A 57,303-nucleotide genomic window follows, 5' to 3' on the forward strand; every position below is an offset into this window, starting at 1 on the left:
AAAAGGGATCCTGAGGTCAGGAAGATCATGCGGGAGCCGGAAAAAAGGGCCTGGCGGAAAGAGTTGGCCCCCTCCCTCTCCTCCTTGGGCAGGACCCGGAGGGAGATGGGGATGAAGAGGGCCGACTCATATTGTCCGGCCAGGTCAGAGACCAGGTTGATGGCCGAAACCGCCATAGCCACCCAAAAAGCCACAGGGAAGGACATCAGGTGGAAGACCCCCAGATAGAGGACCGCCCGCAATAATTGGGTGACCAGGATGGCTCCGAGCTTATTTTCGGTTTGGTCGGCCCGATCCCCGCTGACCATATTGGTGATCATAGGGACCATCTCCGTCAAGGTGATGACGGACATGGCCAGGGTCGTCTGGGGAATATCCAACACATACCTCATCATGACCAAATAGAAAAGCGAATCGCCGAAATTGGAGATGAGGTCCGACAGGGTCAGGGCCATAAATAACTTATTCGAGAATAATTGTCTCATAGTAAGTCTCCTTGCTTCATTGATATGCAAGAAGTATAGCATGGAAAAAAAACCGCCCATAGGGTCTGGTGGTTGTAGGCGGAAGAAATGTGGTTGAGTAAATCAACTGCAGGTTGTAGAGTTTGGCAACTTTAGGTGTGGCTGGTCAAGCAGTTTTAGACACTGCTTTCACTTTTTAGTGATATTGTCGCCACCCTTGACGGCGGTGGCTCCAGCCTCGGGCTCTGAACTCAACGCCTTGTCTCCTCCTTTTCCCTTGATTCAGCCAATTGAGGGGGCTAACGGAAGCCCCCCTCTTCCCCGATTCCGCCAATTGAGGAGGCTAACGATGGCCCCCTTGTCCTCTAATTCTGCCAAATGAGGGGGCTAATGGAAGCCCCCCTGTCCCTTGATCCCGCCAATTGAGGGGGCTAATGACAGTCCCCCCTGTCCCCCGATTCCGACAATTGAGGGGGCTAATGGAAGCCCTCCTGTTCCCCGATTCCGCCAATTAAGGGGGCTAATGATGGCCCCCCTGTTCCCCGATTCCAACAATTAAGGAGGCTCCGCTTGGCCGCCCTATCCCCGGATTCCGACAATTAAGGGGGCTCCACATGGCCGCACTGCGCCCGCAGCCCCCCTCCACGCCGCCCCTTCTCCCCCACATGGCAAATAAAAAGGCACCCCCGCCCAAGCGCATACAAATTCCGGAGGAATTTGTCTAAGCGCGGGCGGGGAGTGCTTTTTAAAAGACGGTTGATTCGCCTTTATAGACGATCCCTGTGGCGGCATCCACGGTGACGGTTTCGCCTTCTTGGATGGACCGGGTGGCATTGTGGGCCCCGATGATAGTGGGCTTGCCATAGTGGAGGCCGACGATGGCGGCGTGGGAGGTGAGGCCCCCTTCTTCCACGATGACGGCGGAAGCTTGGTTAATGTAGGGGATGAGGTCGGCGCCGGTGAAGCGGGCGACCAGGATGTCCCCTTCCTGGAAGCGTCCTTCCAGGTCCTTGGCGGTCGAGCCGAGGACGGCCTTGCCGATGACGGATTTCTTTCCGATCCCCTGGCCCATGACCAGGATGTTGCCAATGGTGTGGACCTTGATCATGTTGGTTTCGGACCCATAGCCGGAGGGGATGCCGGCGGTTAGGATGATTTGGTCGCCTTCCTTGACCAGCTGGGTCTTGAGGGCGGCATAGATGGACTGGTCGACCAGCTCATCCGTTGCCGGAGAATTGGGGGCCATCATGGGGGTGACGCCCCAGACCAGGGAGAGTTGGTGGTAGGTTTGGATATCCGGAGTGGCCGCAATAATGGGGATGATGGGCCGGTATTTGGAGATTTGCCGGGCGGTGAAGCCGGATGAGGTGGCGGCGACAATGGCCTGGCAGACGATCTGCTGGGCAATCATGACGGTGGACCGGGCGATGGCCGATGAGGTGTTAGGCGAGACCCATGAGGATCGGTCGGAGATGGAGTTGAGGAAGTCCGGGGACTTCTCCACCGTCTCGGCGATCTGCCTCATCTGGCGAACGGATTCCACCGGGTACTTGCCGGCGGCCGTTTCGCCCGACAGCATGATGGCATCGGACCCGTCCAGGATGGCATTGGCCACGTCGTTGACCTCAGCCCTGGTGGGTCGGGGGTTCCGGGACATGGAGTCCAGCATCTGGGTGGCGGTGATGACGGGCTTGCCGGCCGTGTTGGCCATCCGGATGATCTTCTTTTGGACGATGGGGACGTCCTGGGTGGGGATTTCCACGCCCAGGTCGCCTCGGGCTACCATGATTCCGTCACAGGAATGGAGGATCTCCTCCAGGTTTTCCACCCCCTGGGCGCTTTCGATTTTGGCCAGGATCTGGATGCCCGACCCGCCGTTGTCTTCCAGGACTCGGCGGATTTCAATGACGTCATCCGCCGAACGGATGAAGGAGGCGAAGATCATGTCCACGCCGGCCTCGATGCCGAAGAGGATATCCGCCTTATCCTGTTCCGTCATGGCCGGGAGCTTGACGTTGGTGCCGGGGACGTTGACTCCCTTATGGTCGGAGATTTCTCCGTAGTTTTGAGCCACACAGTGGATCTCGGTCCCCCCTTCCAGGGACTGGACCTGGAGTTCCACCAGGCCGTCGTCGACCAGGATCCGGGACCCCGGCTTGACGTCTTTAGGCAGGCCCTCATAAGTAATGGAGATGATGTCCTTGCTTCCTTCCACCTTCCGGGTCGTCAGAGTGATCTTGTCCCCCCGCTCCAGGTCGACAGCCTTGTGGTCTTTGAAGGTGCCCAGGCGGATCTCCGGGCCCTTGGTATCCAGGGCGATGGCCACTGGGACCTTCATCTCCTGGCGAAGTGTTTTAATGGTTTCGATTTTTTTTTGGTGCTCCTCATGGCTCCCGTGAGAAAAGTTCAGGCGGGCGACATTCATCCCCTCATTGATGAGGGAGCGGAGGATGTCAGGAGACTCCGAGGCGGGGCCTATGGTACATACCACTTTGGTGTTTTTCATAGGAACTCCTTTCTAGCTACTCACTCTCGTTGATGAAAAATTGGGACCATCCGGCATTAGCTGGACAGCATGCCGGTCAGTTCATAGATGGACTCATTGAAGACGTGGGGAACCCGGACTGCCTCCGAAATAGGCATGCGGAAAACCTCCTTGCCGTGGGACCCGATGGCCACTGCGGTCTCTCCGTCCAAGAGGGCCTGGACCGCCTCGCTTCCCATGACACAGGCCAATTTGGCGTCAGTGAAGGAGGGGGACCCGCCCCGCTGGACATGGCCCAGGATGGTGATTCGGGTGTCCACCCCGGTGGTTTCCCGGATGGTCTTCCCCATCTCATAGGGTTCCCCGACCCCCTCGGCCAGGACGATGATGTGGTGGCGCTTGCCCCGGAGCTTGCCCCGGAGGATCCGATCGGTGATCATCTGGATGTCGAAGTCATGTTCCGGGACGATGACGGACTCGGCCCCGCCGCCCAAACCGGCGTAAAGGGCGATGTCCCCGCAGTGGCGGCCCATGACCTGGACGATGACGGCCCGGGCGTGGGAAGCGGAGGTGTCGCGGAGCTTGCCGATGGATTCGATGACGGTCTCGACGGCCGTATGGAAACCGATGGTGAAGTCGGTGTAGCCCAGGTCATTGTCGATGGTGCAGGGAACCGCTGCCGTCATAATGCCCAGCTTGGACAGGGCTTCCGCCCCCTTCATAGACCCGTCTCCCCCCATGACGACCAAGCCGTCAATGCCGAAGCTCTTGAGGATGTTCCGGGCCTTTTCCTGGCCCTCCGGCTTGGTGAATTCTTCAGACCGGGCGGAACCCAGGATGGTCCCTCCCTTTTGGATAATATCCGCTACCGAGGAGACATTCATCTCATAGATATCTCCCCGCATGAGGCCCTCATAGCCAAAGCGGATCCCCTTGACCCGGACCCCCTTGCTGAGGGCCGTTCGGGCGATGGACCGGATGCAGGCATTCATTCCTGGAGCGTCTCCTCCAGAGGTGAGCATGGCAATGGTGCGCATTTGTCCTCCTTGATTTCCTTCTCTCTTCATCTCATCATTCCTCTTCTATTGTCCCTTATTTTTTGGAGAGTTCCCCTCCCCTACTGAACCACCACTCCGTCAGGGCCCAGGACCTCCCGGAGGGCCCGGACTAGGCCATCGGTCCCGTCCACAGAAAACCTGGGGTCCATGGCCACAGCCTGGTCCAGGTCGGAAAAGTAGATCATGACCGGGAGGTGACCGGGATGGGCTAGCAGGACCTCCTTGATCTTTCGGTAGCCGGTCTTGTCCCGGGAATCCATCTTGAGAAAGACCCGACTCTTGGTCATCGCTTCAGGTGGGTAGGCGTCATCCACAATAAGCTGGATCTTGTCATTTTGGTACTGGAGACGGCCCACAAAGAGGAGGGGGGCATCCGTCACCAGCAAGCCTTGGGTCTTCCGGTAAATCCGGGGGAAGACCACCCCTTCCATGACCCCGAAGAAGTCTTCAAACTGGACGAAGCACATCTTCTCCCCCTTCTTGGTCACCAGGTCCCGCCGGCCCCGAAGGATGCCGGCCATCTTGACAAAGCGGCCGTCCAAACTCTGGACCCGGTCCTCCTGGAGGACCTCCTCCATAGAAAAGGTCACATGGGGGGCAAAGATATCTTTATAGGGAGAAAGGGGATGGTCAGTTAAGTAAATGCCCAATACTTCTTTTTCATACCCCAAAAGCTGGTCTTTCGCATATTCCTTAATTTGTTCTTCCTCGGCCAGTGCCAGGTCCATCTCCTCAAAGAGAGAAACCTGACCAGCCAGGTTCCGCCGGCGGGAACCGACAACCGCATCCAGGGTCGTCTCCAGGTCCACCATGAGCTGGGACCGGTGACGGCCGAAGTCGTCCATGGCCCCGGCCTTGATCAGGCCCTCGACAGCCTTCCGGTTCATGGCATTTTTGTCCACAGCCAGGACCCGCCGGAGGTAGTCGTCCAGGTCGGTATAAGTCCTGCCGTCCCGGATCCTTCCCTCCACTGTGGCATCCACCAGGGCCTTGCCCACCCCCTTGATGGCCAGGAGGCCGAAGCGGATCTTCCCTTCTTCAGCGGTAAAGGGACCCATGGAATAGTTGACGTTGGGACCCAGGATCCCGATCCCCATCCGCTGGCTTTCCCGGAGGTAGAGGGCCATTTTATCATAATCCCCCATGACGGAGGTTAAAAGAGCCACCATATATTCCGTAGGATGGTAGTACTTGAGGTGGGCGGTCTGCATGGCCACATAGGCATAGGCCACGGAGTGGGATTTGTTGAAAGCGTATTTGGCGAACTCAATCATCTGGTCGTAGATTTGGTTAGCGATGTCGGCCGGGATCCCCTGGCGGACGCAGCCGGGGACAGGATCCCCCTCCGCCAGGCTCGCCCCCTCCCCATCCAGGTTTCCATAGATGAAGGTCTTCCGGTTCTCCTCCATGACGGCCATCTTCTTCTTGGACATGGCCCGGCGGAGGTTATCGGCCCCGCCCAGGGAGTAGCCGGCCAGCTGCTGGACCACCTGCATGACCTGTTCCTGGTAGACGATGACCCCATAGGTCGACTTAAGGATGGGCTCCAGCTTGGGGTGGAGGTAGTGGACCTTGGCGGGGTCATGACGGGCAGCCACATACTGGGGGATGTTGTCCATGGGCCCCGGACGGAAGAGGGCGTTGGCTGCCACCAGGTCCTCGAAGCGGTCGGGTCGAAGTTCCCGGAGGAAGTTCCGCATCCCTGTGGATTCAAACTGGAAGATCCCAATGGTTTGGGCCCGGGCGAAGTCCTTGAGGACAGCGGGGTCCTGGAGCTCGATGGCATCGATGTCGATAACCTCACCGGTCCCGGCCTCCACCATCTCCAGGGTATCCCGGATGACGGTCAGGTTCCGGAGGCCCAGGAAGTCCATCTTCAGAAGGCCCAGCTTCTCCAGCTCGGTCATGTTGTACTGGGTGGTCACCTGGTCCTTGGACCGGGAGAGGGGGACGAAGTGGTCGACCGCCTCCCCGGCGATGAGGACGCCGGCCGCATGGGTGGAGGTGTGGCGGGGGGTTCCCTCCAATTCCCGGGCCAGGTCGATGAGCCGGTGGCTTTCGGGGTCCTCCTGGTAGATTTTCTTGAAATCGGGGTCCTCTTGGATAGCCTCGTTGAGAGTAATCTTCAGGGTGTCGGGGACGGCCTTGGCTACCCGGTCCACCCGGGACAGGGGGATATCCATGACCCGGCCCACGTCTCGGATAGCGTTCTTGGCCGCCATGGTCCCAAAGGTAACGATCTGGGCGACGTGGTCTTCCCCATATTTTTCTTTGACATAGTCGATCACCTCATCCCGGCGGACGTAGTCGAAGTCAATGTCGATATCCGGCATGGAGACCCGGTCGGGGTTGAGGAAGCGTTCAAAAAGGAGGTCATACTTCAGGGGATCGATGTTGGTGATGGTGAGGGCGTAGGAGACGATGGAGCCCGCCGCCGACCCCCGGCCCGGCCCCACGGGGATCCCCCGGGACTTGGCATGGGCCACAAAGTCCCGGACGATGAGGAAGTAGTCCACATAGCCCATGGATTCGATGACATCCATCTCATGGCGGGCCCGGGCCTTGGCCTCTTCGTAGCGGGCTTTCCGCTCCGCCGGCCCCCGCCCATACCGGTCCTCAATTCCTTCCGTAACCAAGCGCTCAAAGTGGGCGATATTGGTCTCCCCGGTAGGGATATCGAAGTGGGGGAGGTGGAGCTGGTGGAAGATGATCTCCACCTGACAGCGGTCAGCAATCTTTTGGGTGTTTTCCAGGGCCCCTTCGTAGTCGCCGAAGAGGTCCTCCATTTCCTCATAGGACTTGACGTAAAAGTCATCCGAGGGGAACTTCATCCGGTCAGTCTGGGACAGGGTCTTCCCCGTCTGGATGCAGAGGAGGGCATCATGGGCTCGGGCATCCTCCCGCCGGAGGTAGTGGCAATCGTTGGTGGCCACCAGGGGAATCCCCGTTTCCCGGGAGATCTTGGCAAAGGTCCGGGCGATGAGGGCCTCCTCCCGGATCCCGTGGTCCTGGATCTCCAGGAAGAAATTTTCCTTGCCAAAAAGATCACGATAGTCCAAGGCCGTCTCCACCGCCTTTTCATAGGGAGAATCCAGGGCTCTCTGAGCGCACTCCCCCTGGATGCAAGCCGAGAGGGCGATCAGACCCTGGGCGTGGGCCCGGAGGACGGCTTTGTCCACATGGGGCCGACCATGGTGGTAGCCATGGATATAGCCTGAGGAGACGATTTTGATGAGGTTATGGTAGCCCTCATTGTTTTCCGCAAGGAGGACCAGGTGGTAGCGGTCCCGGCTGGAGAAGTCCGTTTGGTCTTCCGCCATATAGATCTCGCAGCCGATGATGGGTTTGATCCCCTTTTTTTGCGCCGCCTCGTAGAACTGGATAGCCCCGAACATATTGCCGTGGTCGGTGATGGCGACGGAATCCATGCCCTGGTCCAGGCAGAGGTCCATGAGGTCATCAATCTTGCAGAAGCCGTCCAGCAAGGAATAGGGGGTGTGCAGGTGTAGGTGGACAAACTTTCCCATTCCTTCCTCCTCTCAAAAAGGGGCCTTCATGGGCCCCCGTTCACTCTCTCTTCTTGGTCAGGTTCTTTTTTCCATTTCATGCTTGCAGTGGGGGCAGCGAACCTTGACCTTCCCCTTCCCCTTGGGCACGCGGAGCTCCTTGCCGCAAGAAGGGCAGGCAAAATAGCGGTAGCCCCCATCGCCGAAAAGCCGGCGCCGGTAGCGGGTCACCCCCTTGCGGAAGCCCATGGTTTTCCGGAGAAAGGCGGCATTTTCCCACGAACGCTTGTCAATATCCCGGGAAAGGGACCGGTAAAAGGCATAGATGGCCAGGGCCAGAGACAGGCCCGACAGGGCCCGGGACTTGAACAAAATGATATTCAAGAGGATGAGGATGATGGCAAAGCGGGTGATGAACTGGTTAAGGGGGTCACCGATATAGCGACCCGCCATCCATTGGCGGAATTTTTCCTTCAAAGTGATTCCTTCTCTCTAGGTCTTTTTCAAGTAGGGCTAGTCGGCCAGGGCAGGCAGGATTTCGGAGATGTCCCCATGGAGGACATAGTCGGCCCGGCTGTCAGCCGGAGTGGCTTCCCGGTTGATGAGGATCATCCGGTCTCCTCGATAATAATTCAATAGACCTGCTGCCGGGTAGACCACCAGGGAAGTGCCTCCAACGATAAAGGTGTCGCAGGAAGCGATAGCCTCAATGGCCTGGCTGAAGGCGACTTGGGGGAGGGCCTCCCCATAAAGGGTGACGGCTGCCCGGACGTCATGACCACAGCGTGGGCAGGGATAGCGTCCCTTGCCGGCCATGAAGTCCTCGGTAGGAACTTGGTAGCCACAATGGGGGCAGTAGATGTCGTGCATATTTCCATGGACCTCATAGAACTTCCGGGAACCGGCCCGCTGGTGGAGGCCATCGATGTTCTGGGTGATGACGGCGGAGAGCTTGCCCTCCTTCTCCCACTTGGCCAGCTGGAGGTGGGCTCCCGAAGGGGGAACCTGGTAGGATTGGTAGCATTCCCGGGTGAAGTCGGCGAAACCGTCCGGGTCATCCATGCAGAACTCATGGGAGAAATAGTATTCCGGCGGATAGGGCCGGTTGGTCTTTTGGTGGTAGAGGCCATTGGGGGAACGGAAGTCCGGGATTCCGGAGGCCGTGGAGACCCCGGCCCCGCCAAAGAAGACCATGTTTTGCGACTCTTTAATGATGGCCTTGACTTCTTCAAGTGTGGATTCTTTTCCCTTCATCAGCAATCCTCCTTTGTCACGATGGCGATGCCGGCGGAAGCCCCGATCCGGTCCGCCCCGGCCTCAATCATAGCCAGGGCCTCTTCCCGGGTATGGATGCCCCCGGAGGCCTTGACCTTGGCCTGGTCGCCCACCGTCTCTTTCATCAGGCGGACATCTTCCGTCCGGGCTCCGCCGGTGGAAAATCCGGTCGAGGTCTTGACGAAGTCCGCCCCGGCCCGGAGGGCCGCCCGACAGACTTCCACCTTTTCAGGATCGGTCAGGAGACAGGTCTCGATGATGACCTTGAGGGCCTTATCCCCGCATGCCTCCTTCAGAGCTCGGATTTCCTCCTCTACATAGGCCCACTCTCCCGACTTGACCTTGCCGATGTTGATGACCATGTCGATTTCATCCGCCCCGTCTTGGAGGGCCTGGCGGGTCTCAAAGACCTTGGCCGGGGTGGACATAGCCCCCAGGGGAAAGCCCACCACGGAGCAGGTCAGGACGTCCGACCCCTGAAGTCGGTCATGGACCCGGGCGACGTTGGCGGAGTTGACGCAGCAGGACCGGAAGCCGTATTCCACGGCCTCCCGGCAGAGGCGGTCAATGGCCTCATCATCGGCATCGGGCTTGAGAAGGGTATGGTCGATATATTTAGCGAGGTCCGGCTTGGACACCTTAGTTTTCATAGCCGGGCTTTCCCAGGAGTTTGAACATGTTGGCCTTGTAGAATTCCACGCCGGGCTGGTTGAAGGGGTTGACCCCCAGCATATAGCCGGAAACCCCGACCGCCACCTCAAAGAAGTAGATGAGCTGGCCCATGACTTCCGGCGTCCACTCCTCCAGCTCCAAGTAGATATTGGGCACCTGGCCATCCACATGGGCCTGGAGGGTACCCAGCATGGCATTGCGGTTGATCTCATGGAGGTCGCGACCGGCCAGGTAGTTGAGCATATCGTCATTATCAGCATCGGAAGGAATGAGTACTTCCTTCCCCGCCTTTTTAATCCAGAGGACGGTTTCAAAATGGATCCGTGGCCCCTCCTGGATCCATTGGCCCAGGGAGTGGAGGTCGGTGGTATTCATGACAGAAGCCGGGAAGAGGCCCTTGCTCTCCTTGCCTTCAGATTCTCCGTAAAGCTGCTTCCACCATTCCTGGAAATACTTGAGGAAGGGCTCATAGGCCACCAGGATTTCCATGAACTTGCCCTGGTCGACCATGACATTTCGCATGGCAGCGTACTGAAGGGCGGGGTTCTTGTCGAAGTCTTCGTTCAGGTAAAGGTCCATCCCTTTTTGGGCTCCGGCCATGAGGGCATCGATGTCAATCCCGGCGACGGCGATGGGAAGGAGGCCAACGGCAGTAAGAACGGTGAAGCGGCCACCCACATCATCCGGAACGACAAATTCTTCATAGCCACTCTGGTCGGCCAGGTTTTTCAGGGCTCCCTTGGCCCGGTCGGTGGTGACAAAGATTCGGTCCTTCAAGCCTTCCTTCCCCACCTTTTCTTCCAGGAGGTCCCGGAAGAGGCGGAAGGCCAAACCGGGTTCAGTCGTGGTCCCGGACTTGGAAATGACATTGATGGAGAAGTCCTTGTCTTTCAAATAGTCCAAAAGCTGGGCGGTGACTTCCGTCGACATGTGGTTACCGGCGTAGACCACCTGGACCTTGCCGGTCTCATAGATGGGCGAAAAGGCCTCCACGACGGCCCGGGCGCCCAGGTAGGACCCTCCGATGCCGATGACGACCAGAACCTGGGAGTGGCCCTGGATCTTCTTGGCGGCTTCCTTGATCCGCCGGTATTCCTCTTTATCGTACTCCCGGGGGAGCTTAATCCATCCGGTGAAGTCGGACCCTTCCCCTTCTCCCTTCACCAGGGTCCGGAGTGCCTCCTGGGCTAGGGTCTTTTTTTCTTGAAATTCCCGGTCAAATCCTGCATTTGAAAAATCAATCTTCATGGGTCCTCCTTGGTTTTTTCAGTCGGGACGCTAGCCTGCCCCCCGGCCTCTTCATGGAAAAAAATTCAATCCCTCAGTCCAGGCAGTCCACCTGGAGGAGGGCAATATCATCCTTTTGGCTTCCTGACCGGAAGTCATCAATGGTTTGAGCAATGGTATCCAACATGGAAAGTCCGGACTTACGGACCAGGTCCATGAGTCGGTCTGCCCCAAAGGCCTGACCCTCATCGTTCATGGTTTCCGTTGCTCCGTCAGTATAAAAGAGGAAGCGATCATTGGTCTGGTAAACCAGCCTGTGCTGTTGGTAGCGGTGTTGGTCGAATAGGGGGGAGATGAACATACCCCGGGCCTGAATTTCCTCCACCCGGTCTCCCCTCTTGAGTAGAGGGAAGGCGTTGTGGCCGGCATTGGCATAGGTCATGGTGTGGTTCTGGGTGTCGAATAAGGCATAAAAAATGGTGAAATACTGGTCATCGGAGATGGAGATCTCGGTAAAGCGACTTTTGAGCGAGTCCAAGACTTTGCCGGGTTGGCGAATTTTTTCTTCTTTTAGAATGGACCGCATGGCCTGGCGAACGAACATGGTTAGGATGGAGGCCGAGATCCCGTGGCCCACCACATCGGAAATATAAAGGGCGATCTTGCCCTGGCCCAAGGGGACCAGGTCGAAGAAGTCGCCGGAAAGCTCATTGTTGGGATAGTAGCGGTAGTTGAAGCGGAGGGGGCCATAGGCGGTCAAAGAAGGCAGCATATCCTCCTGGAGAGACCGGGCAAAGTTCATCTCCCGGGAGATCCGGAGCTGGTCCCCGTAAAGCTGGCTGGTGAATTGGGACTGGCTGGTGATGTCCCGAAAGACCTGGACCACCTGGACCACCTCTTCCCCGTCCATCACGGGCGAGCAAGTCAAGGAATAGACAGTCGGCCCGATGCAGAGCTCAGTCCGGTAAGCATGGCCATCCCGGAAGACCCGCTCGGCATTAACCAGGGGGAAAGATTTGACCAGCATGGGATCTTGGGCTAACTCAAGGACCATGGCCCGGTTTTCATAGACCACATCAAGGTCCCGGTTTACTACTCGGATGGCATCTTCCATGGCATCCAACCATTGAAAGGCGGAAGTGTCCCTTGTCTTTGTCCATTGAACCTGGTTTCTCCCTTGATTTTTCCCCATGGAGGCCCTCCTCCCTGTCAAAATTTTCCTTGGCACGATCCTTATTATTTTACCATAGATTGAATAGCGAATTGTAGGCCCTATTCCTAGCGGAAGAGACCGGGGTCAGGACCATGAAACTGGTAATAGGTGGTTTCCAGACCCCCGTTAAAGAGCTTCCGCCGCCTATCGGCCTCCCTCCCCATCCATTCTTCCAGGTCTTTGGAGGGGGTGATGATGAAGTGGGACCAGGTCCGGAGCCGGCCATGGATCTGGGCATAGGTCCGGAGGAGGGCTTCCGCCTCCCGGTCCTCCTCCAGCCGCTTTCCATAGGGTGGGTTGGAGATAACAATGCCGAAATTTTCCCGGAGATTGGCCTCCTCCATTTTTTTGGGGACGAAGGTGATGTCTTCCTTGACCCCGGCCAGGTCGGCATTCTTGACGGCCTTGAGGATGACGCTTTCGTCAATATCAAAGCCCATGAGGTCCAGTTTTTGGTCCAGGTCGATCCGAGCCATCCGGTCCCGGCGGATTTCCTTGAAGACATCAGGCCCCACCCAGGGCCAGGCCATGGCGAGGAAGTCCCGGTCCAGGCCGGGGTCAATCCTCCGGGCCATCCGAGCTGCCTCAATCAGGATGGTTCCGGACCCACAGAAGGGGTCAAAGAGGGGGCGGTCCGGGGTCCAGTAGGAGAGCTTGACCAGACCGGCCGCCAGGGTTTCTTTCAGAGGGGCCGGCCCCTTTTCCTTCCGGTAACCCCGCTTGAAAAGTCCCTCTCCGGTTGTATCCAGGAGAACCTGGCAGAGGTCTTTTCGGATACGAACCTCCACCGGGAATAGGGTCCCTTCTTCGGAAAAAACGTCCCGGTAGTAGGTCTCCTTGAGCTTTTCCACAATCGCCTTCTTGGCGATGGACTGGATGTCAGAAGGAGAGGCCAGTTTGGATTTCACGGTATGGGCCGTGACCGGAAAGCGAGCATCTTCCGGGAGGATCTCTCCCCAGGGAATCCAGTAAATCCGGTCAAAGAGGCTGTCGAAGTCCCGGCTGGAGAAGCGGACCACTTCCACCTCCACCCGGTCTGCTACGGTCAAGGCAATATTGGCCAGGGCAATCTCCCGGGCCCCTCCCTCGAAGAGAACATGGCCCTCCTCCACCCGGACTCCTTCAAAGCCCAAGTCTTCGCATTCCTTCTTCACCACGGCCTCCAGGCCGAATGCTGCCGTGGCGTGGATGGTCCACCGGTCTTTCATCCCCCCTCCTCTCTTTCCATCTCTCCTAGTTCTTCGTCAATTCTTCTTCCCATTTTACCACAGGAAAAGAAGACCCCGGCAGGCATCCGCCTACCGGGGTCTCGGGGATTATTCAGTAAATTTCCATCTTTCGATGGGGAATAACAATGTCTCTCTCGTTCAATAAACTATTTGTTGGCTTCGGCCTTGGCTTGGAGATGGGGCTTGTGGCCGGTGATGGAGTCGACCAGGATGGCGATAGCGCCGTCGCCGGTAACGTTGCAGGCTGTCCCGAAGGAGTCCTGAGCAATGTACAGGGCAATCATCAGAGTCAGCATGTTTTCGTTAAATCCAAGCATGGACTGGAGAACGCCGAGAGCAGCCATAACCGCACCACCGGGAACACCAGGAGCAGCAACCATGGTAACACCGAGCATGAGGATGAAGGGGAACATATGACCGAAGGTCACGTCCCAACCGTTCAGCATCATAACGGCCATGGCGCAGGAAGTCAGGGTGATGGTGGATCCGGCCAGGTGGATGGTGGCGCAAAGAGGAATGACGAAGTCGGCAATTTGCGGAGTAACGTCATTGTTCTTTGTACACTGGAGAGTAACAGGGATAGTGGCCGCAGAGGACTGGGTCCCGATAGCGGTCATATAGGCCGGGATCATGTTTTTCAGAGCGGAGATCGGATTGATTTTTGCGGAAGATCCGGCGATGGAGTACTGGATAAGGAGCATGATCCAGTGCATAATGATGATGATCAGGAATACAACCGCGAAAACCTTCATGATCTGAGCAACCGTTCCTGCATAAGCCATGTTGGCAAAAATACCAAAGATATGGAAGGGCAGGAGGGGGATGATGATGGCAGAGATGAGACGGCTGACGATGTCAGCAAAGCCGTCAAAGATGGACTTGAGACCTTCATGACGGATAACGGCAATGCCGAGACCCATAATGAAAGCGAAAATCAGGGCAGTCATTACGCCCATGAGCGGAGGCATTTCAACAGTGAAATAGCCGGACAGCATGGTTTCTTCTGCATTTTGTGCATTGTCCATGATGATGGATCCCTTTTCCAGGAAATTGGGGAAAAGCAGGGAGTCAACACCATAAGCGAAGGAACCGGCAATGATGGTGGACGCATAAGCAATCCCGGCGGTGATGGCCAGGGATTTACCGGCACCCGCTCCAAGGTCAGCAATACCGGGAACGATAAAGCCGACGATGATCAGAGGGATGACGAAGTTCAGGAAGTTTCCGAAGATGGAGTTGAACGTTGCAGCAATCCGGACGGGAACTTCAAAGTTCATGGATTTGGTGATCAGACCGATAGCGATACCTGCTGCAATAGCAATGATCAGCTTTGGCAGAAGACCCCAGGATCTTTTGTGTTCATGTTTGTTGGTTTCTTGATTAGCCATAAGTAGTTACGTTCCGAGGAACGCCCTCCCTTGCTAGGTTAAGAATAAATAGGAATAATGGACTATTTAATTTTTACTGAATATCCCGCAGCATCTAAAGCATCGAGCAGCTTGTGGGCATGCTCGCCATCGATCGTTTCCAGGCTGAAGGTGACCATGGCCGTCTGGACTTCCGTTTCCGTGGTTCCTCTGTGATGTTCAATATCCAGGATGTTGACCTTGTTATCGGCCATGATCTGGAGAACCTTGAGGAGGTTGCCGGAGGCGTCGGGCAGCTTGATGGAGATAATGAGCTGGCGACCAACGTAGTGGAGTCCGCGGTTGATGGTCCGCTGAAGCTGGTTGATGTCGACATTTCCGCCGGAAACCACACATACGGTGTTCAAGGAGGTGTCGATCTTTTTAAACAAATAGGCAGCAACGGTGGTTGCACCGGCTCCCTCTGCAACGGTTTTCTGGTCTTCCATCAGTCTGACAATGGCAGCAGCGATTTCATCTTCGTTGACGGTCACCATCTCATCCACATTCTTCTGGATGCACTTAAAGGTTTCCTGACCCGGTGTCAGAACATGAATGCCGTCAGCAATGGTTCCTTTGTTGGGGCTGGTTACCCGGCTCCCCTTCTTAAAGGATTCCACCATAGCGGGGACGTTCTCGGATTGAACGCCGATGACCTTGACGGAAGGTTTCAGGGACTTAATGGCTGTTGCGACCCCGGAGATGAGTCCACCACCGCCGACGGGGACGACGACTTGTTCGACTTCATCCAACTGGTCCAGGATCTCCAGGCCGATGGTCCCTTGACCGGCCATGACATAGGGATCTTCAAAAGGATGGGCGAATGTATATCCCTTTTCCTTGGATAATCTCTCGGCTTCGGCCTGGGCATCGTCATAAACACCGGGCACCAAAACCACTTCGGCTCCGTAATTTTTGGTCGCTTGGACCTTCATCAGGGGGGCATCGGCCGGCATGCAGATGACCGACTTGATCCCCTGCTGAGTGGCCGAGTAGGCAATGCCTTGGGCATGGTTTCCGGCGGAGCAGGCGATGACGCCATGTGCCGCTTCTTCCTTGGTCAGGTGGGCAATTTTGTTAAAGGCTCCACGAATTTTAAAAGCACCGGTCAATTGGAGGTTTTCGGCTTTAATCCAAATGTGGTCTCCAATGGTCGGGGCCTTTTCCAGTGGGGTCTTGCGGGCTACGCCCTCTAACAGCTTTTGGGCTTCTTGAATCATTTCCAGATTGATCATTCTTGATCCTCTCTAGATCCGCAAAACTTGGATCATAATATCCAATTCCTAGTAATAAAGTAAGTATAAGGTTTTCATGAAAAAATAGCAAATCAAGATTTTTCCTGAAGACCCGGGCAGGGGACGATCGTCCCCTGCCCCATCTTTCAGGGACTCAAGCCTCCTGGTCAGGAGGCTTGAGCTTTATTTATAGGAACCTTTACGCTTCGGAAGCGGTTTCCGCCCCTTGGTTGATCTTATCCAGGTAAGCGGCATAGCGTTCCTTGGCCGCCTTCTCCGCTGCAGCATAGAGTTCATCAGCGAATTCAGGGAACTCTCTCTTCAGAGAGGCATAGCGGACCTCACCCTGGAGGAATTCCTGGAAGTCCCCGGTGGGTTCCTTGGAATCCATGACGAAGGGGTTCTTTCCTTCTTCAGCCAGTTCGGGGTTGAATCTCCACATATGCCAGTAGCCTGCTTCAACAGCCAGCTTCTCGCGCTCTTGGGTCTTACCCATGCCGCACTTGAGGCCGTGGTTGATGCACGGTGCATAACCGATAATCAGGGAAGGTCCATTGTAAGCTTCCGCTTCACGGATGGCCTTCAGGGTCTGCATATTGTTGGCACCCATGGCCACCTGGGCAACGTAGACATAGCCGTAGGAGGTCATCATGAGGCCCAGGTCCTTCTTCCGAACCTTTTTACCGGAGGCAGCAAACTTGGCCACGGCAGCAAGCGGGGTTGCCTTGGAGGACTGACCACCGGTGTTGGAGTAAACTTCGGTATCGAAGACCATGACGTTGATGTCTTCGCCGGAGGCCAGGACGTGGTCCAAACCGCCGAATCCGATATCGTAGGACCAACCGTCACCACCATAGATCCATACGGACTTCTGGGCCAGGTAGTCTTTCAGGGACAGGATCCGGTCGAGGAGGTCTTGTCCTTCCTTATTGTCAACGCCCTTTCCGGCTTCTTCAATAATCTTGTCAGCGACTTCTCTGGACTTGTCATAGTCCTTGCCCAGGTCGAGCCATTCCTTGAAGAGGTCATTGAGCGGAGAGTAGATGTCGAGTTCAATGAACTTGTTCATGTACTTGGTCAGGAGGCTATGGTTGGACTTCTGAGCCAGGGCCATTCCGTATCCGTATTCAGCGGCATCCTCAAAGAGGGAGTTGGCCCAAGCGGGACCGCGTCCTTCAGGATCCTTGCAGTAAGGCATGGAAGGTACGGAAGATCCCCAGATGGAGGAGCAGCCGGTGGCATTGGCGATGATCATGTGGTCACCATAGAGCTGGGTGATGAGCTTGGCATAGGGTGATTCGCCACAGCCGGCGCAGGCGCCGTTGAATTCCAGGTAGGGTTGACGGAACTGGGAGTTCTTGGGATTGTTGGGCTCAGCCAGGTTCCCCTTGTAGCCAACCACTTCATCCGCATAGGTCCAGTTTTCTTTCTGGGCCTCTCTCTGTGGACCGGCATCTTCCATGGTCAGGGCCTTTTCCTTGGCCGGGCAGATATCGGCGCAGTTTCCGCAGCCTAGGCAATCATAAGTGGCCACCTGGATCCGGTATTCATAGCCCTTGAAGTTCTTGCCATTGGCAGGGATGGTCTCGAAGCCCTCAGGCGCATTGGCCTTTTCTTCTTCGGTAAGGAGGAAGGGCCGGATGGTGCCGTGGGGGCAGACGTAAGAACAGGAGTTGCACTGGATGCAGTTCTCCGGGTGCCACTCAGGAACGTGGAGGGAGATGCCCCGCTTTTCAAAGCGAGAGGTCCCGGACATATAGGTTCCGTCATCATAGGGCAGGTAGGTGGAAACAGGCAGGTCGTCCTCTTTCAAGTTGATGATGGGACGAACCATCTTGGTGATGAATTCAGGCTCTTCGCCGTAGTCTTTCACAGTATCCTCAGCATCCTTCCAGGCTTCCGGAACTTCCACTTTGTGGAGTTCTTCCAGGGCCTTATCGACTGCCTTGTAGTTCATGTTGACGATATCTTCACCCTTGTGGCCATAGGAGTCAACGATGGACTTCTTCAGGTATTTGATGGAGTCGTCAATGGGAAGAACCTTGGAGAGGGCAAAGAAGGCGGTCTGGATGACCATGTTCACTCTCTGGCCTAATCCCACTTCTTCCGCAACCTTGGAAGCGTTGATGGTATAGAACTTGATGTTCTTCTTGGCGATGTCTCTCTTGAGCTGGCCGGGAAGTTTTTCTTCCAACTCTTCATCGGACCAAATGGTGTTCAAAAGGAAGGTCCCGCCATCTTTCAACTGCTTGACCAGGTCATAGGTTTCGACATAGGCCTGGGGTGAGCAGGAGATGAAGTCCGCTTCATCCAGGAGGTAAGCGGAATGGATGGGGTTGTCCGAGAAACGGAGGTGGGATTCGGTAAGACCATTGGACTTCTTGGCATCGTAGTCGAAGTAGCCCTGGACATACTTGTCGGTGTTATCGCCGATGATCTTAATGGCGGACTTGTTGGCACCAACGGTACCATCGCCGCCGACACCCCAGAACTTGCACCGCATGGTGGATTCGTCGCGGGCCACGAAGGAGGGATCCCACTCCAGTGAAGTGTGGGTCACATCGTCATGGATACCGACGGTGAAGTGGTTCTTGGGTTCTGCTTTTTCTGCATTGTCATAGACACCCTTGAACATGGCAGGGGTCGTATCTTTCTGACCCAAGCCGTAGCGTCCGCCGATGACCTTGATATCGAGTCCGGCTTCGGCAACCACCTGTTGGACATCCAGGTAGATGGGCTCTGCTACGGATCCTCTTTCCTTGGTCCGGTCCAGGGCCACGATGGTCTTGACCGTCTTGGGGAGCTTGGAGAGGAAGTGCTTGGCAGAGAAGGGACGGTAGAGATGGATCTTAATGACGCCGTACTTCTTGCCGGTTTTGTTGAGGACGCGGACGGTTTCTTCCATGGTGTCCGTACCGGATCCCATGAGGACGGTCACGATTTCCGCTTCGGGATCACCATAGTAGGTGAAAGGTGCATAGTCCGTGCCGATCTTTTCGTTGACCATGTTCATGTATTTTTCAACAATCTCAGGGAGCTTGTCGTAAGCGATGTTCTGGGCTTCCTGTCTCTGGAAGTAGCCGGATTTTTCGAAGACACCGCGTTCCACAGGACGCTCCGGGTTCAGGGACCGGTTCTTGAAGTCATCAACGGCATCCATGTCCAGCATGTCAGCCAGGTCCTTGTAATCCCAAACTTCGATCTTCTGGATTTCATGGGAGGTCCGGAAACCATCGAAGAAGTTCATGAAGGGGATACGGGCTTCAATAGCAGAAAGATGGGCAACGGGAGCCAGGTCCATGATTTCCTGAACCGAACCCTCGGCCAACATGCCGAGGCCGATCTGGCGGCAGGCCATGACGTCCTGGTGGTCACCATACATGTTGATGGTGGAGGTGGAGATGGAGCGGGCAGCCACGTGGACCACGCCGGGGAGACGTTCGCCAACCATCTTATAGAGGTTAGGAATCATCAGGAGAAGACCCTGGGATGCGGTGTAGGTGGTGGTTAATGCGCCGCCCTGGAGGGCGCCGTGGACGGAAGCGGAAGCACCCGCTTCGGATTGCATTTCGGTAACCGTAACCTGGTTGCCAAAGACATTCTCTCGCCCGTTTGCTGACCACTTGTCGATCAATTCAGGCATTGGGGATGATGGAGTAATGGGGTAAATGATGGCGTTGTCGCTATAGGCATAAGAGACGTGCGAGGCAGCCGTATTCCCATCCATCGATTTTCTAGGTCTAGCCATAATTTCTCCTCTCAAAATTCATTCAAAAGGGACATCCAAAATGAAGTCTTAGTCGATCGTTCCGGTGGCTTCAATTTCTACTTTTGCACCCTTGGGCAGCTTGGCCACCTGGACGCAGGACCGGGTCGGCAGGATTCCGGTGAAGAATGTCGCATAAACTTCGTTCATCGCAGTGAAGTCGTTGAGGTCCTGGAGGAAGACGGTGGTGTGAACCACTTTTTCCATGGAGGATCCGCCCTCTTCAAGGATGGCTTTGACGTTGGTTAAGGACTGCTTAGTTTGCTCTTCGATGGTGTCAGCCATTTCCCCGGTCTTGGGATTCAGGGGGATCTGACCGGAGGTCATCACCATGTTTCCTACCACCAACCCTTGGGAATAGGGGCCGATCGCTTGGGGGGCATTTTCCGTTGCAATTACTTTGGTCATCTTCTTCTCCTTTGTTTTCTGCGGTTAAAAAACAGCCGTGGGAACGTGTATTACCCTTTCAATGTTGGAAATATTTCATCCGCCTTCCCTATCTTGATGGAAGAAGATCTTGATAAAAGAAGCTTAATAAATATTTCTAAACATTGTAATTCTTTATCATGTTAAATCAAAAATGGACATTCGTCAACCGTTTTCCCCCATTTTCCCTGTAAAATTTTGGAAAAGATTATTAAAAAAGGAGCCTTCCTGAGATTTAACCTCTTCTCAAGAAGGCTCCTTTTCTTCTGCGTCAGAAGCCTTCCGGTGAATATGGACTTCTACACTGGATTCAATTGTTGGAAATAATTGGGTTTACTCGGAAGCCAGGGTCTGCTTCTTCTCTTCCACTTCGCTCTCCTTGCAATCATATTCGTAGTTCCAGGGATCTTTCTTGATTGCACCATCAGCATAGGGCACGAAGATCGAAAGGATCAGGAAAACAGCCAGAAGTAGGCAGTACCAAACATTAGGAATAATCTGTAAGGGGTTAAGGACCACGCCGGCCTTTTCAGAAGTTAAAGAGATTGCCAAAAGAACTTGGGCACCGTAGGGGATGATTCCCTGGAAGACGCAGGAGAAAGCATCCAAGAGAGAGGCTGACCGTCTGGGGTCAACTTTGAAGTCATTGGAGAGGTCCTTGGCAATCGGGCCGGAGATAATAATGGCAACCGTGTTGTTTGCCGCAGCCAGGTCAACCAGGGAAACCAGACCGCCGATGGACAGCTGGGCAGAGGCGGAAGATTTCACGCCGGAGGAGAGTTTACGGATGAGCCAGTCGAAACCGCCATCAGCCCGGCACATGGAAGCCAAACCGCCAACTAAGATGGAAAGAATGAAGATTTCCGCCATTCCCATCATTCCTTTGCCCATGGCACCGGTGAATTCGATGAAGCCGATGGCTCCAGTGGCAATGCCGATGATGCCGTTCAGGACAACGCCGCCGGCCAGAACAACAAAGACGTTCATACCGCATAATGCGGAGATGAGCACAAAAAGATACGGGATAATCTTAACAATGTTAAAATCAAATTTCTCAATCGCAGGAGTAGTCTCTGGACGACCAAAAACTAGAAGAAGGATCACGGTAATGATAGCTGCCGGAATAGCCATCTTGAAGTTCATCCGGAGCTTATCCTGCATCTCTACGCCTTGGGAACGAGTAGCTGCGATCGTCGTATCGGAAATGACGGAGAGATTATCACCAAACATCGCTCCGCCGAGAACGGCACCGACCATGAGGTAGACGTTCAGGTTGGAGGCAACGGCCAAGGGAACGGCGATAGGAACGACCGCTCCGATGGTTCCCATGGAGGTCCCCATGGCCAGGGAGAGGAAGGCGGAGATGATGAAGACACCGGCGACAAGGAACTGAGCCGGGATGTAGGTCAAGGCCAAATGGACCGTTGATTCAACACCGCCGATGGCATCGGCTGACGCGGAAAAGGCCCCGGCCAGGAGGTAGATCAGGCACATGATCATAATATCCGTATCGCCCATGCCGGCGACCAGGTTGTTGAGCTTGCTGTTCATGTCTCCCTTATGCAGGAAGAAAGCGGAAAGAATACCGACCAGGCAGGCGACTAAAATCGGGAACTGGTAGAAGGCCATTTCCACTCCCTGGCCGGAGAGATAAATACCAATACCTAGATACAAACCAACAAAAATTAAAAAGGGGAGTAGAGAAACGCCTGAGCTTCTCTGCGGTTGATTATCATTATTCATAAATTCCTCCTCTTAGGAGGTCTTCGCATCCGAAGACCCTATGTAGCTCTGACATAAGTCAATAAATTCTTTTTCGAGTTTGGTCACTCGGTGGTCCTTTGAAGCAATCCACCCGATCCGGATGATCCCTGAAGAAGATTCCAGGGGAACTGCCATCAGCTGATCATCCCCTCTCGACGAGATGACACCTGACCCGATGGTATAGGCTTGGTGGTCGGAAAGGATTTGATAGATCGTGTCCCTATCTGAAACCCGGATGATTTGCCGGGCGTTCGGGCGAATTCCCTCTTCTAAAAATGAATGGGCTGAGTCTGTCTGGGAGTAACAGATATATGGATAGGGCTGGAGGTCGTCTAGCGACAACTCCTTGGCTCCGGCCAGGGGATGGTCCTTGCTAAGAAAAACAGCATAGGCATAGGTTCCCAATTGGTGAAAGTCGAGGAAGCGGTCCCTCAGGTACTTTAAAATCTCCCGCTCGGTCTCCGTTGCCATGGAGATGATCCCGATGGAAGCCAGGCCGGACTCCACCTCGGAGATGGCCCCTTTGGTCGTGACTTCCCGGAGTTCGAAGTCATAGTCGCTATCCTCATACCGGGTGATGAGGTCAGAGAAGGCATCCACCACATGGACAAAATGCTGGGCGGAAACCCGGAGTCGGCTCTCCTTCTTTTTGGAGAAGGTCGAACGGATAGTCTCCAGTTCGAAAATGATGGACTTGGCCATTTCCGCCAGGTTCTCCCCTTCTTCCGTAAAGGCCACCCGCCGCTGGTTTCCGCGGAGGAGGATCTCAATCCCGAGTTCCTCCTCCAGGCTTTTAATGGCCTTGGAAATCGTCGGTTGGGTGACATAGCATTTGTTGGCAGCATCCACCATCGTATCCGATTGGTAGAGTACCAGCAGGTAGTAGAGCTGTTGGAGTCTCATCCCTCAAGTCCCCCATACATCATCTTGCGGCTTTTCTCTGTTAATTCGCCGCTTTTCTTCGCTTTAGAGCTGGTTGAGGGCCTGGTCGAGGTCAGCGATGATATCCTCAGGATCTTCCAGACCGACAGAAAGACGGATCAGGTTAACCGGGATTCCGGCCTTCTCCAATTCTTCAGGGGAGTAGGTGGAATGGGTCATGGAAGCCGCATGCTCGATCAGGGTTTCGCAGTCGCCCAATGAAACGGCCAGGGTGCAAATCTTAACGGAGTCCATCACCTTCTTGGCATCATCCAAGCCGCCCTTGACCATAAAGGAAATCATGGCGCCGGGGAGCTTCATCTGGCGGTCAGCCAATTCTTTCTGGTCGAAGGAATCCAGTCCCGGATAGATAACGCGCTCGACCTTGTCGTGCTTTTCAAGGAACTCAGCGACCTTCTGTGCATTGGCGCAGTGCTGGCGGACGCGGACACCCAGGGTCTTCATTCCGCGGATGATCAGGTAGGCCTGGAAGGGGGACATGACGGAACCGGTGCAGTCCTTGACGCCGACGAGTCGGACGGTAGCCATGTCTTCGGCAGAGCCCACAGCGAATCCGGCAATGACGTCTCCATGGCCGTTGAGGTACTTGGTGGCGGAGTGGACGACGATATCAGCGCCCAGTTCCAGAGGCTTCTGGCAGACCGGGGTGGCGAAGGTGTTGTCAACGACCACCCGGACGCCCTCTTTCTTGTGGGCGATGTCGGCGATGGCTTTGATGTCGGCCAGGCCGATGGTGGGGTTAACCGGCGTTTCTATGTAGACAATCTTCGTATTGTCCTTCATGGCCTTTTCCACATTCTTGGGGTCAGTGGTGTCGATGAAGGAAACTTCCACGCCCATCCGGGTCAGGCTCTCGTTCATCAAAGCGAAGGTGCAACCATAGAGAACTTCAGAGGCGATGATGTGGTCACCGGCAGAGAGGAAGGACCAAAGGGTGGAGGCGATAGCGCCCATACCGGAAGCGGTACCAACGGCATCTTCGGCTCCTTCAAGCAAGGCCACTTTCTTTTCAGCATTTGCGACGGTGGGATTGCCGAGACGACCATAGATGTAGCCGTCTTCTTTTCCGGCAAAGCGGTTACCGCCCTGATTGCAGTTGTCGAAGATAAAGGTTGAGGTTTGATAAATCGGGGTGGCCAGTGCCCCATATTTATTCGGCTCATACCCGCCGTGTACTGCAATCGTGTCAAGTTTCAGGTTCTTTTTTTCCATGACAACTCCTTTCTTAGAAGCTTTCTCCTGCACCCCATAAGAGGGCACAATTTTCAATTCAAAGAAAATAAACGTTTCCTCTTCGACAAAGTCCCATGCCTATTACCGATAAGCAACTGACTATCCTTTTTTTCCATCTTCAAAGATAAGTCAATTTATAGGCCTGGGAACATTTACCTACCGTCATCGTATCATAAACTAGGTGAGAAAACGTTTCTAATTTCTCATAGTTGCTATTCCTTTTTGGAATAGTATAGATCAAATACCATTGAAATACCATAATAAAAGGAATGATAAAAAGAAAAAACCGGCAGGAATTACTCCTGCCAGTTGATCATATTTAAGTAACGATAGACGGTAGCGACTGAACAGTCCAGCTTTTCGGCCACAAAATTAACCGCCCCCTTCATCCGGAACATTCCACGGGCATCCAGCTGCCTGGTCACCTCCAGCCGGTCTTCTTGCTTCATATAACCGATGGGAATAGGGTTCCCTTTAATCACATCCTCGAAGATATTGACCATGAGCTCGTCGATATTGGAGTGGAACTCTTCAACCCCACCCTCTTGGTTGACCTGGTCGAAGGTCTGGCCCAGGTTGACCCGATCACTTGCCGTCGGATTGACCCAATCCTTGGGATGGATGATCTTTTGCAAGCGGTCGAATTCCTCCAGGAAGCGGGCATCCGTGAAATTGATGCAGAGGAGGGCAACCAGATCTCCCTCGTCATCCTTAATAAAGAATGACGAAGACCGATAATGGTCATTCCCCCGACGACCCTGGTAGTTGACATAATAGTCCCGGCTCTTATACATCTTCTCCTGGATGATCCGGAGGCCCAGCTCTGTGATCGGGGACCCCACTCCCCTGCCGGATAATGGATTGGCAATGGCCACCACGGAATTGGGGAGCTTGGACACGTCATGGAGAAGGATCTCATAGTCGGGCCCCAGGAATTTTCCCAGGAAGTCCACCAGGACCTTATACGCACTCAGGTCATAGGCTTCCTTCCTCCCTCCCCCATTCTCCTGGGCAGCCCGGAGCTTGCGGATGACCTCCGGGGCCAGGTCATTTTCCAAGGCAGGCTTTTCAGCCGGCTCATTTCGCTTGCTTTTTCCTTGACTATCCTGCTTGCTTAAATTCTCTTCTGTCATTGTTTTATCCTTTATGTATGTGAAATATAAAAAATTCTCATAATTTCTATGTATAAGAATTGTAGCATAAAATCATCCACATATCGAAATCCCTTCCGAAAAATTTGGCCTCTTTCCCTCTTTCTTTTACAATGGAGGAAGTAAATTGTCCAGGGAGAGGATTTTCCGGATATCCCTTGAAGGAGTTACTTATGCCTATAAATAAGAAAAATGAAAAGCCAGAGACGTCAATCCGACTTTTCGATAAAACCACCCTAAAATTTATCCTGGTCGGGATTATCAATACTCTTTTCGGAACCGGGGTCATGTTCCTGGCCTATAATGTCTTTTCCGCCTCCTACTGGCTCTCTTCGGCCCTAAACTACATCCTGGGTTCCATTCTCTCCTACTTTCTCAACAAATACTTCACCTTCCAATCCAAGGAAAAATCCTGGAGCCAGGTGGTAAAATTCGTTCTTAATATCACCGTCTGCTACTTCCTGGCCTACGGTCTGGCTAAGCCCCTGGTCATGAGAATCCTGTCGGGCCAAGAGATTAAGCTGGTCGAAAATATCGCCATGGTGGTGGGCATGGTCCTCTTTGTAGGGCTAAACTACCTGGGCCAGCGATTCTTGGTTTTCCCCGAGAAGAAATAGGAAGTGGCTCCCTGGCTACCAGAAAATATGACCCCCAGCCAGGGTCAACCCCAATATGCCTAGTCAAAAAAAGAGAAGTGCAAAATTTGCACTTCTCTCTTTTTATCTTAAGGGATCAACCCTTATTTTCCCGTGAAAAGAACTTAGTTCTTTCTAGCGTTATATTCTTCGATTTCCTTGGTCAGTTCGGGAACAATCTCAAAGAGGTCACCAACCAGGGCGATGTCCGCCACCTTGAAGATGGGGGCTTCGGGGTCCTTGTTAATGGCGATGATGTAGTCGGAGTTCTGCATACCGGCTAAGTGCTGGATAGCACCGGAGATGCCGACAGCGATGTAGACCTGGGGCTTAACGGTCTTACCGGACTGGCCGACCTGGTGGGAGTGGGTAATCCAACCGGCATCAACGGCTGCACGGGAGGCACCGACGGTCCCGTCGAGGGCGTGGGCCAGCTTTTCAATCAGGTCGAAGTTCTTGGGATCACCCAGTCCACGTCCACCGGATACGATGATGTCCGCCTCGAGGAGGTTGACTTCGTCGCCGGCTTCTTCATGGATGGTGTCCAGGACGCGGGTCCGGATCTTCTCCGTGGGGAAGTCGATGGTTTCTTGAATAACGTCAAATTCCGCCTTGGGCTCCACGCGGATGGACTGGAAGACGCCGGGACGGACGGTCCCGATCTGGGGACGGTGGTCAGCACAGATGATCTGGGCCATGAGGTTACCACCGAAGGCAGGACGGGTCCAGAGGATATTGTGGTTTTCCGTATCGATGTCCAACTCTGTGCAGTCAGCGGTCAGACCGGTTTTGAGGCGGGAAGAAACCCGGGGGCCCAAGTCACGGCCTTGGTTGGTAGCGCCGATGAACATGGTTCTGGGGTGGTGCTTTTTAACCAGTTCTTCAATGGCATGGGTGTAAACGTCGGTGTTGTATTCTTTGTAGACATCACCTTTAACGAGGACAACACCGTCAGCGCCATAGTTCTTGCAGACTTCCTGGGCCTTATCCAAGTCGGATCCGATGAGGACGGAGTAAACTTTCTCCCCCACCTTTGCAGCCAGGGAAAGAGCTGTGGTCAAAAGCTCAAGGCTGACGTTGGCCGGTGTTCCATCTTCCTTTAATTCGGTAATGACCCACATGTTATTATATTCTGTCATGGACTACCTCCTACAGTACCTTGGCATGTTCCATCGCGGAAACCAGGCGCTTAGCGGCCAGGTTGGGATCTGCTTCTTGGATTCGAATGCCTTCTTTGTGGCTTTCCGGTGTATATGACTTCACCACTCTGGTTGGGGACCCCTTGAGTCCGATGGCCGTGGTATCGATGTTGGGGAATTCATCGAAGGTCAAATACTTGATTTCCGCCTTCTTGGAATGAAGGGCATTGCGGACGCGGGCATAGCGGAGCTCGTCCGTCTTGTTGAAGGTGGCCAGGAAGGGCATCTGGGTTTCCACGACCTGGTGGCAGGAATCCAGTTCTCTCTCGATAACAGCCTTGCCGTCCTTGACCTCCACGTTCAGACCATAGGTGATCTGGGGGATGTCCATGTGCTCAGCCAGCTCGGGGCCAACCTGGGCGGTATCGCCGTCGATGGCCTGCTTGCCGCAGAAAATAGCGTCAAAGGGGCCGTCTTCTTCCTGGAGCTTTTCAACGGCTTGGGAAAGAATGTAGGAAGTGGCCAAGGTGTCGGAGCCACCGAATTTCCGGTCGGTAACCAGATAGGCTTCATCCGCACCGACAGCCAGGCAGTCTCTCAGCATGCCTTCCGCCTGTGGGGGGCCCATGGAAACGACAACCACTTTGGTGTTTTCGGGATCCCTGTCCTTGAGCTGAAGGGCCTGCTCTAAAGCGTAGGAATCATAGGTATTTAAGATGCTGGGCACCCCTCTACGGATCAGGGTGTTGGTTTCCGGGTCAATCTTCATTTCGGTTGTATCCGGAACTTGTTTTGCACAAACAAGAATTTTCATGTTGGCTCCTTCCTCTATTTTGCTCTCGCTAAGACGGAACCGCCGATGACCATTTCCATGACCTCGGATGTTCCTTCGTAGATTTCGGTAATCTTGGCATCACGCATCATGCGCTCAACCTGGTATTCCTGGATGTAGCCGTAGCCACCGTGGAGCTGGACGCATTCGGTGGTGACCCACATGGCGGTCCGGGAGGCCTTGAGTTTGGCCATAGCAGCCTCTTCGGAGAAGCGGTCCTGGGTGTCATGGGCAATGGCAGCCTTATAAACCAGGAGGCGGGAGGCTTCAATTTCCGTAGCCATCTTGGCTAACATGAACTGGGTGTTCTGGAACTTGGCCAAGGGGCGACCAAATTGTTCACGCTCTTTGACGTACTGGACCGTCCGGTCGAAGGCGCCCTGAGCGATACCTAAAGCCTGGGCGGCAATCCCGATACGTCCACCGTCCAGGGTCTGCATGGCAATGGGGAAGCCTCTTCCTTCCTTGCCTAAGAGGTTCTCAGCAGGGATGCGGCAGTCGCGGAAGATCAGCTCGCAGGTGGAAGAAGCGTGGATACCCATCTTCTTTTCCACCGTACCGATATCGAATCCGGGGGTTCCCTTTTCCACGATGAAGGCGGAAATGCCGTGGGTTCCCTTGGACCGGTCGGTCATGGCGAATACGATGAAAGTGTCCGCTGCTCCGGCATTGGTGATAAAGATCTTTGTTCCGTTCAGGATGTATTCATCTCCGTCCTTGACGGCTACGGTCTGCTGACCGGAAGCGTCAGTCCCGGCATTGGGCTCGGTCAAACCGAAAGCACCCAGTTTTTCACCGGAAGCCAGGGGACGTAAGTATTTTTCTTTCTGCTCCTCATTGGCGAAGCGCATTAACGCACCACCACAGAGAGAGGTATGTGCCGATACGATGACGGATGTCGAGGCGCAAACCCGGGCCAGTTCTTCCACCAGGATGGCATAAAGAAGTTCGGATCCACCTTCTCCGCCTAATTCCTCAGGGAAAGGAATACCGAAATAGCCAAGCTTCTGCATCTTCTTGACGTTCTCCATGGGAAATTCATGGGTCTCATCAATTTCCACGGCCAGAGGTTCCACTTCAGTTTCCGCGAACTTGCGGAACATCTGACGCATCTCCTCCATCTCTTTCATCACATTCAGATCAAATTCCATAGATTCCTCCTATTAGTCATGGACCTACATAATCAAGGATAAAGGGCATAGTTATGCCCTTTATCCTCATTTACTATCATAGACCTTTATTTGCTATAGTCAAAGAAACCTTGACCGGTCTTCCGACCCAGGCGTCCGCCGCGGACCATCTTTCTCAGGAGAGGGGCGGGGCGGTACTTGGAGTCGCCGAATTCATTGTAGAGGACTTCCATGATGGCCAGGACGACGTCCAAACCGATGAGGTCACCGAGTTCCAGGGGGCCCATGGGATGGTTGGCACCGAGCTTCATGGCGGTGTCAATGTCTTCCGGCTTAGCCAGTCCGTCTTCCAGGATAGAAATACCTTCGTTGATATAGGGAACCAGGATCCGGTTAACCACGAATCCGGGACCTTCCTTAACCACAACAGGGGTCTTGCCCAATTCTTCAGAAATGGAGACGATCTTGTCTACCGTTTCCTGGGGAGTATTGATTCCGGGGATAACCTCAATTAACTTCATGACCGGGGCGGGGTTGAAGAAGTGCATCCCGATCAAGGGACGAGACAGGCCGGCGCCGATCTCGGTCACGGAAAGAGAAGAGGTGTTGGAAGCAAAGATGCAGTCCTTTTTGACGGTCTCATCTAACTTCTTGAAGGTCTCTTTTTTGATGGCCATGTTTTCGATGGCAGCTTCAACGATGAGGTCGCAGTCATCCAACTGGTCGTTCAGGCAAGGGGTGATCCGGTTGACGATGGCATCGGCATCTGCCTGGTCCATCTTTCCCTTTTGAACCCGACGGTCCAAACCCTTTTTAATCTTTGCCTTTCCTCCCTCGGAAAATTCAATCTTGATATCCGAGAGCATGATTTCGTGTCCTTTTTGTGCGAAGGCCTGGGCAATTCCAGATCCCATGGTCCCGGCACCGATTACTCCAACTTTCATTCTTCCTCCTTTATTGGCTGAAAGCCATATTTCTCCTTCAAGCAGATCCCCTGCCCTTAAGAAGATTTACTTGTTTTGGAAATTCTTTTCTTTCCGCTTTTCCAGGAAGGCGGACATACCTTCTACCTGGTCCTCCGAATCGAAGCAGTTGCCGAAATAACCGGCTTCCGTTTCCATGGCTTTGTCCATGGGTTCTTCGATTCCTTGCAGGAGGGCGGCTTTGGTATTGCGGACGGCAATGGGGGCATTGCCGGCGATCCGCTGGGCGGTCTTCATGGCTTGGGCCATGAGGTCCTCTTGAGCAAAAACTTCAGAGACCAGGCCGATCTCCTTGGCTTCCTCGGCCTTGATGTTCTTGGCGGTATAGAGGAGTTCCTTGGCCTTGGACATGGACCCGATCACCCGAGCCAGTCGCTGGGTTCCGCCGAAGCCTGCTGTGATGCCCAAGCCCACTTCCGGCTGACCGAAGAGGGCGTTCTCTGAGCAGTAGCGGATGTCGCAGGACATGGCCAGCTCATTTCCCCCGCCCAGGGCGAAACCGTTGATGGCGGCGATGACGGGGATGGGGAAGGTTTCGATCTTCCGGAAAATCTTATTTCCAAGGAGTCCGAAGGCCTTGCCCTCGTCTTCGTTAAAGTCCTTCATCTGGGCGATGTCTGCTCCCGCCACGAAGGACTTGTCCCCTGAACCGGTGATGATCAGGCAACGAACCTGACCCTGGTCCACCTGGTCCATGGTCTGGTCCAGTTCCTTAAGGACCTGGTCATTCAAGGCGTTGAGGGCCTTAGGCCGGTCAATCGTAATGACCCCGACCTGGCCCTGGACATCATATTTTACAAATTCCATGCTGCCTCCTTACAGGAATGAGGGGAGTGAAGGCTTCACTCCCCTCTTGCTTTCTCAATTAGTCTTCAACCTTCTTGATGGCTGTGGCAACGCCCATCCCACCACCGACGCAGAGGGTGGCCAGGGCTTGCTTGGCATCCTTCCGGCGGAGGAATTCATAAATCAGGGTAACCAGGATCCGAGCACCGGAGCATCCAACGGGGTGACCGATGGCGATAGCGCCACCATTAACGTTGGTCTTTTCCGGGTCGAGTCCAAGTTCTTCCATGCAGACCACGGACTGGGCGGCAAAGGCTTCATTGGCTTCCACCAGGTCGAAGGCATTGATGTCGCAATCCAGCTTCTTCATCAGTCTCTTGGTCGCTTCGATTGGGCCGGTTCCCATGATGGCAGGATCAACACCGCCAACGGTTCCGTCAACATATTCCACCTGGGGCTTGACACCCAGTTCCTTCATCTTGGATTCAGAGATCAGGATGACGCAGGCTGCTCCGTCATTGATTCCGGAGGAGTTTCCAGCAGTCACCACGCCACCTTCCTTGAAAGCGGGTCTCAGTCTGGCGACGGATTCCATGGTCTGACCATAGCGGATTCCCTCATCCTTATTGAAGGTGATGGTTTCCTTTCTCTTCTTTACTTCAACAGGAACGATCTCTTCCTGGAAGACGTCGGCCTTTTGTGCCTTTTCTGCCCGGTTCTGGGACATAACAGCATATTCATCCAACTTCTCACGGGAATAGCCCCACTTCTCAGCAATGTTTTCAGCGGTAATGCCCATATGGTAGTTGTTGAAGGCATCCGTTAACGCATCATGGGTCATGGAGTCGATGATCTTGGCATCGCCCATCCGGTATCCATAGCGGCCATTGGTCAGGAGGTAGGGAGCCATGGACATGTTTTCGGTTCCGCCGCAGACAACGATATCCGCATCGCCGGTTTTGATCATTCGGGCACCGGTGTTGACGGTCTCAAGGCCGGATCCGCAGAGGATGTTCATGGTCACGGCCGGGGTGGTTACGGGGATACCGGCGTTGACGGAAGCCTGACGAGCCACGTTCTGTCCGGCACCGGCCTGGAGGACGTTGCCCATGTAGACAAAGTCCACATCTTCCGGCTTGATCCCTGCGCGATTTAAAGATTCTTTAATAACAATTTCAGCTAACTTCTTTGCGGGTACGGTAGAAAGTGCCCCACCCATCGTTCCGACTGCTGTTCTGACAGCTCCAGTGATAAAGATTCTTTCAGACATTTTTTACTCCCTTTCCGGACCTTGTGGTCCCTGTCCAACATACCCTTTCCGATCTTTCCCCGTGTCCCCCGGCCTGTATTTTCCAGGCTTCTGAAATGGGGTTTCGCAAGGAATTCTCTTGATAAATATTTAACTTAGTCTTATTCTACTACAATTAGCCGGTCCTGTAAAGGAGGAAATGGATTATATTTAGGAGGCCGAAAGAGAACTTTTCTGATACCATTTAATGAGACAAAAAATCTTACCGGGCCTAAAAAAACGGACTGCACATAAAAAAATGCCCAATCCCTTGGAGTGAAGGGAAGGGCATCTACCACATGGAAAATCAGGGACTCGAACCCTGGACCCCCACGATGTGAACGTGGTGCTCTAACCAACTGAGCTAATTTTCCAAAGAGAACAGAACTATTATATGCAAAAACCCCATGCCCTTCAAGTGCTTTCCCTTCTTTTCCCCCGGAAAGCCTCCCGGGTGGCCATTGACGGTAGCAGAACCGATGAAAGAAAGGAATTCAAGATGACTGAAGACTTTACCATCCAATCCCTCCACGACCAAATCCCCATCCACCTGACAAAATTCCAGCCCGAGGAGGGGCCCGTCCGGGCCCGGGTCCTGATCCTCCACGGAATGTGCGAGCACCGGGGCCGCTACCGGGAGTTTGCCCAATTTCTGGCTGACCAGGGATTGGAGGTCTATACCATGGACTGGCGAGGACATGGAGAGACCTTGGTGGATGGACACTTGGGCTATTTCGCCTCCGAGTCGGGCTACCTGGTCCAAACCGGGGACCTAATCCATGTGATCGAGACCATCGACCGGGGAGACCTGCCATTTTTGGTCTTCGCCCATTCCATGGGGACCCTCTATGCCCGCTTTCTCCTCCAGTCCCGGCCCCACTTCTGTGACCTCCTCCTCCTTTCCGGCCCGCCCGCCAATAATTCCAAAATCGGGGGCGCCATCCTCATGGCCCGCCTTCTCTCCGCCATTCGTCCTGAGGCCCCCTCCTCCTTCCTTCAAAAAATCACCTTTGCGGACTATGCCAAGTCAATCCCGGACCGGAAGACCGACCTGGACTGGCTTTCCTGTGATCCGGAGAATGTGGCGACCTATATTGCCGACCCCCTTTGCGGTTTCCCTTTCACCAACCGGGGCTTCCTGGACCTCTACCTCCTGACCAAGGCCTGTTTTGAAAGGCCCTCATCCGAAGAAAAGCCCTCCTATGACCTCCCCATCCACCTCTTCCGGGGAAAGGGCGACCCCTGTCCCCGGCCTAATGATGGAGGGCCTGAGGAGATCAAGGAAACCCTCCAAGATTGGGGCTTCTCCCGGATTTCAGAGAAGGTCTATGCCCATTCCCGCCATGAGCTCCTTTTTGATCGGGATAAGAATCAAGTCTATCAGGACCTTCTTGCAACGATCAACAACCATCTTCCCGCAGTCCTCTAAGCCCCCGAGTTTTCAACGGTTTTACCAAAGCGAATGAAAAGCCCCCTTCACTGGAGAAGGGGGCTTTTTGTTATTTTTCTTCCTGGACAAATTGGATGATATCCTTGATGTTTTTGTGGGTGGTGATGACGGAAACGTCGTCCCCCACTTCGATGGAATCCGATCCGTTGGGGATGATATAGTCGTCTCCCCGGTGGATGCCGATGATTAAGGTGGAGGAAATGAGCTTGATGTCCCTGAGTGGCTTGCCGGTGATGGAGGACTCGTTCAGGATATGGAATTCCATGGCCTCCACCTGGTCATCCACCATCTGGTAGAGGCGGATCATGGAGGAATGGGAAGTCGCCTTCAAGGACCGGGAGAGTCGGATCATTTTTTCCGCCAGGAGTTGCTTGGGGGTGATGATGGTGTCCAAGCCCAGGTGGGTCAGGTGCTTGAGGATGATGGGCCTGTCCACCCGGGTGATGATCTTAGGCACAGCCCGGTCCTGGGCGAATGAGGAAAGGATGATGTTCTCCTCATCGTTATTTTGGAGGGCGGCTACAGCATCGAAGGACTCCAGTCCCTCCGCATCCAAGAGGAGGGGATCCTTGGCCTCCCCATAGACCACATCCACCATGGGAAAGTCCAGGGCCAGCTTCTTGCCGACTTCCACATCTTCTTCAATCACCTTGATATACATGGAAGTCTGCTTGGTCAGCCGCTCAACCAGATAGTAGGTCAGATCGCCACCGCCCAGGATCATGAGGGAGCGGACGGTCATGGGATCCCGGGTCATGTCCTGGTAAACCAGCTTCAGGTCTTCCCTCTTGCCGGTGACGTGGATCTTGTCCCCGGCATGGATCTCGAAGTTGCCATTGGGGATAAAGACGTAGTCCCCCCGCTGGACCGCACAGATCAGCATTCGACCTTCAAATAGCTTGGTGAATTCCATGAGGGTCTTGTTGCAGGCGGAGGATTCTTCCGTGACCGTCAGCTCGATAATCCGGATCTGGTTGTTGGAAAAGGACTCCATGGACTCAGCCGCCGGGAAGGCTAGGATTTTGGAGATGAGGACTGCCGCATCCATCTCCGGATTGACGATCCGGGAGACGCCCAGGGCGTCCTGCATAAAATCCATGTCCTCCAGGTATTCGGTGGACCGGACCCGGCCATAAACGTGGCCGACACCCAACTCCGAAGCCAGAATGGAGGCGATGATATTCGTTTCATCCGATGAGGTAACGGCCAGGAAGACATCTTCTTCACTGAGGTCGATTTCCCGGAGGATGTTGATCGAGGTGGCTGATCCCACAATAGCCTGGATGTCATAGGTTGAATAGAGGTCATTGACCCGGTCCTCATCGGTATCGATCAGGACAAGGTCATTGGATTCCCAAAGGGATTCACAGATGGCACGGCCGACTTCGCCGGCTCCACAAACGACAATTTTCAATGGAATTCCCTCCTATTTTTTCTTCCAGACCCTGGGCAAAAAGAGGATCATCACCGGGAAGATTTCCAGACGCCCGGCTATCATGAGGACAGTGAGCACGGCCTTCGAAAAGGGAGAGAAGGCTGCAAAGGAAGCCCGGGGACCGACGGCGGCCATTCCCGGACCGATATTGTTGAAGGTGGCCGCCACAGCGGAGAAGGCGGTCATGAAATCCTGCTCGGAAAAGGAGACCAGGAGGAGACCGGTTGTAAAAACCATGGCGTAGATGGCCAGGTAGACGAAGACCGACCGGACATATTCATCGCCTGGCCTCTTCCCGTCAATGGTGATGGGCTTTAGGAGGCGGGGATGGACCGCATGGCGGACTTCCCTTTTCATGGATTTCAGATAAATGAGAACTCGGGAAACCTTGATCCCGCCCGCCGTGGACCCGGCCATGGACCCGGTAAACATGAGGATGAGGAGGATGATGTGGGCGAAAAGGGGCCAGAGGGCAAAGTTGGCGGTTCCGAAGCCCGAGGTGGAGATGATGGTGGACACGGTGAAGAAGCTGTCCCGGAAGAGGGCTTCCATGCTTCGATAGGAAGGGGCGATGCAGACCATGATGGCGAGGGTGGAAAGGATGATCAGGGTCCAATAGAGGCGGAGCTCCTCATTGGCAAAGAAGCGCTTGAAGCGTTTCCGGAAAAGGAGGAAGTAGAGGTTAAAGTTGGTGCCGAAGGCGATCATACCGATGGCCAGGATGTACTCCACCAGAGGGTTTTGGAAATGGCCTACGCTCAAAGCCTTGTTGGAAAAACCGCCGGTTCCTGCTGTCCCGAAAGCATGAATCATGGCGTCAAAGAGGTTCATGCCGGCCAGGCAGAGGAGACCGATCAAAACGGCGGTCATGATCAAATAGAGCTTGTAGAGCATAAAGGCCGAAGACTTGTTTTTGGAGGCCAGCTTGCCGAATTCCGGACCCGGCACTTCCGCCTTCATGATGTTGACTGCCCCCTCCCCCATCTCCGGGGCAAAGGCAAAGGCGAAGACCAGGATCCCCATCCCCCCAATCAAGTGGGAGAATGACCGCCAGAAAAGCATAGATTGGGACAGGGCCTCGACATCCGTCAGGATGGAGGAGCCTGTGGTGGTAAAACCCGATGCCATCTCAAAAACCGCATCCAGGAGGGAAGGAATTTCCCGGGCAAAGTAAAAGGGCAAGGCCCCGAAAAATGACAGGAGAAACCAGGACAGGCTGGTGATGGCAAAGCCGTCGACAAGGGTATACTTCATTCCCCTCGGTCCGACCTTCATCATGGCCAAGCCGAGGGCGGACAAAATCCCCATGGTGGCCAAAAAGGCCAGGAGGGTCCGACCGGATTCCCGATAGATGAGCCCCACCAGGAGGGGGGCCAACATCATGGCCGCCTCGATGAGGCAGACCTTGCCTAAAAATCGAATGACAACGCGTTTATTCACAGAAAAACCTCAACTTTTTTACTCCGTCAAAAAAGGATAGGATTTGGATCGAACCATGGATGAACAGGTCCCCCAAATATATAGATTATACCACTTTCCGTCCTGACCGACCCGGTAGGCCCCGGCCTTTTTATTTCCTCTTTTTCAAAAGGCGGTATCTTGGGTAAAAATCAAGCAAATCTTGGTTTTATGGAGAAGAAAGGAGACCCTATGGACGTTTCTATTTTTATGGCGGACGGTTTGGAAGAATGTGAAGCCCTCCTGGTCGTCGACCTCATGCGCCGGGCCGGCATTGCCATCCAGACAGTGGCGGTCCACCAGCCGGATTGGGAAGGCCGGGAAGAGGACCGGAAGCGGATCCGTTCCTGCCACGATATTGAAATTACCTGCGACACCACTATCAAAGACTATGAGCCGGGCGCGGAAGTGGCCCTCATCATCCCCGGCGGACTTCCCGGCGTGGACTACCTGAAGGCCAACGAGAAGCTCCGGGCCATCCTCATGGATTTCCATGAGAAAAAGGTGAAAAAGGATGAGGGCTGGATTGGAGCCATCTGTGCCGGGCCCACCCTCCTGGCTGACCTGGGCATCCTTGACGGAAAGGCCGCTACGGTCTATCCCGGCCGAAAGGATGACTTGGGAGACAAGATCAATTATGTCAACCAGGATGTGGTCATGGCCCCCGGCATCATCACCGGAAAGGCCCTTGGCCTGGCCATCCCCTTCGCCCTGGTCCTCATCTCCACCCTCAAGGGTGAGGAGACGGCCAACCGGGTAGCGGAGGAAATCTATTATAGCTCCTGGTCCCAGGCCCAAAGAAAGACATCCGGTCAATAGACGGAAAAAAAACAAGGACCCCAAAAGGGTCCTTGTTTTTATTTGGCTTGGTCTTAAAACTACTTGACCTCGACAGTAGCACCGGCTTCTTCAAGCTGGTTCTTAATGTCTTCGGCTTCGTCCTTGGAGACCTTCTCTTTAACGGCCTTCGGAGCTTCGTCAACGAGAGCCTTGGCTTCTTTCAAGCCCAGGCCGGTGATGGTCTTGACGACCTTGATGACGTTGATCTTGGAAGAACCGGCAGAAGCCAGGATAACATCGAATTCGGTTTGTTCAGCTTCAGCAGCACCACCGGCAGCGGCAGCGGCAACAGGAGCGGCAGCAGCAACGGGAGCAGCAGCGGATACGCCGAATTCCTCTTCCAGAGCGGAAACGAGGTCGGAGAGTTCAAGAACGGTGAGTTCTTTAATTTGATCAATTAACTGAGTGACTTTTTCAGATGCCATTGGTAAATCCTCCTTAAGGATATTTTTGCTAGGATGGTTCAATCATCCGGTAACGCCTGCTCTCATGCGACAGAGGTTCCACAAAAGCTTAGGCTGCTTCTTCTTGTTCTTTCTTTTCCTTGACAGCGTTCAGGCCATAGACCAGGCTGGACAGGATGGCGTTGGAAACCTGAGCCATGCCGGCAACAGGGCCTTGGAGCCCGCGCAGGAGCATGGAGAGCAGGATCTCCTTGCTGGGTAGCTTGGAAAGAGCGATGACCTTTTCCTTATCGATGGCCTTGCCTTCGATAAAGCCGGCTTTAATGATGAGCTTTTCCTCATTATCCTTAGCGTATTCTTCCGCAATTTTGGGACCGGACACCATATCTTCATCGGAGAAGATAAAGGCATTGGGGCCCTGGAGGAGTTCATCAAATTCATCGTGTCCCAGCTCATTGAATGCCCGACGGACCATGGTGTTCTTGTAAACCCGGTAGTTGACACCGGCTTCACGGAACTTGGCACGCAGGTCAGTGATCTCTTGAACATCAATGCCGGAGTATTCCGCAATGACGATGGACTGCGCCGCTTCAATCTGTTGACGGATCTCGTCCACCACCGCCTTTTTCTTATTTAATGTTGCTTCCTTCAAATTCTTTCACCTCCCTCGGCTACTTAAATTAAAAATCTCCCCACGCGAAGACGCATGGAGAGACGGAAATCCGTATCATCCACCTCGACGGGAAATTAAGCTTTCGCACCCGTGGTCTTCGGTAGCCAGTTATGTATTATAGCAGAGAAAATCGGACTCGGCAAGGCCTCCCTGTCAAAAACCAGCTCCTTTCTCCCCTTGATTTCTTGACCACATAAGCATATGATTAAAGGGATCTTATTCGGGTTCGTAGCTCAGTTGGGAGAGCGCTGCGTTCGCAACGCAGAGGTCGTGGGTTCGACTCCCATCGGATCCATAAAAGAGGAGATCACCAGTGATCACTGGTGATCTCTTCTTTTTTCCATCGATTGTCCAGTTCGTTAATAACGGATCTCTTCTTTTTTCTTCATAATTATTAGGGCACAACCGGCAAGAAGACCAACTCCTACGAAAGCAAAAACTGCAAAATCACCGGTGGAAGGCGAAATAGAGTTCGATTTCTTTTTGATCTCGCTCTGATTCTCTACCTTTGTCCCCTTGGCACTCTCCTCCACTCTATTTTTCCCCGGTAGACTTTCTTTTTCGCCGGGCTTTGCTTCCGGTTCCTTTGCAGGATCCTTGCTATCCTCCGTCTCCGGATTTACCGGCTGAACTTTTCCAGGCTCCGCACCGGGATTGTCCATATTCCCTGCGTCCGTTCCCGGAGTAGAGGCATTATCCGAATTTCCCGGGTCCGTTCCCGGATTGTTAGGATTGGACGGATCGTTTCCATGATCACTCCCATCAGGGACCAAGTCAAACATGGCCCAGATAGCGGACATTGATCCCTTATTCTCCTCATTCACGATAAGGTGAAATGTGTCCTTCAATCCAGTAATTTCTTTTGCCATATTGTTCGGAGAGCTCTGAACTACTAATTTCTTTCCTTCAGGAACTCCCAGCGCTTTCAGCCGGTACTCACCTTCAAGCAGAGGATTTTCAAATTCGCCCTGCTTATTGTCATTGTAACTGAAGGGATTTTCCACCTCTGTCCAGACACCATTCACCTTTGCCTGAACTTGGAAGCTGACGCTGTCCACGCGCTTTCCGTCTTCACGAACTTCAACACGAACAGGAATTGATGCAAGATCCTTCTTTTGAATACGAACTTCCAAGGCCTGAGTCCAGGTATCATTCAAAGCCTCTTGACCCGGCACAGAAATGACATCCTTCTCGAGATCAAAGGGCTTCTCCTCAAAGAGGGCTTCTTTCACCTCATAATCGCTCTTGGAATCATCGACGATAATCTTGTAGTCTCCTCGGATGAAGTAGTAGCGACCATCAGCATCCTTGAAGAAGGTCACCGTGTCCAAAGAAGATTTAATCTCCCAAGGATCATGGGCGACTCCGTCGGAACCAACCACCTTAAAGGCCAGGCCCAGGTCTTCAATCTCTTTATCCGTGATTCTTTCCCCATTGGCATAGCGGAGGTTCAGGACGATCTTCCAGTAGTTCTTCCCCCAAACGCCCACGAAGTTAGTGGTCTCCTTCACTTCCACTTCCGCTCCAGGCTGGTACTTGTTTCCTGCAGGATCTTTCCAGAAGAGGAAGGACTTGGCCGGATCGCTACTGGCTTCCGGCTCAGGCAGGATGACCTTGCCGTTTTCAGGGGTCATGTCGGCGGGAGCCTCCATCCCCTCCGGTGCATTTTCATAAGAGAAGGTCGCCTTGACTTCCTTCTTCTGAATCCGGATTTCCAAAACTTGGCTTGAAGTATCCGTTAAAGAATCTTTTCCAGGAACGGAGATAAGATCTTTCTTCAGATCAAAGGGCTTCTCTTCAAAGAGGGCTTCTTTCACCTCATAATCGCTCTTGGAATCATCGACGATAATCTTGTAGTCTCCACGGATGAAGTAGTAGCGACCATCAGCATCCTTAAAGAAGGTCACCGTATCCAAAGAAGATTTAATCTCCCAAGGATCATGGGCGACTCCGTCGGAACCAACCACCTTAAAGGCCAGGCCCAGGTCTTCAATCTCTTTATCCGTGATTCTTTCCCCATTGGCATAGCGGAGGTTCAGGACGATCTTCCAGTAGTTCTTCCCCCAAACGCCCACGAAGTTAGTGGTCTCCTTCACTTCCACTTCCGCTCCAGGCTGGTACTTGTTTCCGGCAGGATCTTTCCAGAAGAGGAAGGACTTGGCCGGATCGCTACTGGCTTCCGGCTCAGGCAGGATGACCTTGCCGTTTTCAGGGGTCATGTCGGCGGGAGCCTTCATCCCCTCCGGTGCATTTTCATAAGAGAAGGTCGCCTTGACTTCCTTCTTCTGAATACGAACTTCCAAGGCCTGAGTCCAGGTATCATTCAAAGCCTCTTGACCCGGCACAGAAATGACATCTTTCTTCAGATCAAAGGGCTTCTCTTCAAAGAGGGCTTCTTTCACCTCATAATCGCTCTTGGAATCATCGACGATAATCTTGTAGTCTCCTCGGATGAAGTAGTAGCGACCATCAGCATCCTTGAAGAAGGTCACCGTGTCCAAAGAAGATTTAATCTCCCAAGGATCATGGGCGACTCCGTCGGAACCAACCACCTTAAAGGCCAGGCCCAGGTCTTCAATCTTCTGATCCGTGATTCTTTCCCCATTGGCATAGCGGAGGTTCAGGACGATCTTCCAGTAGTTCTTCCCCCAAACGCCCACAAAGTTAGTGGTCTCCTTCACTTCCACTTCCGCTCCCGGCTGGTACTTGTTTCCTGCAGGATCTTTCCAGAAGAGGAAGGACTTGGCCGGATCGCTACTGGCTTCCGGCTCAGGCAGGATGACCTTGCCGTTTTCAGGGGTCATGTCGGCGGGAGCCTTCATCCCCTCCGGAGCATTTTCGTAAGAGAAGGTCGCCATCGTTTGACCGGCATGGATCAAGCGCACACTTGGCGCTTGCTGGTAGGCTAAAGCACCGCTCACGTCGATGGTGACCGATTCATTTTGAGCGAACGAATAACCCGCCGGAGCTTTTGTTTCGGTTAAGGTGTACTCTCCATTGGGATACTTCTTTTGAGTCGTCATTGACCCATTGGTGATTTCAAGGGTATCAATCAGCTTATCCCCTTGGCGAATTTCCACAGTAGCTTGATCATGGATGACCTTCTTGTCCTCATCGACCAAGTCAATTCTGATATTATTCCCTAAAATCTCTTTTTTTTGGAGATCTCGGAATTCTTGTACCAAGGCATTAACTTGCGCTTGGGTCATGGTCGTGGAATTTAATGCACTCAAGACCCGTGGAGCAAATCCTTCATAAATTTCCGGATTCACCAACCCCGTATACTGGGCCATTCCACTGCGGAAATAGGATTGATTGATAACACGAAGCTCATCCTTATTGACAGTTTCAGCAACAAAAACAGTATCCTGGTTGATCACGGTTTGAGCAGGATCCACTTTCTCATTACTGCCTTCCACATGCCAACCTACGATCGTCGACCATGTGGATTGAGTAACCTTATGCGGATTCTTCGCGGCAGGAACAGAGGTCGGCTTGGATCCTTTCTCCACATCTTCCATTGTTGTCTGTTCCCAATACTTAAACGTCACCTTCTTCTTGCTATTGTCCGGAGCTGGATCATTGACAAACTCGTAGGCTGTAATCAAAATTAAGCCCGGTTGTTGAAAATAAGGCTGGCGCTTTCCTGTTAACTTGATTCGTTTTCCCAGGTTTTCGGGATGATCTTTTACATTCAGGATCTTCATAAAGTCTGAATCCGCCAGGTAAATGGGCATGATTTTATCCGGATTCTTTTCATTTCTGGCATCTGCCAAGGCAAAATTGAAAGGCGATTGGCTAGCTGAGGGATCAATCAAATTGCCGGACTTCAGGCTCCCAACGATATATCCCTCTACCGTGCACTCTTTGTTGTTTTCAATTTTCTTCGCCTCTACAACGCTTAAGGACTTGTTGGCAACTTCCTCCACCGATGAGCTTTCTTTTTCTGCTGGATCACTGGCATAGATTCTTCCATCGACCGAAGTCAAAAGAAGGGCGAAAGCGCAGAATAAAGCAAGCAGACGTCGGCTAAACTTCAGGACCTTTGAACCGTTCATGCTCTCCTCCTCAATCTTTTCTCTTTCCTCATTCCATTCATAAACATACAAGGAAAGCATATCGAAGAGTTTTAAGGGCAATTTTAACAGAAAGTAAAAAGAAGGTTAAAGATAAAAAAAGAGGTCCCGGCGTAGATCCGAGACCTTCTCTTGAATATTTGATATGTTGTTATTTCTTGCCTAACTCCATGAGGGGAGCAGTTTCAAGCGGGATTCCGGGGCCCATAGTGCAGGCGACGGTAACCGACTTGAGATATCTTCCTTTGGAAGAAGCCGGTTTGGCTTTGACTAAGGCAGCCATCAGGGCTTCGATGTTTCCGGCAATGGCTTCTTCACTAAAGGAAGCCTTACCCACCAAGACGTGGACAATGTTCTGCTTGTCGGTCCGGTATTCGACCTTACCGGCCTTGGCGTCTTTGACAGCCTGGGCCACATCCATGGTCACCGTGCCGGCTTTGGGATTGGGCATGAGGCCACGGGGACCTAAAACACGACCCATCTTACCGACTACGCCCATCATGTCGGGGGTGGCGATGGCGACGTCGAAGTCCAGCCAGTTTTCATTCTGGACCTTGTCAGCCAGTTCCTCACCGGCAAAATCAGCACCGGCATCCAGGGCTTCCTGGGCTTTTGCACCCTTGGCAAAGACGGCAACCCGGACGTTCTGACCGGTTCCGTTGGGGAGGATGACGGTCCCACGGACCTGCTGGTCCGCATGACGGGAGTCAACACCCAGACGGGCATGGAGCTCGATAGTCTCATCAAACTTGGCTGTGGCGGTTTTCTTTAATAAAGAAGCGGCCTCGGTCAGGTTATAGGTCTGGTTCTTATCCACCAGCTTGGCAACTTCCTGGTATTTTTTTCCTCTTTTAGGCATAGATTCCTCCTTGTGGTACGAGCGGAAATTCCTCCCACTGGTTATTCTTCGACAGTAATGCCCATGGAACGTGCGGTTCCAGCAATCATACTCATGGCAGCTTCCAAGGAGCCGGCGTTGATGTCAGGCTTCTTGATTTCTGCAATCTTCTTCACTTGTTCCTTGGTCAGCTGGCCAACCTTGGTCTTGTTCGGTTCGCCGGATGCTTTGTCCAGGCCCAATTCTTTTTTAATAAGAACCGGAGCCGGAGGAGTCTTCGTAATAAAGGTGAAAGACCGGTCCTGGAAGATGGTCATCTCAACAGGGATGATCATTCCGTTCTGGTCTGCTGTTTTCGCATTAAATGCCTTGACAAATTCCATGATGTTTACGCCATGGGGGCCTAAAGCCGTACCCACTGGGGGTGCTGGCGAAGCCTGGCCGGCAGGAATTTGCAGCTTAACAATTGCACTTACTTTTTTAGCCATCATATCCTCCTAAGGATTGTGGTCGTGGTTAGTACGGGGTAAGCGCCCCCCTTCCACGCCATCTCTCGTTTCTTGCGAGAACCATGTTCTCTAATTGTACTTCCGTTTTTTCTCACCCGCCCCTCATTCGACGGGTCGGATGCTTGGCAAGTCTGCTTACTCGACTTCCACATCGTCAAAGGAAAGTTCGACCGAGGTCTCCCGACCAAACATGTTGATCAGGCCCCTGACCACTTCCTTTTCCTGGTTGACCTCTTCCACTTCAGCGATAAAACCGGCGAAGGGTCCGTAGATGATCTGGACCTTATCTCCTGCCTTCACTTCAAGGGTCCGGTGGCGGACCTGTTCGCGGACGCCAAATTGGGCAATCTCAGCAGGGGTAAGGGGAACCGGGGTATTGGCCGAGCCGACAAAGCCCGTCACCCCCTGGGTGTTTCGAACCAGGTACCAGGATTGTGGGGTGATGATCATCTTGACAATCACGTAGCCGGGGAGGATTTTCCTCTCCTTGACGACCCTTTCCCCGTTCTTATTTTCCACCACCTTCTCGGTGGGAACACGGACATCAAAGATCGTCTCCTTGGTCTGGTTTTCAATGATCATCTGAATTTTGGTCTGGACCTTATTCTCATAGCCGGAATAGGTATGGATCACATACCATTTGGCTTCTTTTTCGGCCTCAGACACGGTTTCCTGGTCGTCTTGATCTTGGGGATCTTCGATGATCTCTACATCTTCCGGTAAGTTGTTTTTGGACTGTGTCATTCCATTCCCTCCATCGGATTAGAGAACAAGACCGATAATCCCTCCAAAGGCCATGTCGAGGATCCAGCAGAATAGTGCCACGGCGAGTGCGATAACCAAGGACACTGTGGTGTACTGGATAGTCTCCTGTTTGCTGGGCCACTGAATCTTGCGATATTCTGCCTTTGCTGCTTGTAATCTTGAGCTTTGCTTCTTGGCTGCCATTGAAAAACTCCTTACTTGGTTTCCCGATGCAAGGTGTGTTTTTTGCAAACCGGGCAATACTTACGCAGTTCGAGGCGGTCCGTCGTGTTCTTCTTATTTTTGGTGGTATCGTAGTTTCTGTTCTTGCATTCAGTACAAGCTAATTTAACCTTGTCTGCCATATATACTCCCTCCTACTCCCAAAAGTTATCGGCAGCCTTTTTTCGCACACTAAAGAAAGGCCTATGTAGACCGATACATCAAGGTATAATATCACAAGTCCTAAGCAATTGCAAAATTCTAAAAGATTGGGTATCATTACCCTTTGTATATTGTATTTTATTCATCATCTTATCGAGTAAGGAGGTCCTATGATTCGTCTTTCACGCCCAAAAGCCAAACCCGCTTTACCCACGGAGAAGAAAGAAATTGCCAAAAAGCTTTGGACCCTCTCCTATCCCACCATGATCTCCTTCGGTCTGGAATCCTTCTATGATATTGTCGACATGGCCTGGGTGGGGCAGATTTCCCCGGAATCCCTCTCAGGGGTCACTATTTTTTCCACCATCTATATGCTCTTCACCGTCCTCAATGAGGTAGCGGGTGATGCTTCCATCTCCCTGATCTCCCAATACTATGGGCGAGGAGATGAGGAAACCACCCAGCGGGTCGCCGAGCAGACCATCTCTTTCAAGATCGTCCTTGCCTTTATCTCCATGGCCCTCTTGCTGATTTTCATCCGCCCCGTCATGGAATTTTATACCGATGATTCCAAGGTCATCTCGGAAGCCCTGTCCTACGGCTACATCCGGATCTTCTTCATTCCGGTCCTCTTCGCCCTCTATTCGGTGAACACCATCTTCCGCTGCACCCAGGATTCCATCACCCCCATGAAGATCATGCTGATTTCTGCCATCCTCAACCTCATCCTGGACCCTATCCTCATGTTTGATACCGTCCCCTTCCTGGGCATCCCGGGAGCCGGTCTGGGCGTCCTGGGCGCCGCATGGGCCACCATCCTGGCTTCCGCCGCCGCCTTCATCTACGGCTTCACCATCCTGGCGACAGGCCGCCGAAAGGTCCGGATCTCCATCCCCGGCCTCTTCCGCCTGGACAAGACCATCGACAAGAAGCTCCTTTTCATTGGAATCCCCTCCGGTGTCCAGTTCTTTATCCGCCAGCTCTTCAACGCCGCCATGGTCAAGTTTGTGGCGGTCTATGGGACCACAGCCATCGCCCTGGCCGGGATCAACGGCAAGCTCAACGGCTTTGCCCTCATGCCCATCTTCGGCCTGACCATGGCGGGGTCCACCCTGGTCGGGGCCGCATTGGGTGAGAACCGGATCAAGGAGGCCGAGCTGGTCACCAAGGTGGGGGCCCTGGTCAACCTGATCATCGTCGGCTCCCTCTCCCTCCTCATCGCCATCTTTGCCCGGCCCATCATGTCCCTCTTCTCCCAAGATCCCATGATCGTAGATAACGGCATTCCCATGCTCTGGATCATGGCCGTTGACCTCCCCCTCCTGGCCTACTGCTTCGGCCACAAGGTAGTCTTCTCCGGGTCCGGCTACAACCGACCCAAGCTCATCGCCACCCTGGGTTCCACCTGGCTGGTCCACCTCCCCGTGGTCCTGGTCATGATTTACGTCCTCCAGGTCCCCATCCTCATCTTCTGGACCTCCTACCTCTTTGCGGACACGGCGGACCTCCTCATTACCCTGTATTATTACAACCAGCCCACCTGGCGGTTCAACCGCGTCTGATCCCGTCTTCCCAATCCCCGGTCCTCCGGGGATTTATTTTTCCCTTTCTTCCCAGCCTTCCGGCAGCATGGGCCGTCCCAAGCGGTAGTAGGTGGCGGTGGAAATCCCCAGGATCTTCTCCCCATCGCTCACCTCGGCTTTCAGGGTCACAATCTTCTTCCCCTCATTGGCCACCTCCGCCCGGCAATAAGCGGTCCCTCCTTCTTTGATGGAATCCATGAAGTGGTAAGAGATGTCGATCGTGGTCACCGCCTCATCCAAATACACCAGGGCCAGGGCCATGGTGGCATCTGCCAAAGACACCAGGGACCCTCCCTGGGCAATTCGATAGGGATTGGTCAGGTCCTCCCCGATCTTCATGGAGGCCTCGGCATAGCCCTCACCCACCTCCTCGCACTCAACCCCGATGTGAAGTCCGAAGTTGTTATGGTTGATCCGGAAACGCAAGTTTTCTTCTTTGATCATAAGATGTCCTTTCTGAATTGAAATGGGAAATGAACAATATGAATATACCCTTGCTCGCAAAGGAAAGATTTTTCGATCTTCCTAATAATACTTCCCAAACAAAAAAACTACTCTTCGTTTTCTAAAATTTTAAAATTCTCTGGATCATATAAATAATCTTCCCCAGTATCATCAATGATTCTAATAAATCCACACTCATAACCAAGGGCTTCATAAATTTTATTGTTTGTCAGAGAGATCCCCTCGTCTTTACCTGTGTATTTTACTTTCATCTTTAAATACCCTCTTCATCTTGATTTCTTCGTGTTTCCATTAGCCTCTTACCAGTAACCTTCGACTTTTGTTTGTCTTTCTTAAAGTAGAAAAAAGTTCCTCTTGCCATTTTCTCATGCTTCAGGGGTACCCCCGTATGTAAGAGAGAGAATATCATCCTAATAATATAAATTCATAATACAAGGGATCGTCTTTGCTTGTGGGGAAAAGACTTCGATTTTTTCTCCAGCTACGATGGCATTGACTTCCTCTTGTGTGAAAGTCTTCTCCGCAGTCTTCTCGTCTTTAGTACTTTTACCATTCGACTGAGAATCGTCTTGAGTGGGGTCTATCTCCTGTTCCAGTACTTCTTTTGAATTCTTGTCATCTGCCATTTGTACTCCTCCATTTTTACGCCTGTCGGCTTATTCCCGTAGTGTTTACCGTCTTCCACGTCTAGACAACACCGTAGCTTTTTAAGCCTTCCACGTCTGGGCAATAAAAAAGCAGCGGGCTTTTGCCTACTGCTTTGGTAACTTTATTGTTGTTGTTATTCTTCTAAAGAATCTCTAATACCTTTACCTCAGATGGGACAACTGCTATTTCTCCAAATAGCAACATGGGTTCTTCATCCTCATCTTCTTTTGGATAATACTCATAACTCGTAACATTTTCCCATTTTGAGCCATCTTCAAATACAATATTTACTCTTCTTCCAGTCGCCTTTTCCAGCAATTCGTTACTTATCATGTTTCCTCCCATCGTCAAAAGCAGCATAGCCATGAACATATTTTTTATTTTTGAAAGATATTAGTGCTTTATGACTATTAGCAATCTCTAATGTTTGCCCTCGATATGTGCCAACTACTTCTTCTGACTGCACAATAACCTTCTTCGTCCATTTCCCACTATGCGTTCTGATTATTTCCCCACTTGATGCCTTTTCAGAAATTAAATTTTGAAAAGCATCATAACTCATCTCAACGCTACTTTTTGAGGAATCATAATTAGGTGATCCCGGATGGTGTTCCCTAAATTTTTCTTCATTCAAAATCTTGTCGTGATCGTTTATCCATGACCTTATCGCCTCATCTGATTGATCCTCTACAGGCTCTTCTTCATTATACCCCTTATCCACCACCGCCGCGATGCTGCACCGACAAAAAGGATGTAAGGGCGGCAAGTTCCCGCCAATGGCACTTTTTTCGACATCAAAGACTCGGCCATCCATCGCTTCACATATCGGGCACGTCCTGTGATCGATCTCCGCAATCCATTCGTACTTGCTATATCCTCCTCTACGAAAGGAATCCAGCTGAACTTCCGTTATCACTCTCGCAGATTCCGTAATCGCCAGTCGATGGGCCTTGAAAAGTGCCCCTCCGCCTTTTACTCCCGTTTCTTTATCGACCAGATCCGCTAAGCGATTAGCCCATTGGTAAGGATGTTCTCCAAAAAGTAGAGATCGTTCCAAGCCAACCTGCAAGCGGCTCACCAGTTCTTCCTTGTTTGCCCATATCCGTGATGAAAATGGAGCTCCCTGAAAGTCACCCAGGATAATTTTATCCACGTTTCGAAGGAGTGCTTTCCGAGTAGGTTCACTCAATCCCAGAATCCCGGCTTGTCGTTCAATCTCCTTTATTGAGTCCTGTGATAATCGGGTAGCGAGTAGTTGGTATTCTTCATCGTATAGTTTAAGTCCGTGAAGCTCAATCTCCCGTTTCATCAGTTCGATCCGGCTGGTTCGCATCTTCATATTATACAGCCTGAGTTCTGCATTCGCCTTATCACTAACGGCTCGAGCCGGCTCTCTTCCTCAATGCGGGCCAGTTCTTGCTTAATACAGAAATATTTTCTAAAATGGTCTCATTTGATGTGATAACTTGAAGGCTGCGTGCCGTCTCGGTTTCTTCTTTGATGTTTGTTGGTAGGTTTCGAGTAACCTTATAGTCTATTCCTACGAGGTCATTTTGACTGATCGTAGAATCATGAAATCAACGACCAGCAGACCATCGTCACCGGTCTTCTCCAGATTGAGAAACCGGTGATCTCGTATAAAGATCACAGGTCTTGGCAACTCTAATGAGGGTATAGTTAATTGTAATGGGGTTAAAACAAAACTTAAATCCTGTATCTTTTTGACAATGTGAAATTAAGAAACAATTATGCGGAGGCTATGGCTAAAGCATAAGCAGGTGAATTTGTCAGTAAGGATGAGGCCAATTCCATGTCAAAAGCAATTATTGATGAAAATAGTGATTTATTTTCCATATATGGACAAGGGGAGGAACGACAATGATGGAGCCAAAATTTATTCCGTTTCTGACAGATAAAACACGAAAAACAGAACACGGATATGAATATATTGAACTAACAAAAGACACGCCACAAGCTCTAATAGATGAGTATATGACATTTGTACAAGAGCAAGATGAGCGTTGCAAAAATAGCGAATGCATTGTCATGCTATGAATAGCCGAAAATTTAGGTGGTTATAAATTATCAAACCAGATAAACAATGGTTTCAATATCATCGATTATAATCCCGTATGGTCCATCCGTGGTTCCTATGAAGAAGGTATCGAATCTTTCATCCTCATCTTCAAAATCAGAAGCCAATGCCAAACCGTTTCCGCAACCAATAAACACCTGTCCATTTTTTAATTGAACTCGGATTTTGTCTGCGTATTCAGCTTTTTTCCAGTCGATCAAAACAGCCTCCTTCTTCAAGAATAACATGAGCGCCGTATTTCATATATTATATTATAACTTGATGATTATTAATATCCTCTTTTTTTGGCGGGGTTCTGATTTTTGCGTGAAAGTCATTAAAGTTTTATCAGATGAACGCTATCTCAAGGTATCACCCTCGCTCACGCGGGAAAGACTAAGGTGGCGGAAGCCCTTGTCCGCTCTCGCACGGGATCACCCCCGCTTACGCGGGAAAGACTTGAACTCGGATGTCCTCCACCGGTCGACGTTAGGATCACCCCCCGCTTACGCGGGAAAGACTGGCTGGTGTCGTGGTTGATTAAGGCCCTTACGGGATCACCCCCGCTTACGCGGGAAAGACCGGACTTGGCGTTCCGGTAAGACCCACCATGCGGGATCACCCTCGCTTACTCGGGAAAGACGTCAATGCTTTTGACCTGGTCCGGGTCCACCTCGGATCACCCCCGCTTACGCGGGAAAGACCCGCCCGAGATGGTTGTAATGAGTGGGGACTCAGGATCACCCCCGCTCGCGCGGGAAAGACTTTCGCACGATTTTCACACTATCCCGCCAGGCAGGATCACCCCCGCTCGCGCGGGAAAGACTAATTCATTTTCCCTTCATAAAATGTTGGCGGAGGATCACCCCCGCTCGCGCGGGAAAGACTAGAGGCATGCCGGACTGCATAATGACCAAGGGGGATCACCCCCGCTCGCGCGGGAAAGACTCAAAAAGTTCCTCCACCGTCTGCTCCAATTTGGGATCACCCCCGCTCGCGCGGGAAAGACGTGAAGGGGTCAAGGCCTGGGGCGGCGATAACGGGATCACCCCCGCTCGCGCGGGAAAGACTTCGCTGGTAACCCCATATCCCGGATGGAGCGAGGATCACCCCCGCTCGCGCGGGAAAGACAACGAATTATATTCGTAGCGACGAAATGGCAGAGGATCACCCCCGCTCGCGCGGGAAAGACAGGAGAAGCAAAGCACGGAGAAAGATGGATCAGGGATCACCCCCGCTCGCGCGGGAAAGACTTGGACGAGGACCCGGCTTCCCTTCCCGGTATAGGATCACCCCCGCTCGCGCGGGAAAGACTAGAGGCATGCCGGACTGCATAATGACCAAGGGGGATCACCCCCGCTCGCGCGGGAAAGACTCAAAAAGTTCCGCCACCGTCTGCTCCAATTTGGGATCACCCCCGCTCGCGCGGGAAAGACTTCCCCGGCTTGCCCCGGCCCCGGTTGCCCCGGGGATCACCCCCGCTCGCGCGGGAAAGACGTTCCCGACCGTGTTGGAGGTCTTGTTCCAGGGGGATCACCCCCGCTCGCGCGGGAAAGACTCCACGGCATCCAAAGTGTTGACGATGGTCACGGGATCACCCCCGCTCGCGCGGGAAAGACACGCTAACATTCAGCGCTTCAATAAGAGTATAGGGATCACCCCCGCTCGCGCGGGAAAGACGGCCTACCTTGGTTGGGCCATTATGGACGGAAAGGATCACCCCCGCTCGCGCGGGAAAGACGCTTGCAATAATTCGCTTATCGGGACTGCTGTAGGATCACCCCCGCTCGCGCGGGAAAGACACTAAAAAGATCCCTTAAATTAGCCATCCCATTTTAACGAACTCTTAAATCCCATGACCTTCTCAGAAAGTTCTGCAATAATTATAGCATCCTCTAAGGCTCGATGAGGGACCCTTCGGTCAATGCTGTAAGCAGGAAGGACAGTTTGAAGTTTATAATTCTCTAAAAGCCCCTTTTCTTTTTTGACCAAACGCATCAAATCCAAACTTTTATTTGAAATTGTGTTCATCCCATTCTTTTCCAGGGCTTGATTTAAGAATCGGAGATCAAACGAAATTCCGTAGCCAACAATTTGAAAGGGTCCCAAAAAATGAACAAGATCTTTAAGGGCCTCCTGAAGAGATACTCCTTTCTCCTCCAGTTCCCTCCGACTTATTCCCGTCAATTTCTTTATTTGGTCCGGAATATCATCCTGAATCTTAATCAGCCGATGAAAATACTCTCTCGTAGCTTGCTTTCGAGATCCTTTCATTAAAATCGCGCCAATCTCAATGATTTGGTCCTTTTCCGGATCTAGTCCGGTGGTTTCCAAGTCAAGAACCACAAAAGAAGGATGAGCTTCTGACTTTCCTTTGGCAGAAAACCTCCTTGCCCTATGGAATTTTCCGGCTTGACTAAATCCCTTTTTATTTTGGCCCCCTTGTTCTCCACCTATCGCTGGTAGAAAGACAAGCGGAATCCCTTCTACGTCAACCACTCGGCGTTCACTGTTAAATGTGGTAAAAAGATAACCCACTTCATTTTGTGAAGCATACGATAGAGTGGCCTCTCCATCCCCTACATTCTCCAGTACACGGTTCCATAGTTTCTCACGAATACGAGAATTAAAGTTTCCGATATATACGCCCGTGGCAATTTCCTGCATCCACTTCGTCAGGTCGCCCCGCAATGAATTAGGGACTTTTTTCAGGGTAATGACCGTCATGGGCATTGCTGTCATCCTCGCTGTAATTAAATCCGTTGGGAACAAGTTTATCCTTATCATCCCATAAATGAACCGTATCCATTTGGAAGCGGTCATCCATTTCCACTTCCATTAAGTCCTGTAAATCCTGGACCATCCGCTTCATTAATTTCCCATCCACAAAAGCATCACGAACACGAAGTCGGGTTCGTCGACCAATGTCATCCCCTTCCTTAGACTCGGAAACCACTTCAAAAGCAATAGGAATGGTAACTTCCGCTTTATAAAGGTCTGCCACATCATAAACAAAGGAGAGGTCATGTCCTGTATGAACAAAACCTAAACCGGGAGATAGACCGAGTGCACAGATGACACTATGGACAAGACCATAAAGACAAACATGGCCAGCTGAAAGTGCCTGGTTGATCGGCGAGCCTCCTAAAAAATCATCCGGATCAAAGACCCTCTTGTCCCACTCCACATTATATTTTTGAGCATTCAGTCGATAACTCCGTCGAACTCGGGCACCTTCTTTACCTCGTAACTCTTGCATAGAAGAACGAGAGACATCCTCAGCAAAACGCATCTGGTACATCCTGCGCGCGACGTTTAAACGACTTCGTGGATTAGACACCAATTTGGCTTGTCTTTCCAGAAGCCGGGTAGACCGGGCCAGGGACCGACCATGGGCATAAAACCGCACCCCTCTCTCTCCAACCCAGAGAATACTTGAACCCGCATCGCCGATCAGTTCGATGGCTCGGTGACTAATATCCGTCCCAGGCCCCAAAAGAAGAACGCCAATCATAGCCACTGGAACACGGACTGTTCCATGATAGTCTGTGACGGTTATTGCGCTATCTAAGCGATTGATTTTGGCATGCTCAATATAGATGAAGGAAACCCTGTCTTCTATCCGTGGAAGCTCCTGAATATCGGCTTTTTTAGCCCCTGCTTGTTTATTCATGGTTGACAAGCGGAATGATGGTCATCATTCCAAACCCATAGGCTTTTTTCTTGCCCATGCCTTCTGTCAATGTCCGATAAAAATGTTCTAAATCAGTAACGACCAGCTCCCCTTCATAGGTGGCGGAAGAGAGGCGCAATTCTCTCTCTCCCGCTTTTCTTAACGGGAGGTAAGTTCGGTCAACAAGATCAAAAGACTCTTCCTCCAAAGCAAAACCATTCTTCTCAGCTCGATTCAGCAAGTAGGCTTTTTGCTGGTCTGCTGTAACATGAGGAACTACCCTTCCCCGTTTTCCCGGCCCCTGTGAGAGAGAGACCACCGGATTCAGCTGGAGGCGAAAGCGATAATGCTGGCCTTCTTTTATTGTTGCCAGAAAGCCGGAATATTCCTTAACTTCTCCCGTTCCCGGAACCCCATAGCGTTCCAAAGCCTGACGATTCGGTTTGACCGAAGAAACAATTAATAAATATTCCTTGTTGTTAATTCGATCAATCCGCCAAAGCTTGCGCGACCTTCGCCCCACCTCTATTTCCTCAGGAAAGCTCTCTTCCACCCAGTGATGGTAGGCGCCTAAATGGGTCAAGTCTCGATTCTTTTTCCGATTACGACGATCAATTTCTACTCTAGAAAGGTACATTTTCACCCCCTATAGCACGAAAAGCATCATGGTCATCCTCTGTGTCCGCTTCTTCTTTTGGCAGCAAAATTTCTAAGCGATTTTCTTCACGAAAAAGATAGGACCGGTTCCGACTTGAAAAAGATACTGCTTCATCTTTCCGCATTCTCCCCCCAACCCCTTCACCAAGAGCAACATCAAAGTAAATTGGCAAGAAGGTGGGTGATTTGACGAAATGTGACTTATTTTTTTGCCAGGAATAGGTCTTTAAGAGGTCCAAGGGAGATCCATCAAAAACACCAAGAAGAAAGTCATAGGTTGGCGGGACAGATCGACGACCTAAAAAAGGTTGGAAATAGGGCTGCTGTAAAGCTTTCACGATCTCCTCAATTTGACCCGCCTTCTCACTTCCTAGGGCGACAAGAAAAACCCCATCCTCGATATAGTAACGGTTAGTCACATAGTTCCGGTCGAAGTCACCATTTTTCTTCAATTTATGAACGGTCTGATAGTCTTTCAAGAGTCGTCCCGGTTGGTCTACCCGAACGGCAAAATGAAGATCATTCAGACTCCTGATCTTATCATCCTCATCCCGACGATAGCCTAAACAAGCCGCAATCAGACCGACAACCCCACTCTTTGAAGGATAAAAATCCGTATGTCTACTTTCAAAGTGAGAGGAGGTTCCCCAAGACTGGAGAGGGCCGGCGAATTTTAAGAGTATGGTCCGCATTTTAAGCATCCTCGCGTAAATTCACCATCGCTTCTTTTAAAATCGTTCCGAGCTGATCTTTCAAGTTTTCTAAAGAATGGCAATCCTGACCGAATTCTCCCTGGAGGGCTTCGGATACTTCCTCTGTGGTCACATACAATTTGGCTAAGGGCTCTCTGACAAAGCGCTGGGTCTTTTCTAATTCCTTTCCTAACCTCTTCATGGACTCCTCGACATAGCCCTCTCCATCCTTTACCGGCTTTTCAAAAGCGGAAACGAGATTGACAGGACGGTCCTCCCGCAAAACGATCAAAAGGAGCTGGGGAAGGGTCGTATTGGCATAGCTATTGATTTTTCCTGTTGGTAAAGAATTGGCAAAAGCTTCTGCAAAAAGTTCCATGCTTGAAGCCGCACTTTCGACATTGCCCACCTGTCTCATGAATTCATGTAAGGAAACATTGGCATAACGATATAGGGTGGATGAGTTAAACTCAATGGTTCCCAACATCCCGGCTCCTGCTGAATCTTTTTCCGAAAGATCATCCATGGCGGTATAAAAATCAAACTCTGTATCCACTCCATGAGTAGAGATGGCATGGGCGACTTGGCTTGAAGCGTCTTCATTCAGTGATGGATCATCGGCTACCATACGACCGAAAAGAGCAATATCTACCGCCGGATTACTTTTTAAGATCGCTTGAAGAGCTTGCTTGTCACTTATCCCTTCGATAGCCGCCTTGGCAAGATTTTTTGCCTGCAAGTCTCCCATAAAAAAGAGGGCTTTTGCTTTTTGATCCTTAGTTGATATTTTTGCTGCATTTAATGTTTTCTCTGCGAGATCCATCGCCTCCTTGTCAGAAATGGCAGGATCCTCTTCTTGAATCTTATCCGCAACATAGCGGACAATCCGGAGAGTGCGAATCCCTACATTATTTTGCTCTCCAAAATCATTGAAATACTTCCGAATAGCCCGTTTCCAAGCTTGTGAGGAAACTCGAGCCCGGCGAACACCACCATATAGGGCCGTTTTTGGACTTCCCGTATCATCGCGGTTGATATTCGAAGGGGGTAGGGTTTGAATTGCATGGATATCGAGATATAAACGTTTATTGGATGTCATTGGAATCCTCCTCTTTTTGGGGTTGATAGGAATAATAGGCCCTCGCCCAATTCAGGCGAACTTTTTCTTTCTGTCCTCGGATGAACCAGTAAAAATCTTCTGCTAGCTTTGCGTAGTTTACGCCCCGCTTGCTTTTACTTGCTTTTAGGAGCTTAATCAGTTGCCGAATGTGATAAGAAAGCTCATCAAAGCTATCGGAGGCAATCATACCGTTGAATCGTTGATCGGTTGACCGGCTATCTCGGTCACGAATCGGTTGTAGGGAATAACCGAGGTTATTCCATATTCCCTCCTGGTCCCAGAGGAGAACACTATCTTCATTCCCTTGTTGGTGGATGGCATAGAGTTGTAGGGCATTCAAGATGGCTTTTTCCTCAGCAGTAGGCTCATCCTGATCCGTTAAAAAAGACTCCGGAAGCTCTTCATAAAGCAGGGACCAGATTTCAATGGATTGACTAAGAGGTCGTCCCAAAGACCTTCTTAGGTTAGACAAGATGGCCTTTGTGGCTGATGTTGACCTCGTCTTGTCCAACTTGAGCAAAATACGAGAGGTAACCTCGTAAATGCTATCCTTCTTCCTTTGTTGGGTCACGATTCTCCTCCTTTTCCGGCAATGCTTCATTCAAAAAATACATGAAGGAATTAAATGCTGTAGCAATGTTTTTCATGCCCTCATTGACTACAATTCCCCGGTAGTCTCTCTCCCCTGAGTGGGCCGCCAGGTCTTCCGCCTCCCTCCTGACCAGTCTCTTTAGCTCGCTATACCACCTGGAAATGGTCTCTTCCTTATCATCGTCCTTTCGGATACCGCCCAGCCAATCTCTAAATGGCTGATCGACCAAGTAATACAGCTCCTCTACTTTTTGGCTGATATAATCTGCCGAGGAGATATTTCGAATCTCCTTCACATCCCGGATATAAAGGCCATATACCGTAGAAATAACCTTCTTTGTTTTTTCAACCGTGGCATAAATCCGCCCTATCCAACCGGATTCCTGCATGTCAGCCAGCACTTGGCTATTGATGAGTAGATAGTCATAGATTTCATCAACCGGCACCCATGAGGTGGCGTTCCCATCACTCTCCATAGAAATAGCCACTAGATAGAGGTCCCTATCTCCGACCTCCTCTTGGATTGTCCGATACCATTGCATAATCCCGGGTTGATGATTTTCTTCTTTTTCGTCAAAATAATCTTCAACCAGGAGGCCAAATGACCGCCACAAAGACCGGTTTACCTGGTGTTTACGGGGGGTAAATTGTCCCTTATTTTCTCCCGATTGATTAAAACGCCAAAGGGTCATGGGCTCCAAGAACTGGTTAACGTGGTCAATATCCGGAAGCTTGACGACATCAAAAGAAAAGGGATCCGTCATTTTTGTTTCAGGATCAATATAGATCGCCCGGCTCCAAGCGGTATAAAGCTCTGACAGATTGTTCATCCGGTCAGCTGAAAAGCTTCTTCGGACCACTTCTTGGGGCGAATACTCCCAACATGGCCTTTCTAAGATGGCCGGCTCTCTCTCAGGGTGTTGGAGAATTAGATTCAGAAGAAGGGTGTCATAGAGATTGCTTCCCTGAAAATATAAGCCTCCGATATCGAAGAGCCAGCCCTTGGACGCCTTATATTTATCTTTCCCGAATATCGTCTTATCTGATAAGCCCGTGTAGAATTGAAAGGTAATCAACCATCGGGTTAACTCGCCTTCATCCAGTAGGTCCTTATTGTTCATTGACTCATGCTTGGGAGAAAATA

General features: G+C 52.2%; 52 protein-coding genes, 2 tRNA genes, 1 CRISPR repeat array and 1 other annotated feature (1 of these 56 only partly in view). Of the genes, 6 read left to right on the plus strand and 48 right to left on the minus strand.

The window, feature by feature from the left end; genetic code table 11:
• The 18 genes from HGKM_RS08865 to HGKM_RS07710 form a co-directional block, all read right to left on the minus strand.
• On the minus strand, window positions 1-485 hold a 485-nt coding region (locus tag HGKM_RS08865; RefSeq protein WP_019134752.1), incomplete at its 3' end, for a hypothetical protein.
• 724 nt (window positions 486-1,209) lie between these two features.
• Window positions 1,210-2,970 carry a pyruvate kinase gene (pyk, locus tag HGKM_RS07630; RefSeq protein WP_019134753.1) on the minus strand — a complete coding sequence of 587 codons (1,761 nt, stop codon included), beginning with the start codon at window positions 2,968-2,970 and terminating at the stop codon, window positions 1,210-1,212.
• A gap of 56 nt (window positions 2,971-3,026) precedes the next feature.
• Complete coding sequence (pfkA, locus tag HGKM_RS07635) at window positions 3,027-3,986, minus strand: 6-phosphofructokinase (protein WP_019134754.1); 960 nt, start codon at window positions 3,984-3,986, stop codon at window positions 3,027-3,029.
• An 80-nt stretch (window positions 3,987-4,066) separates the two neighbouring features.
• Entirely contained in the window at window positions 4,067-7,534 is a 3,468-nt protein-coding gene (locus HGKM_RS07640) for a DNA polymerase III subunit alpha (protein WP_019134755.1), read from the minus strand.
• A gap of 57 nt (window positions 7,535-7,591) precedes the next feature.
• On the minus strand, window positions 7,592-7,990 hold the full coding sequence (locus tag HGKM_RS07645; protein ID WP_019134756.1) for a hypothetical protein: 399 nt from the start codon (window positions 7,988-7,990) through the stop codon (window positions 7,592-7,594).
• A gap of 36 nt (window positions 7,991-8,026) precedes the next feature.
• A complete protein-coding gene (locus tag HGKM_RS07650; RefSeq protein WP_019134757.1) occupies window positions 8,027-8,767 on the minus strand; it encodes an NAD-dependent protein deacylase in 741 nt (246 codons plus the stop codon).
• On the minus strand, window positions 8,767-9,438 hold the full coding sequence (deoC, locus tag HGKM_RS07655; protein ID WP_019134758.1) for a deoxyribose-phosphate aldolase: 672 nt from the start codon (window positions 9,436-9,438) through the stop codon (window positions 8,767-8,769). Before deoC ends, HGKM_RS07650 begins: the two co-directional genes overlap by 1 nt.
• The gene (locus tag HGKM_RS07660; RefSeq protein ID WP_019134759.1) at window positions 9,428-10,708 is read right to left on the minus strand and encodes a glucose-6-phosphate isomerase; all 1,281 of its coding nucleotides are present in this window, start codon (window positions 10,706-10,708) and stop codon (window positions 9,428-9,430) included. The genes deoC and HGKM_RS07660 overlap by 11 nt, the downstream gene beginning before the upstream one ends.
• Window positions 10,709-10,781: 73 nt before the next feature.
• Window positions 10,782-11,879 (minus strand): PP2C family protein-serine/threonine phosphatase, encoded by a 1,098-nt coding sequence (locus tag HGKM_RS07665; RefSeq protein ID WP_019134760.1) that lies wholly within the window; start codon window positions 11,877-11,879, stop codon window positions 10,782-10,784.
• 86 nt (window positions 11,880-11,965) lie between these two features.
• Complete coding sequence (locus HGKM_RS07670) at window positions 11,966-13,108, minus strand: THUMP domain-containing class I SAM-dependent RNA methyltransferase (protein WP_019134761.1); 1,143 nt, start codon at window positions 13,106-13,108, stop codon at window positions 11,966-11,968.
• Window positions 13,109-13,275: 167 nt separating this feature from the next.
• Window positions 13,276-14,517 carry a dicarboxylate/amino acid:cation symporter gene (locus tag HGKM_RS07675; RefSeq protein WP_019134763.1) on the minus strand — a complete coding sequence of 414 codons (1,242 nt, stop codon included), beginning with the start codon at window positions 14,515-14,517 and terminating at the stop codon, window positions 13,276-13,278.
• A 62-nt stretch (window positions 14,518-14,579) separates the two neighbouring features.
• Window positions 14,580-15,770 carry a threonine ammonia-lyase gene (gene ilvA, locus HGKM_RS07680; RefSeq protein ID WP_019134764.1) on the minus strand — a complete coding sequence of 397 codons (1,191 nt, stop codon included), beginning with the start codon at window positions 15,768-15,770 and terminating at the stop codon, window positions 14,580-14,582.
• A gap of 199 nt (window positions 15,771-15,969) precedes the next feature.
• Window positions 15,970-19,518, minus strand: coding sequence for a pyruvate:ferredoxin (flavodoxin) oxidoreductase (nifJ, locus tag HGKM_RS07685; RefSeq protein WP_034579895.1), 3,549 nt, complete (start codon window positions 19,516-19,518; stop codon window positions 15,970-15,972).
• Between the two features lie 48 nt (window positions 19,519-19,566).
• Entirely contained in the window at window positions 19,567-19,944 is a 378-nt protein-coding gene (locus HGKM_RS07690; protein ID WP_019134766.1) for a RidA family protein, read from the minus strand.
• A gap of 351 nt (window positions 19,945-20,295) precedes the next feature.
• On the minus strand, window positions 20,296-21,705 hold the full coding sequence (locus HGKM_RS07695) for a Na+/H+ antiporter NhaC family protein (RefSeq protein ID WP_034579897.1): 1,410 nt from the start codon (window positions 21,703-21,705) through the stop codon (window positions 20,296-20,298).
• A gap of 12 nt (window positions 21,706-21,717) precedes the next feature.
• Complete coding sequence (locus HGKM_RS07700; RefSeq protein WP_019134768.1) at window positions 21,718-22,629, minus strand: LysR family transcriptional regulator; 912 nt, start codon at window positions 22,627-22,629, stop codon at window positions 21,718-21,720.
• A 63-nt stretch (window positions 22,630-22,692) separates the two neighbouring features.
• Window positions 22,693-23,880 carry a methionine gamma-lyase gene (megL, locus tag HGKM_RS07705; RefSeq protein WP_019134769.1) on the minus strand — a complete coding sequence of 396 codons (1,188 nt, stop codon included), beginning with the start codon at window positions 23,878-23,880 and terminating at the stop codon, window positions 22,693-22,695.
• A 317-nt stretch (window positions 23,881-24,197) separates the two neighbouring features.
• Complete coding sequence (locus tag HGKM_RS07710; protein ID WP_019134770.1) at window positions 24,198-25,034, minus strand: helix-turn-helix transcriptional regulator; 837 nt, start codon at window positions 25,032-25,034, stop codon at window positions 24,198-24,200.
• A gap of 191 nt (window positions 25,035-25,225) precedes the next feature.
• On the opposite strand from HGKM_RS07710, the gene HGKM_RS07715 reads away from it, so the two are divergent.
• A complete protein-coding gene (locus tag HGKM_RS07715; protein ID WP_019134771.1) occupies window positions 25,226-25,669 on the plus strand; it encodes a GtrA family protein in 444 nt (147 codons plus the stop codon).
• 143 nt (window positions 25,670-25,812) lie between these two features.
• On the opposite strand, the gene HGKM_RS07720 is transcribed toward HGKM_RS07715, so the two are convergent.
• From HGKM_RS07720 to HGKM_RS07750, 7 genes are all read right to left on the minus strand, one after another.
• Window positions 25,813-26,826, minus strand: a complete 1,014-nt coding sequence (locus HGKM_RS07720) for an electron transfer flavoprotein subunit alpha/FixB family protein (RefSeq protein WP_019134772.1) — start codon at window positions 26,824-26,826, stop codon at window positions 25,813-25,815.
• A gap of 10 nt (window positions 26,827-26,836) precedes the next feature.
• A complete protein-coding gene (locus HGKM_RS07725; protein WP_019134773.1) occupies window positions 26,837-27,640 on the minus strand; it encodes an electron transfer flavoprotein subunit beta/FixA family protein in 804 nt (267 codons plus the stop codon).
• Window positions 27,641-27,654: 14 nt separating this feature from the next.
• The gene (locus HGKM_RS07730) at window positions 27,655-28,809 is read right to left on the minus strand and encodes an acyl-CoA dehydrogenase (RefSeq protein WP_019134774.1); all 1,155 of its coding nucleotides are present in this window, start codon (window positions 28,807-28,809) and stop codon (window positions 27,655-27,657) included.
• 86 nt (window positions 28,810-28,895) lie between these two features.
• On the minus strand, window positions 28,896-29,732 hold the full coding sequence (locus HGKM_RS07735) for a 3-hydroxyacyl-CoA dehydrogenase family protein (protein WP_019134775.1): 837 nt from the start codon (window positions 29,730-29,732) through the stop codon (window positions 28,896-28,898).
• Window positions 29,733-29,798: 66 nt separating this feature from the next.
• Window positions 29,799-30,578: an enoyl-CoA hydratase-related protein gene (locus tag HGKM_RS07740; protein ID WP_019134776.1), complete on the minus strand. Its 780-nt coding sequence runs from the start codon at window positions 30,576-30,578 to the stop codon at window positions 29,799-29,801.
• 58 nt (window positions 30,579-30,636) lie between these two features.
• A complete protein-coding gene (locus tag HGKM_RS07745) occupies window positions 30,637-31,827 on the minus strand; it encodes an acetyl-CoA C-acetyltransferase (RefSeq protein WP_019134777.1) in 1,191 nt (396 codons plus the stop codon).
• A gap of 318 nt (window positions 31,828-32,145) precedes the next feature.
• A tRNA-Val gene (locus HGKM_RS07750) sits at window positions 32,146-32,219 on the minus strand.
• Between the two features lie 125 nt (window positions 32,220-32,344).
• Here HGKM_RS07750 and HGKM_RS07755 point away from each other — a divergent pair.
• Complete coding sequence (locus HGKM_RS07755; protein ID WP_172634704.1) at window positions 32,345-33,274, plus strand: alpha/beta fold hydrolase; 930 nt, start codon at window positions 32,345-32,347, stop codon at window positions 33,272-33,274.
• Window positions 33,275-33,344: 70 nt separating this feature from the next.
• Here HGKM_RS07755 and trkA read toward each other — a convergent pair whose 3' ends face one another.
• Both trkA and HGKM_RS07765 read right to left on the minus strand, forming a co-directional pair.
• Window positions 33,345-34,709 (minus strand): Trk system potassium transporter TrkA, encoded by a 1,365-nt coding sequence (gene trkA, locus HGKM_RS07760; protein ID WP_019134779.1) that lies wholly within the window; start codon window positions 34,707-34,709, stop codon window positions 33,345-33,347.
• A 12-nt stretch (window positions 34,710-34,721) separates the two neighbouring features.
• On the minus strand, window positions 34,722-36,170 hold the full coding sequence (locus HGKM_RS07765) for a TrkH family potassium uptake protein (protein WP_034579900.1): 1,449 nt from the start codon (window positions 36,168-36,170) through the stop codon (window positions 34,722-34,724).
• A 210-nt stretch (window positions 36,171-36,380) separates the two neighbouring features.
• On the opposite strand from HGKM_RS07765, the gene HGKM_RS07770 reads away from it, so the two are divergent.
• Window positions 36,381-37,007 carry a DJ-1/PfpI family protein gene (locus HGKM_RS07770; protein WP_019134781.1) on the plus strand — a complete coding sequence of 209 codons (627 nt, stop codon included), beginning with the start codon at window positions 36,381-36,383 and terminating at the stop codon, window positions 37,005-37,007.
• Window positions 37,008-37,066: 59 nt separating this feature from the next.
• On the opposite strand, the gene rplL is transcribed toward HGKM_RS07770, so the two are convergent.
• Window positions 37,067-37,453 (minus strand): 50S ribosomal protein L7/L12, encoded by a 387-nt coding sequence (gene rplL, locus HGKM_RS07775; RefSeq protein WP_019134782.1) that lies wholly within the window; start codon window positions 37,451-37,453, stop codon window positions 37,067-37,069.
• An 88-nt stretch (window positions 37,454-37,541) separates the two neighbouring features.
• Window positions 37,542-38,084: a 50S ribosomal protein L10 gene (rplJ, locus tag HGKM_RS07780; RefSeq protein WP_019134783.1), complete on the minus strand. Its 543-nt coding sequence runs from the start codon at window positions 38,082-38,084 to the stop codon at window positions 37,542-37,544.
• Between the two features lie 20 nt (window positions 38,085-38,104).
• Window positions 38,105-38,224, minus strand: a sequence feature (ribosomal protein L10 leader region).
• Window positions 38,225-38,327: 103 nt separating this feature from the next.
• Here rplJ and HGKM_RS07785 point away from each other — a divergent pair.
• Window positions 38,328-38,400: transfer RNA gene (locus HGKM_RS07785), tRNA-Ala, on the plus strand.
• A 64-nt stretch (window positions 38,401-38,464) separates the two neighbouring features.
• Here HGKM_RS07785 and HGKM_RS07790 read toward each other — a convergent pair.
• The 6 genes from HGKM_RS07790 to rpmG form a co-directional block, all read right to left on the minus strand.
• On the minus strand, window positions 38,465-42,163 hold the full coding sequence (locus HGKM_RS07790; protein WP_019134784.1) for a DUF6359 domain-containing protein: 3,699 nt from the start codon (window positions 42,161-42,163) through the stop codon (window positions 38,465-38,467).
• 169 nt (window positions 42,164-42,332) lie between these two features.
• Window positions 42,333-43,040 (minus strand): 50S ribosomal protein L1, encoded by a 708-nt coding sequence (rplA, locus tag HGKM_RS07795; protein WP_019134785.1) that lies wholly within the window; start codon window positions 43,038-43,040, stop codon window positions 42,333-42,335.
• Between the two features lie 41 nt (window positions 43,041-43,081).
• Complete coding sequence (gene rplK / locus HGKM_RS07800; protein ID WP_019134786.1) at window positions 43,082-43,507, minus strand: 50S ribosomal protein L11; 426 nt, start codon at window positions 43,505-43,507, stop codon at window positions 43,082-43,084.
• A gap of 156 nt (window positions 43,508-43,663) precedes the next feature.
• Window positions 43,664-44,272 (minus strand): transcription termination/antitermination protein NusG, encoded by a 609-nt coding sequence (gene nusG / locus HGKM_RS07805; protein WP_019134787.1) that lies wholly within the window; start codon window positions 44,270-44,272, stop codon window positions 43,664-43,666.
• 18 nt (window positions 44,273-44,290) lie between these two features.
• Window positions 44,291-44,476 carry a preprotein translocase subunit SecE gene (gene secE, locus HGKM_RS07810; RefSeq protein WP_019134788.1) on the minus strand — a complete coding sequence of 62 codons (186 nt, stop codon included), beginning with the start codon at window positions 44,474-44,476 and terminating at the stop codon, window positions 44,291-44,293.
• 11 nt (window positions 44,477-44,487) lie between these two features.
• Complete coding sequence (rpmG, locus tag HGKM_RS07815) at window positions 44,488-44,637, minus strand: 50S ribosomal protein L33 (RefSeq protein WP_019134789.1); 150 nt, start codon at window positions 44,635-44,637, stop codon at window positions 44,488-44,490.
• A gap of 189 nt (window positions 44,638-44,826) precedes the next feature.
• Here rpmG and HGKM_RS07820 point away from each other — a divergent pair, with 189 nt between their 5' ends.
• Window positions 44,827-46,218, plus strand: a complete 1,392-nt coding sequence (locus HGKM_RS07820) for an MATE family efflux transporter (protein ID WP_019134790.1) — start codon at window positions 44,827-44,829, stop codon at window positions 46,216-46,218.
• Between the two features lie 33 nt (window positions 46,219-46,251).
• Here HGKM_RS07820 and HGKM_RS07825 read toward each other — a convergent pair whose 3' ends face one another.
• The 5 genes from HGKM_RS07825 to HGKM_RS08385 all read right to left on the minus strand — a co-directional run bounded on the left by HGKM_RS07825 (window position 46,252) and on the right by HGKM_RS08385 (window position 48,691).
• Window positions 46,252-46,683, minus strand: a complete 432-nt coding sequence (locus HGKM_RS07825) for a PaaI family thioesterase (protein ID WP_019134791.1) — start codon at window positions 46,681-46,683, stop codon at window positions 46,252-46,254.
• Window positions 46,684-46,790: 107 nt separating this feature from the next.
• Window positions 46,791-46,955, minus strand: a complete 165-nt coding sequence (locus HGKM_RS08870) for a hypothetical protein (RefSeq protein WP_019134792.1) — start codon at window positions 46,953-46,955, stop codon at window positions 46,791-46,793.
• Window positions 46,956-47,114: 159 nt separating this feature from the next.
• On the minus strand, window positions 47,115-47,330 hold the full coding sequence (locus HGKM_RS07830; RefSeq protein WP_019134793.1) for a hypothetical protein: 216 nt from the start codon (window positions 47,328-47,330) through the stop codon (window positions 47,115-47,117).
• A gap of 163 nt (window positions 47,331-47,493) precedes the next feature.
• A complete protein-coding gene (locus tag HGKM_RS07835; protein ID WP_019134794.1) occupies window positions 47,494-47,685 on the minus strand; it encodes a hypothetical protein in 192 nt (63 codons plus the stop codon).
• Window positions 47,675-48,691 carry a minor capsid protein gene (locus HGKM_RS08385; RefSeq protein WP_019134795.1) on the minus strand — a complete coding sequence of 339 codons (1,017 nt, stop codon included), beginning with the start codon at window positions 48,689-48,691 and terminating at the stop codon, window positions 47,675-47,677. The genes HGKM_RS07835 and HGKM_RS08385 overlap by 11 nt, the downstream gene beginning before the upstream one ends.
• 539 nt (window positions 48,692-49,230) lie before the next feature.
• Between HGKM_RS08385 and HGKM_RS08785 the strand changes: the two genes are divergently transcribed.
• A complete protein-coding gene (locus HGKM_RS08785; RefSeq protein WP_019134796.1) occupies window positions 49,231-49,407 on the plus strand; it encodes a hypothetical protein in 177 nt (58 codons plus the stop codon).
• Window positions 49,408-49,437: 30 nt separating this feature from the next.
• On the opposite strand, the gene HGKM_RS07845 is transcribed toward HGKM_RS08785, so the two are convergent.
• The 8 genes from HGKM_RS07845 to HGKM_RS07880 all read right to left on the minus strand — a co-directional run.
• Window positions 49,438-49,647, minus strand: a complete 210-nt coding sequence (locus HGKM_RS07845; RefSeq protein ID WP_019134797.1) for a hypothetical protein — start codon at window positions 49,645-49,647, stop codon at window positions 49,438-49,440.
• Window positions 49,648-49,979: 332 nt separating this feature from the next.
• Window positions 49,980-51,228: direct repeats of the CRISPR family, unit length 29 nt; unit sequence GGGATCACCCCCGCTCGCGCGGGAAAGAC.
• Between the two features lie 19 nt (window positions 51,229-51,247).
• Window positions 51,248-52,159 carry a type I-E CRISPR-associated endoribonuclease Cas2e gene (gene cas2e / locus HGKM_RS07850; RefSeq protein ID WP_019134798.1) on the minus strand — a complete coding sequence of 304 codons (912 nt, stop codon included), beginning with the start codon at window positions 52,157-52,159 and terminating at the stop codon, window positions 51,248-51,250.
• On the minus strand, window positions 52,122-53,099 hold the full coding sequence (gene cas1e, locus HGKM_RS07855; protein WP_019134799.1) for a type I-E CRISPR-associated endonuclease Cas1e: 978 nt from the start codon (window positions 53,097-53,099) through the stop codon (window positions 52,122-52,124). Before cas1e ends, cas2e begins: the two co-directional genes overlap by 38 nt.
• The gene (cas6e, locus tag HGKM_RS07860; protein WP_019134800.1) at window positions 53,092-53,736 is read right to left on the minus strand and encodes a type I-E CRISPR-associated protein Cas6/Cse3/CasE; all 645 of its coding nucleotides are present in this window, start codon (window positions 53,734-53,736) and stop codon (window positions 53,092-53,094) included. The genes cas1e and cas6e overlap by 8 nt, the downstream gene beginning before the upstream one ends.
• Window positions 53,723-54,457, minus strand: coding sequence for a type I-E CRISPR-associated protein Cas5/CasD (gene cas5e / locus HGKM_RS07865; protein WP_034579903.1), 735 nt, complete (start codon window positions 54,455-54,457; stop codon window positions 53,723-53,725). The genes cas6e and cas5e overlap by 14 nt, the downstream gene beginning before the upstream one ends.
• The gene (gene cas7e, locus HGKM_RS07870; protein ID WP_019134802.1) at window positions 54,450-55,547 is read right to left on the minus strand and encodes a type I-E CRISPR-associated protein Cas7/Cse4/CasC; all 1,098 of its coding nucleotides are present in this window, start codon (window positions 55,545-55,547) and stop codon (window positions 54,450-54,452) included. The genes cas5e and cas7e overlap by 8 nt, the downstream gene beginning before the upstream one ends.
• Window positions 55,534-56,139 carry a type I-E CRISPR-associated protein Cse2/CasB gene (casB, locus tag HGKM_RS07875; RefSeq protein WP_019134803.1) on the minus strand — a complete coding sequence of 202 codons (606 nt, stop codon included), beginning with the start codon at window positions 56,137-56,139 and terminating at the stop codon, window positions 55,534-55,536. The genes cas7e and casB overlap by 14 nt, the downstream gene beginning before the upstream one ends.
• Window positions 56,114-57,303: the 3' portion of a type I-E CRISPR-associated protein Cse1/CasA gene (locus HGKM_RS07880; protein ID WP_019134804.1), read on the minus strand. It continues 529 nt past the right edge of the window; only the last 1,190 of its 1,719 coding nucleotides appear in the window; the start codon falls outside the window, past its right edge — the gene reads right to left on this strand; it ends in the stop codon at window positions 56,114-56,116. The genes casB and HGKM_RS07880 overlap by 26 nt, the downstream gene beginning before the upstream one ends.

It is taken from the genome of Kallipyga massiliensis ph2 (genome assembly GCF_000311985.1).
GTDB lineage: Bacteria > Bacillota > Clostridia > Tissierellales > Peptoniphilaceae > Kallipyga > Kallipyga massiliensis.

What these genes read in the sequence shown, in the direction of transcription:
- pyk (WP_019134753.1), bottom strand. Translation starts at nt 2,970, where the DNA reads ATGAAAAACACCAAAGTGGTATGTACCATAGGCCCCGCCTCGGAGTCT.
- pfkA (WP_019134754.1), bottom strand. Translation starts at nt 3,986, where the DNA reads ATGCGCACCATTGCCATGCTCACCTCTGGAGGAGACGCTCCAGGAATG.
- HGKM_RS07640 (WP_019134755.1), bottom strand. Translation starts at nt 7,534, where the DNA reads ATGGGAAAGTTTGTCCACCTACACCTGCACACCCCCTATTCCTTGCTG.
- HGKM_RS07650 (WP_019134757.1), bottom strand. Translation starts at nt 8,767, where the DNA reads ATGAAGGGAAAAGAATCCACACTTGAAGAAGTCAAGGCCATCATTAAA.
- deoC (WP_019134758.1), bottom strand. Translation starts at nt 9,438, where the DNA reads ATGAAAACTAAGGTGTCCAAGCCGGACCTCGCTAAATATATCGACCAT.
- HGKM_RS07660 (WP_019134759.1), bottom strand. Translation starts at nt 10,708, where the DNA reads ATGAAGATTGATTTTTCAAATGCAGGATTTGACCGGGAATTTCAAGAA.
- HGKM_RS07665 (WP_019134760.1), bottom strand. Translation starts at nt 11,879, where the DNA reads ATGGGGAAAAATCAAGGGAGAAACCAGGTTCAATGGACAAAGACAAGG.
- HGKM_RS07670 (WP_019134761.1), bottom strand. Translation starts at nt 13,108, where the DNA reads ATGAAAGACCGGTGGACCATCCACGCCACGGCAGCATTCGGCCTGGAG.
- HGKM_RS07675 (WP_019134763.1), bottom strand. Translation starts at nt 14,517, where the DNA reads ATGGCTAATCAAGAAACCAACAAACATGAACACAAAAGATCCTGGGGT.
- ilvA (WP_019134764.1), bottom strand. Translation starts at nt 15,770, where the DNA reads ATGATCAATCTGGAAATGATTCAAGAAGCCCAAAAGCTGTTAGAGGGC.
- nifJ (WP_034579895.1), bottom strand. Translation starts at nt 19,518, where the DNA reads ATGGCTAGACCTAGAAAATCGATGGATGGGAATACGGCTGCCTCGCAC.
- HGKM_RS07690 (WP_019134766.1), bottom strand. Translation starts at nt 19,944, where the DNA reads ATGACCAAAGTAATTGCAACGGAAAATGCCCCCCAAGCGATCGGCCCC.
- HGKM_RS07695 (WP_034579897.1), bottom strand. Translation starts at nt 21,705, where the DNA reads ATGAATAATGATAATCAACCGCAGAGAAGCTCAGGCGTTTCTCTACTC.
- HGKM_RS07700 (WP_019134768.1), bottom strand. Translation starts at nt 22,629, where the DNA reads ATGAGACTCCAACAGCTCTACTACCTGCTGGTACTCTACCAATCGGAT.
- megL (WP_019134769.1), bottom strand. Translation starts at nt 23,880, where the DNA reads ATGGAAAAAAAGAACCTGAAACTTGACACGATTGCAGTACACGGCGGG.
- HGKM_RS07710 (WP_019134770.1), bottom strand. Translation starts at nt 25,034, where the DNA reads ATGACAGAAGAGAATTTAAGCAAGCAGGATAGTCAAGGAAAAAGCAAG.
- HGKM_RS07715 (WP_019134771.1), top strand. Translation starts at nt 25,226, where the DNA reads ATGCCTATAAATAAGAAAAATGAAAAGCCAGAGACGTCAATCCGACTT.
- HGKM_RS07720 (WP_019134772.1), bottom strand. Translation starts at nt 26,826, where the DNA reads ATGACAGAATATAATAACATGTGGGTCATTACCGAATTAAAGGAAGAT.
- HGKM_RS07725 (WP_019134773.1), bottom strand. Translation starts at nt 27,640, where the DNA reads ATGAAAATTCTTGTTTGTGCAAAACAAGTTCCGGATACAACCGAAATG.
- HGKM_RS07730 (WP_019134774.1), bottom strand. Translation starts at nt 28,809, where the DNA reads ATGGAATTTGATCTGAATGTGATGAAAGAGATGGAGGAGATGCGTCAG.
- HGKM_RS07735 (WP_019134775.1), bottom strand. Translation starts at nt 29,732, where the DNA reads ATGAAAGTTGGAGTAATCGGTGCCGGGACCATGGGATCTGGAATTGCC.
- HGKM_RS07740 (WP_019134776.1), bottom strand. Translation starts at nt 30,578, where the DNA reads ATGGAATTTGTAAAATATGATGTCCAGGGCCAGGTCGGGGTCATTACG.
- HGKM_RS07745 (WP_019134777.1), bottom strand. Translation starts at nt 31,827, where the DNA reads ATGTCTGAAAGAATCTTTATCACTGGAGCTGTCAGAACAGCAGTCGGA.
- HGKM_RS07755 (WP_172634704.1), top strand. Translation starts at nt 32,345, where the DNA reads ATGACTGAAGACTTTACCATCCAATCCCTCCACGACCAAATCCCCATC.
- HGKM_RS07770 (WP_019134781.1), top strand. Translation starts at nt 36,381, where the DNA reads ATGGACGTTTCTATTTTTATGGCGGACGGTTTGGAAGAATGTGAAGCC.
- rplL (WP_019134782.1), bottom strand. Translation starts at nt 37,453, where the DNA reads ATGGCATCTGAAAAAGTCACTCAGTTAATTGATCAAATTAAAGAACTC.
- HGKM_RS07790 (WP_019134784.1), bottom strand. Translation starts at nt 42,163, where the DNA reads ATGAACGGTTCAAAGGTCCTGAAGTTTAGCCGACGTCTGCTTGCTTTA.
- rplA (WP_019134785.1), bottom strand. Translation starts at nt 43,040, where the DNA reads ATGCCTAAAAGAGGAAAAAAATACCAGGAAGTTGCCAAGCTGGTGGAT.
- rplK (WP_019134786.1), bottom strand. Translation starts at nt 43,507, where the DNA reads ATGGCTAAAAAAGTAAGTGCAATTGTTAAGCTGCAAATTCCTGCCGGC.
- nusG (WP_019134787.1), bottom strand. Translation starts at nt 44,272, where the DNA reads ATGACACAGTCCAAAAACAACTTACCGGAAGATGTAGAGATCATCGAA.
- secE (WP_019134788.1), bottom strand. Translation starts at nt 44,476, where the DNA reads ATGGCAGCCAAGAAGCAAAGCTCAAGATTACAAGCAGCAAAGGCAGAA.
- rpmG (WP_019134789.1), bottom strand. Translation starts at nt 44,637, where the DNA reads ATGGCAGACAAGGTTAAATTAGCTTGTACTGAATGCAAGAACAGAAAC.
- HGKM_RS07820 (WP_019134790.1), top strand. Translation starts at nt 44,827, where the DNA reads ATGATTCGTCTTTCACGCCCAAAAGCCAAACCCGCTTTACCCACGGAG.
- HGKM_RS07825 (WP_019134791.1), bottom strand. Translation starts at nt 46,683, where the DNA reads ATGATCAAAGAAGAAAACTTGCGTTTCCGGATCAACCATAACAACTTC.
- HGKM_RS08870 (WP_019134792.1), bottom strand. Translation starts at nt 46,955, where the DNA reads ATGAAAGTAAAATACACAGGTAAAGACGAGGGGATCTCTCTGACAAAC.
- HGKM_RS07830 (WP_019134793.1), bottom strand. Translation starts at nt 47,330, where the DNA reads ATGGCAGATGACAAGAATTCAAAAGAAGTACTGGAACAGGAGATAGAC.
- HGKM_RS07835 (WP_019134794.1), bottom strand. Translation starts at nt 47,685, where the DNA reads ATGATAAGTAACGAATTGCTGGAAAAGGCGACTGGAAGAAGAGTAAAT.
- HGKM_RS08385 (WP_019134795.1), bottom strand. Translation starts at nt 48,691, where the DNA reads ATGAAGATGCGAACCAGCCGGATCGAACTGATGAAACGGGAGATTGAG.
- HGKM_RS08785 (WP_019134796.1), top strand. Translation starts at nt 49,231, where the DNA reads ATGATGGAGCCAAAATTTATTCCGTTTCTGACAGATAAAACACGAAAA.
- cas2e (WP_019134798.1), bottom strand. Translation starts at nt 52,159, where the DNA reads ATGCCCATGACGGTCATTACCCTGAAAAAAGTCCCTAATTCATTGCGG.
- cas1e (WP_019134799.1), bottom strand. Translation starts at nt 53,099, where the DNA reads ATGAATAAACAAGCAGGGGCTAAAAAAGCCGATATTCAGGAGCTTCCA.
- cas6e (WP_019134800.1), bottom strand. Translation starts at nt 53,736, where the DNA reads ATGTACCTTTCTAGAGTAGAAATTGATCGTCGTAATCGGAAAAAGAAT.
- cas5e (WP_034579903.1), bottom strand. Translation starts at nt 54,457, where the DNA reads ATGCTTAAAATGCGGACCATACTCTTAAAATTCGCCGGCCCTCTCCAG.
- cas7e (WP_019134802.1), bottom strand. Translation starts at nt 55,547, where the DNA reads ATGACATCCAATAAACGTTTATATCTCGATATCCATGCAATTCAAACC.